The sequence below is a fragment of the Xanthomonas sp. NCPPB 3959 genome (assembly GCF_056675575.1).
Window position 1 is genome coordinate 1 of the sequence record NZ_JBWWVR010000014.1, and the last position, 57671, is coordinate 57671.

Annotated in this window: 49 protein-coding genes; 31 read left to right on the forward strand and 18 right to left on the reverse strand. The window is 64.1% G+C overall.

Annotation, left to right across the window (positions count from 1 at the left end):
* On the forward strand, positions 1-273 hold a 273-nt coding region (locus AC1KVG_RS16220), incomplete at its 5' end, for a hypothetical protein (protein ID WP_481095070.1).
* A 193-nt stretch (positions 274-466) separates the two neighbouring features.
* Here the strand turns inward: AC1KVG_RS16220 and putA are convergent.
* Complete coding sequence (putA, locus tag AC1KVG_RS16225) at positions 467-3667, reverse strand: bifunctional proline dehydrogenase/L-glutamate gamma-semialdehyde dehydrogenase PutA (protein ID WP_481095071.1); 3201 nt, start codon at positions 3665-3667, stop codon at positions 467-469.
* 278 nt (positions 3668-3945) lie between these two features.
* Here putA and AC1KVG_RS16230 point away from each other — a divergent pair, with 278 nt between their 5' ends.
* The 6 genes from AC1KVG_RS16230 to AC1KVG_RS16255 are packed head-to-tail and all read left to right on the forward strand — an operon-like array spanning position 3946 to position 8698.
* Positions 3946-4422 (forward strand): DUF2244 domain-containing protein, encoded by a 477-nt coding sequence (locus AC1KVG_RS16230; protein ID WP_162498339.1) that lies wholly within the window; start codon positions 3946-3948, stop codon positions 4420-4422.
* Positions 4423-4438: 16 nt separating this feature from the next.
* Positions 4439-5392, forward strand: a complete 954-nt coding sequence (gene coxB / locus AC1KVG_RS16235; protein WP_481095072.1) for a cytochrome c oxidase subunit II — start codon at positions 4439-4441, stop codon at positions 5390-5392.
* Between the two features lie 39 nt (positions 5393-5431).
* Positions 5432-7036, forward strand: coding sequence for a cytochrome c oxidase subunit I (gene ctaD, locus AC1KVG_RS16240; RefSeq protein WP_481095073.1), 1605 nt, complete (start codon positions 5432-5434; stop codon positions 7034-7036).
* Positions 7017-7190, forward strand: coding sequence for a hypothetical protein (locus tag AC1KVG_RS16245; RefSeq protein ID WP_481095074.1), 174 nt, complete (start codon positions 7017-7019; stop codon positions 7188-7190). Before ctaD ends, AC1KVG_RS16245 begins: the two co-directional genes overlap by 20 nt.
* 8 nt (positions 7191-7198) lie before the next feature.
* Positions 7199-7783 (forward strand): cytochrome c oxidase assembly protein, encoded by a 585-nt coding sequence (locus tag AC1KVG_RS16250; protein ID WP_481095138.1) that lies wholly within the window; start codon positions 7199-7201, stop codon positions 7781-7783.
* Between the two features lie 39 nt (positions 7784-7822).
* The gene (locus tag AC1KVG_RS16255) at positions 7823-8698 is read left to right on the forward strand and encodes a cytochrome c oxidase subunit 3 (RefSeq protein WP_233381233.1); all 876 of its coding nucleotides are present in this window, start codon (positions 7823-7825) and stop codon (positions 8696-8698) included.
* Between the two features lie 98 nt (positions 8699-8796).
* On the opposite strand, the gene AC1KVG_RS16260 is transcribed toward AC1KVG_RS16255, so the two are convergent.
* Entirely contained in the window at positions 8797-9015 is a 219-nt protein-coding gene (locus tag AC1KVG_RS16260) for a twin transmembrane helix small protein (RefSeq protein ID WP_006449736.1), read from the reverse strand.
* Positions 9016-9075: 60 nt separating this feature from the next.
* Here AC1KVG_RS16260 and AC1KVG_RS16265 point away from each other — a divergent pair, with 60 nt between their 5' ends.
* Genes AC1KVG_RS16265 through cyoE form a run of 4 tightly spaced genes read left to right on the forward strand, consistent with a single transcriptional unit; the run spans position 9076 to position 12477 of the window.
* Positions 9076-9801, forward strand: a complete 726-nt coding sequence (locus tag AC1KVG_RS16265) for an SURF1 family protein (RefSeq protein WP_481095075.1) — start codon at positions 9076-9078, stop codon at positions 9799-9801.
* A 27-nt stretch (positions 9802-9828) separates the two neighbouring features.
* On the forward strand, positions 9829-10404 hold the full coding sequence (locus AC1KVG_RS16270) for a hypothetical protein (RefSeq protein ID WP_481095076.1): 576 nt from the start codon (positions 9829-9831) through the stop codon (positions 10402-10404).
* 10 nt (positions 10405-10414) lie between these two features.
* Positions 10415-11578 (forward strand): COX15/CtaA family protein, encoded by a 1164-nt coding sequence (locus tag AC1KVG_RS16275; RefSeq protein WP_023905443.1) that lies wholly within the window; start codon positions 10415-10417, stop codon positions 11576-11578.
* Between the two features lie 2 nt (positions 11579-11580).
* Positions 11581-12477, forward strand: coding sequence for a heme o synthase (gene cyoE / locus AC1KVG_RS16280; protein ID WP_481095077.1), 897 nt, complete (start codon positions 11581-11583; stop codon positions 12475-12477).
* A gap of 209 nt (positions 12478-12686) precedes the next feature.
* Here cyoE and AC1KVG_RS16285 read toward each other — a convergent pair whose 3' ends face one another.
* The 6 genes from AC1KVG_RS16285 to rpsU all read right to left on the reverse strand — a co-directional run bounded on the left by AC1KVG_RS16285 (position 12687) and on the right by rpsU (position 19530).
* Complete coding sequence (locus tag AC1KVG_RS16285; protein WP_481095078.1) at positions 12687-14267, reverse strand: thioredoxin family protein; 1581 nt, start codon at positions 14265-14267, stop codon at positions 12687-12689.
* Positions 14268-14535: 268 nt separating this feature from the next.
* Positions 14536-15537, reverse strand: coding sequence for a bile acid:sodium symporter family protein (locus AC1KVG_RS16290; RefSeq protein ID WP_176339380.1), 1002 nt, complete (start codon positions 15535-15537; stop codon positions 14536-14538).
* Between the two features lie 112 nt (positions 15538-15649).
* Positions 15650-17398 carry a DNA primase gene (gene dnaG / locus AC1KVG_RS16295; protein ID WP_481095079.1) on the reverse strand — a complete coding sequence of 583 codons (1749 nt, stop codon included), beginning with the start codon at positions 17396-17398 and terminating at the stop codon, positions 15650-15652.
* Between the two features lie 130 nt (positions 17399-17528).
* A complete protein-coding gene (locus AC1KVG_RS16300) occupies positions 17529-18476 on the reverse strand; it encodes a YihY/virulence factor BrkB family protein (RefSeq protein ID WP_074056523.1) in 948 nt (315 codons plus the stop codon).
* A gap of 247 nt (positions 18477-18723) precedes the next feature.
* Positions 18724-19170 (reverse strand): GatB/YqeY domain-containing protein, encoded by a 447-nt coding sequence (locus tag AC1KVG_RS16305; protein WP_023905435.1) that lies wholly within the window; start codon positions 19168-19170, stop codon positions 18724-18726.
* Positions 19171-19314: 144 nt separating this feature from the next.
* Complete coding sequence (rpsU, locus tag AC1KVG_RS16310; RefSeq protein WP_002808376.1) at positions 19315-19530, reverse strand: 30S ribosomal protein S21; 216 nt, start codon at positions 19528-19530, stop codon at positions 19315-19317.
* Positions 19531-19810: 280 nt separating this feature from the next.
* Between rpsU and tsaD the strand changes: the two genes are divergently transcribed.
* The 3 genes from tsaD to AC1KVG_RS16325 all read left to right on the forward strand — a co-directional run bounded on the left by tsaD (position 19811) and on the right by AC1KVG_RS16325 (position 23760).
* Positions 19811-20875 (forward strand): tRNA (adenosine(37)-N6)-threonylcarbamoyltransferase complex transferase subunit TsaD, encoded by a 1065-nt coding sequence (tsaD, locus tag AC1KVG_RS16315; protein ID WP_481095080.1) that lies wholly within the window; start codon positions 19811-19813, stop codon positions 20873-20875.
* A gap of 78 nt (positions 20876-20953) precedes the next feature.
* Entirely contained in the window at positions 20954-21331 is a 378-nt protein-coding gene (folB, locus tag AC1KVG_RS16320; RefSeq protein ID WP_481095081.1) for a dihydroneopterin aldolase, read from the forward strand.
* Between the two features lie 257 nt (positions 21332-21588).
* The gene (locus tag AC1KVG_RS16325; protein ID WP_481095082.1) at positions 21589-23760 is read left to right on the forward strand and encodes a glycoside hydrolase family 3 N-terminal domain-containing protein; all 2172 of its coding nucleotides are present in this window, start codon (positions 21589-21591) and stop codon (positions 23758-23760) included.
* A 281-nt stretch (positions 23761-24041) separates the two neighbouring features.
* On the opposite strand, the gene AC1KVG_RS16330 is transcribed toward AC1KVG_RS16325, so the two are convergent.
* The gene (locus AC1KVG_RS16330; protein WP_168959646.1) at positions 24042-25220 is read right to left on the reverse strand and encodes a PQQ-dependent sugar dehydrogenase; all 1179 of its coding nucleotides are present in this window, start codon (positions 25218-25220) and stop codon (positions 24042-24044) included.
* A 171-nt stretch (positions 25221-25391) separates the two neighbouring features.
* Between AC1KVG_RS16330 and yiaA the strand changes: the two genes are divergently transcribed.
* Positions 25392-25829 (forward strand): inner membrane protein YiaA, encoded by a 438-nt coding sequence (gene yiaA, locus AC1KVG_RS16335; RefSeq protein WP_481095083.1) that lies wholly within the window; start codon positions 25392-25394, stop codon positions 25827-25829.
* Positions 25830-25884: 55 nt separating this feature from the next.
* Here yiaA and AC1KVG_RS16340 read toward each other — a convergent pair whose 3' ends face one another.
* The 6 genes from AC1KVG_RS16340 to AC1KVG_RS16365 all read right to left on the reverse strand — a co-directional run bounded on the left by AC1KVG_RS16340 (position 25885) and on the right by AC1KVG_RS16365 (position 32280).
* Entirely contained in the window at positions 25885-26217 is a 333-nt protein-coding gene (locus AC1KVG_RS16340; protein ID WP_104551622.1) for a hypothetical protein, read from the reverse strand.
* 182 nt (positions 26218-26399) lie between these two features.
* Positions 26400-26897 carry a hypothetical protein gene (locus AC1KVG_RS16345; protein ID WP_023905428.1) on the reverse strand — a complete coding sequence of 166 codons (498 nt, stop codon included), beginning with the start codon at positions 26895-26897 and terminating at the stop codon, positions 26400-26402.
* 87 nt (positions 26898-26984) lie between these two features.
* The gene (locus tag AC1KVG_RS16350; protein WP_481095084.1) at positions 26985-28292 is read right to left on the reverse strand and encodes an APC family permease; all 1308 of its coding nucleotides are present in this window, start codon (positions 28290-28292) and stop codon (positions 26985-26987) included.
* Complete coding sequence (locus AC1KVG_RS16355) at positions 28289-29065, reverse strand: L,D-transpeptidase family protein (RefSeq protein WP_481095085.1); 777 nt, start codon at positions 29063-29065, stop codon at positions 28289-28291. Before AC1KVG_RS16355 ends, AC1KVG_RS16350 begins: the two co-directional genes overlap by 4 nt.
* Before the next feature lie 708 nt (positions 29066-29773).
* Positions 29774-30871: a dipeptide epimerase gene (locus tag AC1KVG_RS16360; RefSeq protein ID WP_481095086.1), complete on the reverse strand. Its 1098-nt coding sequence runs from the start codon at positions 30869-30871 to the stop codon at positions 29774-29776.
* The gene (locus AC1KVG_RS16365) at positions 30868-32280 is read right to left on the reverse strand and encodes a C40 family peptidase (protein ID WP_183086915.1); all 1413 of its coding nucleotides are present in this window, start codon (positions 32278-32280) and stop codon (positions 30868-30870) included. Before AC1KVG_RS16365 ends, AC1KVG_RS16360 begins: the two co-directional genes overlap by 4 nt.
* 265 nt (positions 32281-32545) lie before the next feature.
* On the opposite strand from AC1KVG_RS16365, the gene AC1KVG_RS16370 reads away from it, so the two are divergent.
* The 10 genes from AC1KVG_RS16370 to hglS all read left to right on the forward strand — a co-directional run bounded on the left by AC1KVG_RS16370 (position 32546) and on the right by hglS (position 40303).
* Entirely contained in the window at positions 32546-33352 is an 807-nt protein-coding gene (locus AC1KVG_RS16370; RefSeq protein ID WP_481095087.1) for an N-acetylmuramoyl-L-alanine amidase, read from the forward strand.
* A gap of 97 nt (positions 33353-33449) precedes the next feature.
* Positions 33450-34196, forward strand: coding sequence for a M15 family metallopeptidase (locus AC1KVG_RS16375; RefSeq protein WP_481095088.1), 747 nt, complete (start codon positions 33450-33452; stop codon positions 34194-34196).
* 150 nt (positions 34197-34346) lie between these two features.
* The gene (locus AC1KVG_RS16380) at positions 34347-34544 is read left to right on the forward strand and encodes a CPXCG motif-containing cysteine-rich protein (RefSeq protein ID WP_006449379.1); all 198 of its coding nucleotides are present in this window, start codon (positions 34347-34349) and stop codon (positions 34542-34544) included.
* 137 nt (positions 34545-34681) lie between these two features.
* The gene (locus AC1KVG_RS16385; protein ID WP_168959658.1) at positions 34682-35059 is read left to right on the forward strand and encodes a hypothetical protein; all 378 of its coding nucleotides are present in this window, start codon (positions 34682-34684) and stop codon (positions 35057-35059) included.
* 225 nt (positions 35060-35284) lie between these two features.
* Entirely contained in the window at positions 35285-35647 is a 363-nt protein-coding gene (locus tag AC1KVG_RS16390; protein ID WP_043889810.1) for an EF-hand domain-containing protein, read from the forward strand.
* Positions 35648-35919: 272 nt separating this feature from the next.
* Positions 35920-36324 (forward strand): EF-hand domain-containing protein, encoded by a 405-nt coding sequence (locus AC1KVG_RS16395; protein ID WP_481095139.1) that lies wholly within the window; start codon positions 35920-35922, stop codon positions 36322-36324.
* A gap of 37 nt (positions 36325-36361) precedes the next feature.
* Positions 36362-37120 carry an HAD family hydrolase gene (locus AC1KVG_RS16400; RefSeq protein ID WP_481095089.1) on the forward strand — a complete coding sequence of 253 codons (759 nt, stop codon included), beginning with the start codon at positions 36362-36364 and terminating at the stop codon, positions 37118-37120.
* Between the two features lie 108 nt (positions 37121-37228).
* On the forward strand, positions 37229-37816 hold the full coding sequence (locus tag AC1KVG_RS16405; protein ID WP_481095090.1) for a hypothetical protein: 588 nt from the start codon (positions 37229-37231) through the stop codon (positions 37814-37816).
* Between the two features lie 165 nt (positions 37817-37981).
* Positions 37982-38605 (forward strand): hypothetical protein, encoded by a 624-nt coding sequence (locus tag AC1KVG_RS16410; protein WP_481095091.1) that lies wholly within the window; start codon positions 37982-37984, stop codon positions 38603-38605.
* A gap of 330 nt (positions 38606-38935) precedes the next feature.
* Positions 38936-40303, forward strand: coding sequence for a 2-oxoadipate dioxygenase/decarboxylase HglS (hglS, locus tag AC1KVG_RS16415; RefSeq protein WP_481095092.1), 1368 nt, complete (start codon positions 38936-38938; stop codon positions 40301-40303).
* A gap of 887 nt (positions 40304-41190) precedes the next feature.
* Here hglS and AC1KVG_RS16420 read toward each other — a convergent pair.
* The 3 genes from AC1KVG_RS16420 to AC1KVG_RS16430 all read right to left on the reverse strand — a co-directional run bounded on the left by AC1KVG_RS16420 (position 41191) and on the right by AC1KVG_RS16430 (position 49048).
* Positions 41191-44331: an efflux RND transporter permease subunit gene (locus tag AC1KVG_RS16420; RefSeq protein WP_481095093.1), complete on the reverse strand. Its 3141-nt coding sequence runs from the start codon at positions 44329-44331 to the stop codon at positions 41191-41193.
* A 130-nt stretch (positions 44332-44461) separates the two neighbouring features.
* Complete coding sequence (locus AC1KVG_RS16425) at positions 44462-47710, reverse strand: efflux RND transporter permease subunit (RefSeq protein WP_481095094.1); 3249 nt, start codon at positions 47708-47710, stop codon at positions 44462-44464.
* A 93-nt stretch (positions 47711-47803) separates the two neighbouring features.
* Positions 47804-49048 (reverse strand): efflux RND transporter periplasmic adaptor subunit, encoded by a 1245-nt coding sequence (locus AC1KVG_RS16430; protein ID WP_481095095.1) that lies wholly within the window; start codon positions 49046-49048, stop codon positions 47804-47806.
* A gap of 256 nt (positions 49049-49304) precedes the next feature.
* Here AC1KVG_RS16430 and AC1KVG_RS16435 point away from each other — a divergent pair, with 256 nt between their 5' ends.
* The 6 genes from AC1KVG_RS16435 to aceK all read left to right on the forward strand — a co-directional run bounded on the left by AC1KVG_RS16435 (position 49305) and on the right by aceK (position 57394).
* On the forward strand, positions 49305-50621 hold the full coding sequence (locus AC1KVG_RS16435; RefSeq protein ID WP_104549982.1) for a M20 family metallopeptidase: 1317 nt from the start codon (positions 49305-49307) through the stop codon (positions 50619-50621).
* Positions 50622-50798: 177 nt separating this feature from the next.
* Positions 50799-51614, forward strand: a complete 816-nt coding sequence (gene queF / locus AC1KVG_RS16440) for an NADPH-dependent 7-cyano-7-deazaguanine reductase QueF (RefSeq protein WP_481095096.1) — start codon at positions 50799-50801, stop codon at positions 51612-51614.
* Between the two features lie 103 nt (positions 51615-51717).
* The gene (locus AC1KVG_RS16445) at positions 51718-52011 is read left to right on the forward strand and encodes a LysM peptidoglycan-binding domain-containing protein (RefSeq protein WP_104549983.1); all 294 of its coding nucleotides are present in this window, start codon (positions 51718-51720) and stop codon (positions 52009-52011) included.
* A gap of 90 nt (positions 52012-52101) precedes the next feature.
* A complete protein-coding gene (locus tag AC1KVG_RS16450) occupies positions 52102-52656 on the forward strand; it encodes a hypothetical protein (protein WP_481095097.1) in 555 nt (184 codons plus the stop codon).
* Between the two features lie 422 nt (positions 52657-53078).
* Positions 53079-55310: an NADP-dependent isocitrate dehydrogenase gene (locus AC1KVG_RS16455; protein WP_481095098.1), complete on the forward strand. Its 2232-nt coding sequence runs from the start codon at positions 53079-53081 to the stop codon at positions 55308-55310.
* A 344-nt stretch (positions 55311-55654) separates the two neighbouring features.
* Positions 55655-57394, forward strand: a complete 1740-nt coding sequence (aceK, locus tag AC1KVG_RS16460; RefSeq protein WP_481095099.1) for a bifunctional isocitrate dehydrogenase kinase/phosphatase — start codon at positions 55655-55657, stop codon at positions 57392-57394.
* The last annotated feature ends 277 nt before the right edge of the window (positions 57395-57671 follow it).

The following is a 57671-nucleotide window of genomic DNA, read 5'->3' on the forward strand; positions in this document are numbered from 1 at the left end:
AGCAACTGTGGGTATGCACCAAGGTGGAGTCATCGCTGTTCGCTCACCATATTGATCAATTCCGCTGCACCGCCGGATTGGCCAGTTGGAGAGATGCCAGTAGGCTTGGAAACCTCAGTGCTGGCGATACTGATTCATGCACTGATCGTGTTCTTCCGATCCATCTGCTGCCTTGATGTCTTAGATCACAGCGAATCCATCGCTGACGCAATCCAGCATCGCAAGTCAAAGTGTCGAGTTACGTTTTGCCGTTTCTGGCAAGGCATGGCTTGAGGATGAGATGACGCAACGCGCTCAAGGTGCCGATAGGAATATTGATCTGGCACAGGATTACTTTCGTGCGCCGCTTGAATGCTGAGTTGATTTAGCTGTGGCGGCTCATTGGCAAATCTGGATGCGACAAAAACCCCGCTATCGCGGGGTGTTTGTTTTCTGAGTGAGAGAACTACGCGTGCTGAGTCAGCTCTCAGTCGCCCAGTGTCAGCAACGATGCGTTACCGCCTGCAGCGGTTGTGTTGACAGTCACGACCTTCTCGGTCGCGAAGCGCAGCAGGTAATGCGGGCCGCCGGCTTTCGGGCCAGTGCCCGAGAGACCCTGGCCGCCGAAGGGTTGTACGCCGACGACGGCGCCGATTTGATTGCGGTTGACGTAGACATTGCCGACCGCAACGCGTGTGGTGATGCGGTCGATGGTCTCGTCGATACGCGAGTGCACACCTAGCGTCAGTCCATAACCGGTGGCGTTGATCTGGTCGATAACGGCATCGAGCTGGTCCGCTTTCCAGCGGATTACATGCAGCACCGGTCCGAAGATTTCGCGTTGCAGCTGCGTCAGCGAGGTCAGCTCATAGGCGCGCGGGGCGAAGAAGCTGCCATGCGCGGTTGTTGGATCCAGTGCCGTGCTGCCGATCAGGCGCGCTTCGCGATCCATGCGTGCTGCATGATCGTCGAGAATCTTGAGTGCATCTGCGTCGATTACCGGACCAACGTCGGTGGACAGTAGCGCAGGGTCGCCGATCTTCAGCTCGCCCATGGCACCAGCGAGCATGGTCATCACCTTGTCGGCGATGTCGTCCTGCACGAACAAGACGCGGGCGGCCGAGCAGCGTTGGCCGGCGGAAATGAAGGCGCTGGAGATCGCATCCTTGACGACGGCTTCGGGCAATGAGGAGGAGTCGGCGATGAAGGCGTTCTGGCCGCCGGTTTCGGCAATCAGCACACCGATCGCGGCGTCGCGTGCTGCCAGGGTGCGGTTGATGACCCGGGCGGTCTCCGTGGAGCCGGTGAAAGCGACGCCGGCCACGCGGGGGTCGTTCGTCAGCGCGGCGCCAACGGTCGCGCCATCGCCTGGCAGGAACTGCACGACAGCCTCGGGGATGCCGGCTTCTTGCAGCAGCTTCACTGCCGCGTAGCCGATCAGGTTGGTTTGCTCTGCCGGCTTGGCGATAACGCTGTTGCCGGCGGCCAGGGCGGCGGCGACCTGTCCCAGGAAAATGGCGAGCGGGAAGTTCCAGGGGCTGATGCAGACGAACACGCCGCGCCCATGCAACTGCAGCTCGTTGGATTCGCCAGTCGGCCCGGGCAGACGCTCGGGGGCGCCGAACTGGGCGCGTGCCTGGCCGGCGTAGTAGCGCAGAAAGTCGACTGCTTCGCGGACCTCGGCCACTGCGTCGGGCAGGGTCTTGCCGGCTTCCTTGACGCAGATCGCCATGAACTCTGGCATGCGCGCTTCGAGCAGGTCGGCTGCGTGTTCCAGGATGGTGGCGCGGCTGGCGGCGGGCGTGCGGTTCCAGGCGGGCTGCGCGGCGGCAGCGGACGCCAGCGCCTTCTGCACGGTTGCCGGATCGGCCGGCTGCCAATGGCCGACGGTTTCGCGTCGGTCTGCCGGGTTGAGTACTGCTTCGCTGGGCGTGCTGAGCACTGCGCCGGGCACCAGTGGGGTGGCCTTCCACGGTTTGATTGCGGCATTGAGTTGCTCGGCCAGTTGCCGCAGATCGTTGTCGTTGGCGAGATTGGCGCCCATGGAGTTTTTCCTGTGCTGGTTCTGGCTGCGCAACAGATCGGTCGGCAACGGAATCTTGGGATGCGGAATGGAGCTAAACGACGACACCGCTTCGACCGGATCGCGGATCAGGTCTTCGATGGCGACGTCCTCGTCGGTGATGCGATTGACGAAGCTGGAATTGGCGCCGTTTTCGAGCAAGCGACGCACCAGGTACGGCAGCAGGTCCTCGTGCGAGCCGACCGGCGCATAGACGCGACACGGCAACCCCAAGCGATCGGCTGGAATCACCTCGGCATACAGGTCATCGCCCATGCCGTGCAGCTTCTGGTGTTCGTAGTGCTTGCTCGTGGCGATCGCGCGCACGGCAGCGATGGTTTGCGCGTTGTGCGTGGCGAACATCGGATACAGCGCATCGCTGTGCGCGAACATGCGACGCGCGCAGGCCAGATACGACACGTCGGTGTTCTGCTTGCGCGTAAAGACCGGATAGCCAGGGTGGCCTTCGATCTGTGCGCGCTTGATCTCCGCATCCCAGTACGCGCCCTTGACCAGACGCACGGGAATCCGACGACCGACACGGCGCGCAAGATCGGCCAGAAAGTCGATCGTGTAGGGCGTGCGCTTTTGATACGCCTGTACCGCCAAACCGTAGCCTTCCCAGCCATCCAATGATGGGTCGGAGAACGTGGCCTCGATGATGTCCAGCGACAGTTCCAGACGGTCGGCTTCTTCGGCATCGACGGTGTAGCCGATGCCGTAGGACTTGGCCAGCTGCGCAAGCTCCAGTACGCCCGGTACGAGCTCAGCCATCACGCGTGCGCGCTTGGCGTGCTCGTAGCGCGGATACAGTGCCGATAGCTTGATCGAGATACTGGGCGCTGCAAACACATCGGTGCCGACGAAACTGCCGCTGCGGCCGATCGCGTGGATGGCATCGCGATACGCCTGCAGATAGCGCTGCGCATCCTTCATGGTCAACGCGCCTTCGCCGAGCATGTCGAACGAATAGCGATAATCGGCGTTGTCGCCCTTGCGCGAGCGCGACAGCGCTTCACCAATGGTACGTCCCATGACGAACTGGTGGCCCATGATCTTCATCGCCTGGCGCACGGCCAGACGGATCACCGGTTCGCCAACGCGGCCGATCAGCCGCTTGAACGCGCCCGGCACGTCGGCGCGGGTGAGGTCGTTGAGTTGCACCAACTTGCCGGTGAGCATCAGGCCCCAGGTCGATGCGTTGACCAGCACCGAGTCGCTGCCGCCGACGTGCTTTTTCCAGTCCGCATCGCCGAGCTTGTCGCGGATCAGCTTGTCTGCGGTGTCCTGGTCGGGAATGCGCAACAGCGCTTCGGCCACGCACATCAGCAGCACACCTTCCTCGCTGCCCAGGTCGTATTGGCGCATGAAGGCTTCGATCGCGCCCTGGTCCTGCGCACGTGCGCGTACACGGGTGACCAGGTCGGCGGCGACCGCCTGCACCTTGGCCTGTTCGGCGGCGGGCAGGCGGGCCTGGTCGAGCAGTTCGCGCACGTGCTCGGCTTCGTCCTTGAGCCAGGCGGCGGTGATGGCGGCGCGCAATGCACCGGGTGCGGCAGGCAGCTCGGGCGCCAACAGCGGGCGCGCAACTGGGTTGGAGGCAAGCGGGTCGAGCTGAGCGTTCATGCGAAAGATGCCTGGGGATCCGCGCTCATTCTAGAGAGCGGAAGTACCTGCGCACTTGTGTGGAAGCGGCAACTTTTCCGCCGTTTTGTGCATGTCGCCATCGCACGTGCAAGCGGACTCGATCGTTGCCGGCTGCAGCCGCCTGCATCGGGGAAGTGATTGATTTACGCGCATTTTTAGCTGCACTGCAGCAATTGAATGATTGCCGGAAACGCTTGCCGCATGCGTTCGCGCGGGTCTACCATCGGGTTATTCCCGCAGTGCGCTGCGTGTTGCCAATGATCGAAGTGCTGCCGTTGATGTCCGAAGGGGTTGGGACGCAGGTGCGGTTGCGGCCTCCGCGGGCACTGTCTGCCAGGCAATTCGTGCAGTTGTTCGCAGTGTTGGCGGGAACGATGTGGTTGTTTGCAGGCCTGGGGTGGTGGACCGGCAATGCGTTCGCGCCGGTGTTCGCCCTGTTGCACAGTGGTGTGGTGGCGCTGGCGCTACGGCAGTTGTGGCGAAGTGGCGAGCGCGAAGAAGCGATCCGGGTGGGGGACGCCGTTGTCGAGGTGTTTCCGTCCGGGCATGCGCCACCAGCGTTTCAGGCTCATCCGCACTGGGTGCGGTTATCCATGGAACGCGACGACAGGGTGTTGCTGATAAGCAGCGGCAGGCAGATCGAGATCGGAAGTTTTCTCGGGCCGGCCGAACGTGTGGAACTGGCAACTACGCTGAAACGCTTGCTCGCGGCCGCCAATGGCCGTCACCGATGACGTAAGGGTCTAGGCAATGACGCAACGCAGCAGCTGGAAGTCGATATATACGAAAGTGAGCCTGGCAATGACGGCGCTGCTGAGCGCACAAGGGGCCTGGGCGCAATCGGCCGACCCGAAGGAATGGCAGCTCAACATGGGCCGCGGGGTCACGCAGACCGCGCGCATGGCCTATGAGGCGCACATGGTGGCGCTGTGGGTGTGCGTGGTGATCGGCGCGCTGGTGTTCGGTGCGATGGGCTATGCGATCTTCAAGTTCCGCAAGTCCAAGGGCGCGGTGGCGGCGCAATTCAGCCATAACACCACGGCCGAAGTGCTGTGGACGGTGATTCCGGTGCTGGTGCTGATTGCGATGGCCTGGCCGGCAACGGCCAAGCTGATTGCGATGTACGACACCCGCGAGTCGGAAATGACCGTCAAGGTCACTGGCTACCAGTGGATGTGGAAATACGAGTATCTGGGTCAGGGCGTGGAATTCACCAGCCGGCTGGCGCGCGAATCCGACCGCATCCGCCAGAGTGGCGAGCGTCCGACCGCTGCATCGCAACCGCATTATCTGTTGGACGTGGACAACCGCCTGGTGCTGCCGGTCGGCACCAAGATCCGTTTCGTGATCACCGCCGATGACGTGATTCATGCGTGGTGGGTGCCGGCGTTGGGCTGGAAGCAGGACGCGATCCCCGGCATCGTCAACGAGGCATGGACCAACATCGAGCAGCCGGGCGTGTATCGCGGGCAGTGCGCCGAGTTGTGCGGCAAGGATCATGGCTTCATGCCGATTGTGGTGGAGGCGTTGCCCAAGGCCGAATTCCAGCGCTGGCTGGCGGCGCGTCGCAGTGCAAGCGCAACACCTGCTGCTGCTCCGGCAAGCGCACCTGCACCGGCTTCCGCACCTGCAGCAGCGCCTGCCGGGGAGGCCGCTCCCGCCGCCGCGCCTGTTCCAGCCGCCGCACCGACAGCCGCTCTTTAATCGCTCGCAACCGCACCGCTTGATAGAGGTCGTTCCGTCATGGCGCATACCGCAGTCGATCACCACGGACACCACCAGCCCGGTTTCGTCGAGCGCTGGTTTTTCTCGACCAATCACAAGGACATCGGCACGCTGTATCTGCTGTTTTCCTTCGTGATGTTCATCATCGGCGCAGCGATGAGCGTGGTGATTCGCGCTGAATTGATGCAGCCCGGGTTGCAGTTCGTCAAACCCGAATTCTTCAACCAGATGACCACCGTGCATGCACTGGTGATGATCTTCGGTGGCGTGATGCCGGCTTTCGTCGGCCTGGCCAACTGGATGATTCCGCTGCAGATCGGCGCGCCGGACATGGCGCTGCCGCGCATGAACAACTGGTCGTTCTGGCTGCTGCCGGTCGCGTTCACCTTGCTGTTGCTGACGCTGTTTCTGCCCGGCGGTGCGCCGGCCGGTGGCTGGACGCTGTATCCGCCGCTGTCGTTGCAGGGTGGCTACAACGTGGCCTTCAGCGTATTTGCGATCCATGTCGCCGGCGTCAGTTCGATCATGGGCGCGATCAACATCATCGCCACCGTGCTCAACATGCGTGCACCCGGCATCGATCTGTTGAAGATGCCGATCTTCTGCTGGGCCTGGCTGATCACCGCGTTCCTGCTGATCGCAGTGATGCCGGTGCTGGCCGGTGCGGTGACCATGTTGCTGACCGACAAGTTCTTCGGCACCAGCTTCTTCAATGCGGCTGGCGGCGGCGACCCGGTGATGTACCAGCACATCTTCTGGTTCTTCGGGCATCCGGAGGTCTACATCATGATCCTGCCGGCGTTCGGCGTGGTCAGCGAGATCATCCCGACCTTCAGCCGCAAGCCGCTGTTCGGCTATCAGGCGATGGTCTATGCGATCGCGGCGATCGCATTCTTAAGCTTTATCGTGTGGGCGCACCACATGTTCACCGTGGGCATGCCGCTGGGTGGCGAAATCTACTTCATGTTCGCCACGATGCTGATCTCCATCCCGACCGGGGTGAAGGTGTTCAACTGGGTCAGCACGATGTGGAAGGGGTCGCTGACCTTCGAATCGCCAATGCTGTGGGCGGTGGCATTCGTGATTCTCTTCAGCATCGGTGGGTTCTCGGGCCTGATGCTGGCGATCGTGCCGGCGGACTTCCAGTATCACGACACCTATTTTGTGGTCGCGCATTTCCATTATGTGTTGGTCACCGGCGCGGTATTCGCGTTGATTGCGGCAGTGTATTACTGGTGGCCGAAGTGGACCGGGCGCATGTACAACGAGGCCTGGGCCAAGTTCCACTTCTGGTGGACGATGATCTTCGTCAATCTGCTGTTCTTCCCGCAGCACTTTCTCGGCCTGGCCGGCATGCCGCGGCGGATTCCCGATTACAACGTGGTGTTCGCAGACTGGAACCTGATCAGCTCGATCGGCGCCTTCGGCATGTTCGCCACCCCGTTCCTGATGGCCGGCATTCTGTTTGCTTCGCTGCGCAATGGCGCAAAGGCCGAGGCGCGCGCCTGGGAAGGCGCAAAGGGGTTGGAGTGGACGGTGCCATCGCCCGCACCTGCGCATACCTTCACCGTGCCGCCGGTGATCAAGCCCGGAGATCTTGCGCATGAAGACATCGGTCACTGAGTCCGCGCCGCTGCCGGCCGTGGCACGTCTGCTCTCCGCTGCCGAACGGCAGGCGCAACAGCGCCGCGCCGTGCGCCGCACCGCGATCACGGTCGGCATCATCGCAGTGCTGATCTACGCGGGTTTCATCGCCTCGGGAGTCATCGGGCGTTGAGTACCCACGTGCCCGCGCCTGCACCGACTGCCGGCTTGTTCAAGCTGCTGGGCGTGGTGTTGGGTGTGTTTGTGCTGACGTTTTCGTTGGTGCCGCTGTACCGCATCGCCTGCGAGAAAGTGTTCGGAATTCGCATGGAGCGCGCGCCTGGCAGCACGCATGCGAGTGCGGGTGCGATCGCTGCAGGCGGCAAACGCACGGTGCGGGTGGAGTTCGATGCCGGGGTCAATTCCAAACTGCCGTGGACCTTTCATCCCGAGCAGATGACGATGGATGTGGTGCCGGGCGAACTCAACGAAGCCTTGTATTTCGCTCGCAACGACAGCGTGCGTGCGGTGGTCGGCAGTGCGGTGCCATCGGTCGCGCCGGCACGTGCGTCCGGATACTTCAACAAGACCGAGTGTTTCTGTTTTACCGCGCAGACCTTGCAGGCCGGCGAAACGCGCGACATGCCGCTGCGTTTCATCGTCGACCCTGCGTTGCCGCCGGAAGTCACCACGATCACCTTGTCCTACACGTTCTATCGCAACGACACCCTGACCTCGGAGTTGCAAGGCGGCGGCGCATCCAGCGCGCCGCGTGCGGCGCCGTAATCCTTTCTCCACACGCAGTACCGACACGGAAGCAACGCCATGGCCGACCACAGTCCCAATGCCGACGCGTATTTCGTCCCGAGCCATAGCAAGTGGCCGTTTGTCGGGTCGATTGCGATGTTCGTGATGATGATTGGCGTGGCCAGCTGGCTCAACGATGCGGCATGGGGACGTTGGACGTTCTTCGCTGGCGTTGCGATGTTGCTGGCGACCTTGTTCATGTGGTTTGGCGATGTCATCCGCGAATCCAATGCCGGGCACTACAACCGCCAGGTGGATGGGTCCTTCCGCATGGGGATGGTGTGGTTCATCTTTTCCGAGGTGATGTTCTTCTGCGCCTTCTTCGGTGCGTTGTTCTATACGCGTGTGCTGACGCTGCCCTGGCTGGGCGGCGAAGGCGATGGTGTAATGACCAACGAGCTGCTGTGGAATGGGTACTCCGCCGCGTGGCCGACCAACGGCCCGGGCACGATCGGCGGGCAGTTCCAGACCATCCCGGCGTGGGGCCTGCCGCTGATCAATACGTTGATCCTGCTCAGCTCTGGCGTGACCTTGACCATCGCGCATCATGCGCTCAAGGGCGGGCGGCGCGGCGCGCTGCTGGTGTGGCTCGGGTTGACCGTGCTGCTGGGTTGCGTGTTTTTGTTCCTGCAGGCGGAGGAATACATCCACGCTTACACCGAGCTCAATCTGACGCTTGGCTCCGGCATCTACGGCTCCACGTTCTTCATGCTCACCGGCTTCCACGGCATGCACGTGTTGCTGGGCACCATCATGTTGGCGGTGATGTGGCTGCGCGTGGCGCGCGGGCACTTCACCCGCGACAACCATTTCGCCTTTGAAGCGGCCGCGTGGTACTGGCACTTTGTCGACGTGGTGTGGCTGGCGCTATTCCTGTTCGTGTATGTACTTTGAGGGCGGGGATTCGGGAGTCGGGATTGGAATTTCGCAAGAGCGGTCCGCTTTTGCTATTACGAATCCCCAATGCCGAATCCCCAATCCCATCGGCCGCGTCAGCGGCCGAGCCCATGCGGCTTGATCCAGCCGGTGTAGATACCGAGGATCACCACCGCGATCAGCGCGACCGACAGACCGATGCGCCAGGTGAGTGCGTTGACGGTGCGCTTGGTCTCGCCGCGATCGGTGAGCAGGTAATAGAGACCTGCGCCCAGGTTCCATAGGATCACGATCAGGAAAGCGACAATCAGCAGCGTCTTGAGCGAATCGTTCACAACAGCCCCGGTGGTCGTCGGCGTGGTAACGGCATTGCACGCCTTTTTGCGTCGCTTGTCATGATGCGCAAGCACACGGCGGTGTTGGGTTGGTGTCTGGCGTTGCTGGTCAGCGCTGGTTTTGCGGCACTTGGGTATTGGCAGCTGCAGCGCATGCACAGCAAGCAAGCGTTGCTGGAACGCGCTGCGCATGTGCGCGAGATGCCGTTGACCTTGGTGCAAGCGTTAGCCACGCCGCATGCGCTGGCATGGGTGAGCGGAGACGTGCGTTTTCTGCCGCAGCAGGTGTTGCTGGACAACCAACTGCATGCAGGGCGCGCCGGTGTGCGCGTTTATCAACTTGCCGCGCCACAAGGCAGCGCAGGCACGCTACTGATCGATCTGGGCTGGCTGCCGTTGCCGGCCAATCGGCAGTTACCGACGATCACGCCACTGCACGGGACCCAGGCAGTGCAGGGGTTGTTGAGTGGGCCGCCATCGGCCGGACTTGCGATGGGGCCGGCATTGGCCCCCGCCGGTACGCCGCAGACCTGGCTGGCCACACGCCTGGATGCGCCGGCCCTGCGCAGTGCGTTTGGCAGGCGCGACATTTCGTCGCAGGTCTTGCGGCTGGATCCCGCCCTACCGGTTGGTTACGCACGCGATCTGGAGATGCTGCCGAACACGCTGCCACCCGCGCGGCACTTGGGTTATGCGGTGCAATGGTTCGGTCTGGCCGCAGCGGTATTGGTCACCGCGACGTTGTTGACTTGGCGTGCGCGTCGCCGCCGTCGACGCGGGCACTGACGCCTGCGGCATGAGAAAATCGCCGGCATGACCTCATCCACATCGGCCACGCTGCATTCGGTCAAACGCGGCCGCAGGATGCTGATTGCCCTGGCGGTGCTGTTCTTCGGCTCGATGTTGCTGGCCGGCGTGCTGCGCTTCTCCGGATGGCAGCCGGCATCGATGCGCAATCACGGCGAACTGCTCAAGCCGCCCGCCGACCTGCGCGCGTTGGTGCCGCTGCGCGCAGACGGGCAGCCGTATGCATGGACGCCTGCCGAACGCGTATGGCGCATCGCGCTCGCACCGCCCGCCAGTTGCACGCAGCAGTGCGTGACGCTGGCAGCCGAACTGGACAAGGTATGGCAGTTGCTCGGGCATCGTGCCGACAAGGTGGAGGTGTTGTGGGTTGGTACCCCGCCGGCCGGTCTGCCGCCGATGCCGGCCCTGCGTGTGCTGCGCGACGACGCGCGGCTGCGGAAGGCGTTACCGAGTGCCAACGATGCCGCCGGCGTGCCGGTGTATGTGATCGACCCCAACGGCTTCGTGATCCTGCGGTATGCCCCAGGGTTCGACCCGGCCGGCCTGCGCGCCGATCTGGTCAAGCTGCTGAAACTGATGTGAGCCCGTTTCGATGAATCTGTTTGCGCCACCGGCGTTGTTCCGCCACTTCCACCGCATGGCCTGGCTGGCGGCGTTGTTCACTGCGAGCACGATTTTGTTCGGGTCGTTCGTGCGCCTGTCCGATGCCGGCATGAGCTGCCCGGACTGGCCGACCTGCTACGGCCGCGTCACCTGGCCGCAGACCAGCGACGAAGCCAACACGCATGTGGCCAGCAAGATCCGTCCGTTGGAGTCGCACAAGGCCTGGCGTGAGCAGGTGCACCGCTTCCTGGCCGGCGCGCTCGGGGTGGAAGTGCTGGTGCTGTCGTTGCTGGCGGTGCGCCGCAGACGCATGGGCATTGCCCAGGTGGTGACTGCGGCGGTGCTGGTGGCGTTGTCGATCCCGCTGTACATGTCCGGCTGGCACACGCTGGCGTCCGGGGTGGCGATCGCGGGCGAAGCCATCCTGCTGCTGGCCGCGCTGCGCTGGAGCAATATCGATCTGGCGCGCGCGGCGGTGCTGACGCTGGCGGTGGTGATCTTCCAGGCGCTGCTGGGCATGTGGACGGTGACGCTGCTGCTCAAGCCGATTGTGGTGATGGGCCATCTGCTCGGCGGCATGCTGATGTTCTCGCTGCTGGTGTGGATGGCCTGGCGCGCGACGCATCTGCCGATCACGCTGGCCGACGCCTCGCGGCTGAAATGGCTGCTGCGCCTGGGCGTGGCGGTGCTGGGCCTGCAGATCGCGCTGGGCGGTTGGGTCAGTGCCAACTACGCGGCGCTGGCCTGCGGCGGCGGTAGCTGGTCGGCCGACAATTTCCCGCGTTGCGTGAGCCAATGGTGGCCGCCACACGACTTCCGCGAGGGCTTCACACTGTGGCGCGGGATCGGGGTGGATTACGAAGGCGGTGTGCTCGATGGCGCGGCGCGTATCGCGATCCAGATGGCGCACCGGTTGTGGGCGATTGCGACAGCGCTGTATCTGTGGTGGCTGGCCTGGCGCCTGTCGCGCTCGCCGGGCATGCGCGTGTGGGCCGGTGCGCTGGCGGTGCTGGTGGCGGTGCAGGTGACGCTGGGCATGCTCAACGTCAAGCTGGCGTTGCCGCTGGAAGTGTCGGTACTGCACAACGGCGGGGCGGTGGCATTGTTGTTCGTGCTGGTCTCGCTGCTGGCGCGGCTGCGCGCGCCGGAGTGAACATGGCTGTCAGCGCACGCGATTACTGGGATCTGACCAAACCCAAGGTGGTGGCACTGATCGTGTTCACCGCGTTGGTGGGCATGTTCCTGGCCATCCCTGATGTGCCGACGTGGCTGCAGGTGCGCACCGGTGCGTTGGGCTTTCTGGGCATCTGGCTGGCGGCATCGGCGGCGGCGGCGATCAATCAATTGCTCGATGCCAAGATCGATGCACAGATGGCGCGCACCTCTTGGCGCCCGCTGGTGGTGGGCAAGGTGCGGCCTTGGCAGGTGCTGCTGTTCGCCAGCGTGCTGATCGTGATTTCCATGACCATTCTGGTGGTCTGGGTGAATGTCATCACGGCGGTGCTGACCTTCGCTTCGTTGATCGGTTATGCAGTGATCTACACCGTGTACCTGAAGCGTGCGACCTCGCAGAACATCGTGATCGGCGGGCTGGCCGGCGCCACGCCGCCGATGCTGGGCTGGGCTGCAGTGACCGGTTTACCGACCACCGCCGACTGGATCAATGCCTCGCTGCTGGTGCTGATCATCTTCATCTGGACGCCGCCGCATTTCTGGGCGTTGGCGATCTTCCGTCGCGCCGATTACGCCAAGGCGGCGATCCCGATGTTGCCGGTGACCCACGGCGTGCCGCATACGCGCAGGCAGATCCTGGTGTACACGGTGCTGCTGGCGATCGTGACCCTGCTTCCCGTGGCGGTGGGCATGAGCGGGGTGTTCTATCTGGGCGGCGCGCTGGTGCTCAACGTGGTGTTTCTCTGGTACGCCTGGCGCATGCTCGACCCGCCGGACGAACTGTTCTCGATGAAGATGTTCGGGTATTCCATCGTGTATCTGATGGCGCTGTTCGCGTTCCTGATGGTGGATCACTTGGTGCTGCCGTGGGTCCGCTAGCGGCAGCGACAGGCAGCTGACGCCAGGAGCGGATGACAAAGCTGCTGGGCGGCCGCCGATGGCTGCGGCCAGTGCTCGGACGCGGCATGTACCAGTCGTACACGCAGGTCCCGAGCACGTTCAACATTCATTGGCCAACCGCCAACCGCGCACTACGCTCTGTCAGCCGCGCCAAGTCGCCGCGCAACTGCCTGCACGGTTGCGCAGGCTCAGCTCAGCCAGTTGGCGCACTCGCTGGTGTTCTTGCTGCCGCAGCTGGTCTGCATCTTCTGCTGAAGTCGTGTCAGCACCGCATTGCCTTGCTGGTGATGCTGCTTGCCCCAAGTCTTGAGTGCAGCGCCCAGCGTGGCGAAGCGCTGCCGGGTGCGTTGACGGTAACCGTCGGGTTGCCCGGCCAGCTCGCCGATCACCTGCGTTGCAGCTGCTTCGATGCCGGCGGTGTCGTCGGGGCTGAGCCGGATCAGGCCATCCACATACATCACGCCCCACTGCACCCGGGTGGCAGGACCTTGCGCACCCTCGTAGGCTTTCTTGAGCCAGGACAGCGCGGTCTTTTTATCGCCGCGTTGTTCGGCCAGATCGGCCAGTTCGGGCATGTAGTAGTACGGTGTCTTGCTGCGTGCCAATTCGGCCAGCAGCAGCTGCTCGGCGCCACTGCCATCGCCTACCTCGCTCAGTAGCGCCGCGGCGGTGCTGATGGTGGATTGGCGCTCTTCGTCGGTCTTGGCGGTGTCGGTGGCCCATTGCACGCGTTGCTGCACGGTATCGACCACGGTTTTGGGGAGTGGTGGTTGCGGGCCTTTCGCTTCGGTTTCGGTGGGCTGGCCCTGCGCCAGGCGTGCCAGCTGGATCTGTGCGTAGGCAGTGCCCAGCCGGTCGGCGATCGGCAGCGCGGTGTCGGCGTAGACCTTGTCCAATGCCAGATTCAGTGCGTTGGACAAGGTGGCGCGCTCGCCGGCATCGCTGCTGGCAGCGGCGACCAGACGCGCGGGGACGTAGGTCAGCGTGCCGAGATTGGCGCGTACTTCTGCCGGATCGGCCAGCACCGATTCCAGCAGGGTGCGAGCAGCCGGAGTCGGGGCGGGAGGCTCCTTGGCCGCCGCAATCGCTGCCAGCGCGAAGCTGCGTCGCAGGGCCGGCTGCGGGGCCGATTTGGACAGGCGCGTAAGCACATCGACCGCCTCATCGGGTTTGACAAGCCGATCGTCGGTGCCCCAGGCGTAATTGCCGAGCACGGCCCAGTCGTCCGCGCTGAGTTGCTGCGGGGTCTGCAATGCGGTGTCGAGCAGTTGCTTGGCGGTGCTGGTGCTCTTGGCTGCCACGCGCAGCACATCGGCCAGACGCGCGTTGTCGGCGTCGCCGGCCAGGCGGGTGATCTCGCTGCGATCCGGGCGCAGCACGATGATGGTCGGGTAGCCCTTGATGCCGAAGCGCTCGCCCCAGGCCTGCGCGCCTTCGGAATCGCCATCCAGGTGCACCGCCACGAATTGCTGGGTGCGGGCAATGAAGGCCGGGTCCTTGAACAAGGTGGCCTTCAGACGATTGCACGGCGGGCACCAGGCCGCGCCCCAGTACAGCAGGATCGGTTTGCCGCTTTCCTTGGCCTCGACAAACGCGTCTTCCACATCGCCCTCGCGCCAGGCGATGCTGGACGCTGGGGCAGGCGTGGCCGTTGCCTTGGTCTGCACGGGTGCCGATGGCGTCGCGGGCTTGTCGCAGGCGGTCAGGGTGGCGAGTACCGCCAGCAGCACGATCAAGGACGGGGAAGGGCGTCGGAACGACAGCGTCATGGCAATCACCGATTGGGGGCGGCAGGGGGACGATCAAGCACTCTAGCGAGCTGTGCCTTGCCAACCATGCGACAGCTCATGACGCTTGTCCATTTGCTTAGAACCCGCTCCGAGCTGCAATGCGAAGTGCCATCACGTGGAGCGTAGTGGCTTGGCGTTTGCCGGCAGATGCAACCCGCCGACAGCAAGCAGGCACCTGCAGGCCACGCAGCGCGGGTCGCGCCTGCGCGTAAGCGATCAGACCACCCCAGTGCAGTGATTGTCTCGCTCAGTGACCACCGGCACCGGCTTGCGGCTCGCTCGGTGCGGTACGTGCATAACGTGCGGCCACGAACGCGCAGACGATCAGCTGCAGCTGGTGGTACAGCATGATCGGCAACACGATCGCACCGAGGCCGCCGCCAGCGAACATCACCTTGGCCATCGGCACGCCGGTGGCCAGGCTCTTCTTGGAGCCGCAGAAGACAATTGCGATCTCGTCGGCGCGGTTGAAGCGCAGGCGGCGCGCGATGAAGGTGATCGAGAGCATCGCAACGGCCAGCAACAGCGCGGCCGCACCGAGTACGGCGAGCAGGGCCGGCAACGGCGTCTTCTGCCACAGCCCTTCGTTCACCGACGCGCTGAAGGCGGTGTAGACCACCAGCAGGATGGTGCCCTGGTCGGTGTAACGCAGCACCGCGCGATGCCGTTCGACCCAGCCGCCGATCCACGGACGCAGGAAATGCCCGGCCAGGAACGGCACCAGCAACTGCAGCATGATCTTGCCGATCGCCTCGGCCGGGTGCGCCATCGCGCCTTGGCTGCCGACCAACAGACCCATCAACAATGGCGTCAGAAACACGCCCAACAGGCTGGAAAGCGAGGCGGCACAGACCGCCGCCGGCACGTTGCCGCGCGCCATGGAGGTGAAGGCGATCGACGATTGCACCGTGGATGGCAGCGCGCACAAAAACAACAGGCCGACATACAGCTCCGGTGTCAGCGCCAGATGCGCGAGCGGTTTGGACAACACCCCGAGCAGCGGAAACAGCACGAAGGTGCAGGTCAGGATCACCAGATGCAGGCGCCAATGCAGCGCGCCGGCCTTGACGGCCTCACGCGACAACCGCGCGCCGTGCAGGAAGAACAACGCGGCGATCGCCACATCGGTGACATCGTCCATGATCGCAGCAGCCGTGCCGTAGACCGGCAGAAACGAGGCGAGCGTGACCGTGCACAGCAGCGCGAGGGTGAATGGATCAATGCGCAACCGCGCCAGCAGCTTCTTCATCGAGGTCCCGGAGAGTGCGCGCTCAGGCGCGTGGTGCGCGTCATTCTACGATGCACGGTGGCCTGGGCAGCGCGCACAACAACCTGGCCTTCCTTGATAGCGGCAACCCGCCCTACAACGCAGCGAGCGCCTTGAACAGCTCGCGCAGCTCGTATTTGTCGGTGTCGTCCAGACCCTGCGCGCGCTGCTTGTCCTGTAGTTCGTCCAGGCGCTGACGCAGCAATTGCTTGTCCAGTTGCGCCACCACGTCGTGCAACTCCATCGCCCAACTGTGTTCGTCGCCGGGCAAGACCTGTGCGGCCAGTTTCTGCAGCGCGGCCTGTTCTTCGCGTTCGGCGAAGTGCTCCAGCAGGGCGCCGGTGCTGATTTCCGGGCGTTGCCGCACCAGCGCCAGCAGCTCCATCAACAGGTCGATGCCGGGCAGGCGCAGGCCGGAAAAGTCGTGATCGCCTTCCAGGCTCATCGCCAGCGACGGCTGTTGCAGCAGGATCGCAATCGAGGCGCGCACCAGGCTGCGTTTTTGTGCGGGCGCGCCCATGCGTGCGGGCGGCCGCCCTTGTGGCATGGACGTTTGCGTGGAGGTGCTGGCGCCCACACCGGTCAGGCGCGACAGTTCCTGCCTCATCAGATCGCCGAACGCGCCTTCGGGAATCTGCGCCAGCATCGGCTTGGCGCGTTCGGCCAGCCGGGCCTTGCCATCGAGCGTGTGCAGATTGATCTCGCGCGACATCTCGTCGAAGAAGAACTGCGACAGCGGCGTGGCCTGTTTCAGCCGCTGATCGAAGGCCTGCGCGCCTTCCTTGCGCACGATGGTGTCCGGGTCTTCGCCATCGGGCAGAAACAGAAAAAACGCCTGGCGGCCGTCCTTCATGCGCGGCAGCACCGATTCCAGCGCGCGCCACCCGGCCTTGCGGCCGGCATTGTCGCCGTCGAAACAGAAATACACATCCGGTGCGTTGCGAAACAGTAGTTCGGCATGTTCGGGTGTGGTTGCCGTGCCCAGCGTGGCCACCGCCTGGGTGACGCCGAACTGGAACAGCGAGACCACGTCCATGTAGCCCTCCACCACGATCAGCCGCTCGATCTTCTGATTGGCCTGGCGCACCTGCCACAGGCCGTACAACTCGCGGCCTTTGTGGAACAGCGCGGTTTCCGGCGAATTGAGGTACTTCGGGCCGGGGTCGCGGCCATCGGCCGGCGCGCCCATGATGCGTCCGCCGAAGGCGATCACGCGGCCGCGGCGGTCGAAGATCGGGAACATCACCCGGTCACGGAACTTGTCGTAGACGTGGCCGCGATCGTTCTTGGAAAACAGGCCGGCGCGTTCGAGCACGCTCATGCGGCGCGCATCGGTGCCCAGGGTGTCCTTCAATGCGCTGTAGCCATCGGGCGCGTAGCCGATCTGGAAGCGCGCGCGGTTGTCGGCATCCACGCCGCGTCCGTTCAGATAGTCGCGGGCGCGCTCGCTGCCCTCGAGCTGACGCTGGAAGAACTGCGTTGCCGCTTCCAGTGCCGAATACAACTCGCGGCTGTCGTCCTGCTGCTGCGGCGTGCGCTGCTGGGTCTCGCGTGGGATCTCCATGCCGGCGCGCTTGGCCAGCTCGTCGACCGCATCGAGAAATTCGAGGCGGTCGTAATTCATCAGAAAACTAATTGCGGTGCCGTGCGCGCCGCAGCCGAAGCAGTGATAGAACTGCTTGGTCGGCGAGACCGTGAACGAGGCCGAGCGCTCGTCATGGAACGGGCAGCGCGCCGAATATTCCTTGCCCTGACGCTTGAGCGGCACGCGACCGCCCACCACCTCGACGATGTCGGTGCGTGCGAGCAGTTCGTCGATGAATGCGTCGGGGATGCGGGCCATCCCGCTAGGATATCCCAGCCGCTGGCGCTCGCCGGCTTCAGCGAACGAAGGCCCTTAGAGAGCGAATGCCCTCAGTGCGCGACTGTGTGCAGCCTTGCCACACACACGGCACAAGCCGCGCCGGGCGCAATCAACTGCGTGCTGGCGTTTCCGGCTGCGGCGTGACGCTCGGTTCGTCGACCGCCGGCGGCAGGTTGTCCGTATCCACCCCGGCCTCGCGCAGCTTGCGGTGCGAGCGCACGCGCTCGTCGATCACGGCGGTCAGCAAGGCGCCGACGAAGAACACCACCGAGGCGTAGTACATCCACACCAGCAGGATCACCAAGGTGCCCATCGAGCCATACGCGCTGCCGGGTGCCGCCTTGGCGATGTACAGGCCGATGCCGTAGCGCCCCAGTGCAAACAACAACGCGGTGATGACGCCGCCGACAAAGGCCTGCCGCCAGTTGACGGTACGGTCGGGCAGATAGCGATACAGAAAGGCGAAGGCGAGCGAATACAGCGCCAGGGTGGTGACATACCCGATCGCCGGCAGCACCGACGGCAGGCGTGCGAACACTACCTGCAGCGCGGTGGTCGCGATCATCGACACGATCAACAAGAAGCCCAGCGCCAGGATCACGCCGAACGAGAACACGCGCTTCTTCAGCCATGCCACGACGCCTTCCAGACGCTCCTTGTCGGTGCGAAAGATCAGGTTTAATGCGTTCTGCAACTGCGCAAACACCGCGGTGGCGCCGATGAACAGCAACAGCGTGCTCCACAGGCCGGCCAGCGAGCCCACGCCGGGTTGATCGGTGGCATTGCGGATCACCGTGTCGGCGACTTCCGCTGCGCTACCGCCGGCCAGTTGCGCAATCTGCTGCACCAAGGCTTCCTGCGCAGGCGGATACAGCGATGCAGTCAGCCACAGCAGCAACACCAGCAGCGGTGCCAGCGACAGCAAGGCGTAGAACGACAGCGACGCGGCCTGCGTCATCACGTCGATCTCGAGAAAGCGATTGAGCAGTGCCATCGGCAGGCTGCGTTGCAGGCGGCCCAGATGCTTCTGCAGGTGTTCGGTTGAGAGCTTCGTCACCGGCGGGGGAAATCCTTGGGCATACCGTGATGCGTGCAGGGGTTAGAGGACGAAACCGGTATGCGGAATGCTTCGCCCGCGCCTGCATTGGCGGACCTGTTCTAACAGGGCCGAATCGAAGGTCTGGTGAAAGCGGGCGCTGGATGTCGCGCGATGTGGTGCGCACGATGCGGCACCGAGATCCCTGCTTGCGCGGAGATCTGTATTGCCCTGGCAATCAAGCACAGGGCAATGCGCAAGGCAGACTTCAGCCTGCCAGACTCTTCTTGACCAGGGCCGAGACCAGGCCCATGTCGGCCTGACCGGCCAGCTTGGGCTTGAGCGCGCCCATCAGCTTGCCGATGTCGGCGGGGCTGCTGGCACCGGTTTCTGTAATCGCAGCCTGGATGGCGGCGACGATCTCGGCTTCGCCCATCTTGGCCGGCAAATAGCGCTCGATCACCACGATCTCCTCGCGCTCGATCTGCGCCAGGTCTTCGCGCGCGGCGGCTTCGAACTGGGTGACCGAGTCCTTGCGTTGCTTGACCATCTTGTCGAGCACGGCGATCACGGCCGCATCGTCCATCTCGATGCGCTCGTCCACTTCCTTCTGCTTGATCGCGGCATTGATCAGCCGGATCACGCCCAGGCTGTGCTTGTCGCCGGATTTCATGGCGGCTTTCATGTCATCGGTGAGCTGCTGCTTGAGGGGCATGCGGTGACTCCTGAGGTTGCGTGTTGAAAAAGACCAATACAAAAAGCCGGCGACGCTTGCGCGTGCCGGCTCTTGGGTTCGATCCCGATGAGCCGCGCCTTCAGCGCATGCCCACCGGCAGGGAACCGCGTTCGACGCGTTCGATCAGTACAAGCGCTGGCGCTTGGTGACGTCGCGCGAGGAACGACGCAACTGGCGCTTCACAGCAGCGGCAGCCTTGCGCTTGCGCTCCTGGGTCGGCTTTTCATAGAACTCGCGCTTGCGGGTTTCGGCCAGCACGCCGGCCTTTTCGCAGGTGCGCTTGAAACGGCGGAGCGCAAATTCGAAGGGCTCGTTCTCGCGGACTTTAACGCTGGGCATGGGTTCTCCAGATAATGGGATTTCCGTCCGGGAGCCCCGGGCGGGTGCGAGCGGACTCGCGTGACGGAATTTCCGGGTTGCCCCGGCGAGCCGCGCATTATAACGACTTGCCAACGACCTGCAAGCCCCCTGCAAGATTTGCTTCTGCAGGCCTATGAACGCATGGGTTTGGGCCCGATCCGGCAGCGATCACACGGCGGCGCAGCATATCGCCCCTGGCCGATCTGCGCAGCGCAAAAGCTGCGAAAATAGGCCGCATGTGCCTGTCTACCGAGTTGCCGTGAAAGTTCTTGGGATCGAATCATCCTGTGATGAGACCGGCGTGGCGGTCTACGACACCGCGCTGTCCGGCGTGCCGGCACTACGCGCGCATGCGGTCTACAGCCAGATTGCGCTGCATGCCGAATACGGCGGGGTGGTGCCGGAACTGGCCAGCCGCGACCACGTGCGCAAGTTGCTGCCGCTGATCCGCCAGACCCTGGGCGAGGCCGGGTTGCGCATCGACGAACTCGATGGCGTGGCCTATACCGCAGGCCCGGGCCTGGTGGGCGCACTCCTTGTAGGTGCCGGTGTGGCGCGCTCGCTGGCCTGGGCGCTGGACGTGCCGGCGATCGGTGTGCATCACATGGAAGGTCATCTGCTGGCGCCGTTGATGGAAGACGACCCGCCGCAGCCGCCGTTCGTGGCGCTGCTGGTCTCTGGCGGCCACACCCAACTGGTGTCGGTCAAGGCGCTGGGGTGTTACGAAGTGCTCGGCGAAACGCTGGACGATGCAGCCGGCGAGGCCTTCGACAAGACCGCCAAGATGATGGGCCTGCCGTATCCGGGCGGCCCGCAGCTCGCTGCCCTGGCCGAAACCGGCACATCGGGACGCTATAAATTCTCGCGACCGATGACCGACCGGCCCGGCCTGGATTTCAGTTTCAGCGGGCTCAAGACCCAGGTGCTGCTGGCCTGGCGCGGCAGCGACCAGTCCGACACCACGCGCGCGGACATCGCACGCGGGTTCGAGGATGCGGTGGTGGAGACGCTGGCGATCAAGTGCCTGCGCGCGCTGGACGCGGCCGATTGCAACACGCTGGTGGTGGCCGGTGGCGTGGGCGCCAACAAGCGCCTGCGCGCGCGGCTGCAGGAGGCGGCGCAGCGGCGCGGCGGCCGCGTGTGCTTCCCACGCCCGGCCCTGTGCACCGATAACGGCGCGATGATCGCCTTCGCCGGTGCGCTGCGGCTGGAGGCCGGCGAGCGCGCCGATGCGGCGGTGCATGTGACGCCGCGCTGGGATATGGCTGGGCTGCCGCCACTCGTGGCGGCGCGGGATTCGGGAGTTGGGATTGGGGATTCGTAAAAGCCCGTTCCTTCGCTTGATGTGTTCCGCTCTTGCCAATCCCCAATCCCCAATCCCCAATCCCCAATCACGGCTCCCATGGACAAAGTTTTTATCGAAGGCCTGGAAATCGATGCGCTGATCGGCATCTACGACTGGGAGCGGCGCATCCGCCAGACGCTGCGGTTCGATCTGGAGATGGGGTTCGACAACCGCATTCCGGCGGCCAGCGACGACATTGCCGACACGCTGAACTACAAGGCGGTGAGCAAGCGGCTGATCGAGTTCGTGCAGGCCTCTGAGTTCGGGCTGGTGGAAACGCTGGCCGAACGCTGTGCGGCGATCGTGCTGGACGAGTTTGGGGTGCACTGGCTGCGGCTGAAGCTGAGCAAGCCGGGTGCGGTGCGCGGGGCGCAGGCGGTGGGGGTGATCATCGAGCGCACGCGCGTTTCTGCTGACGTGCCACCTTCTCTATAGGGTGTATCCGCTCCCTGGCCTTACAGTAGCGCTCGGTCTTGTCGTCGGCTGGGCCGTCTAGAGGTTCTGGGCGCCCACCGATGGCAGGTATTGAACGGTTGCGGTGGCGCTGGAGCGACTGCAAGGCAGGTCGTCATTTTGCCGTCCAACGTCTGCCAACGGGGCTGAACATCAGCCTGAACAGGCAGAAGAGTTGCATCCTCGCGGTCGCGTCAGGCTAGAATTGACGGCCATGTAAACGTTTTCTCAAGGATCTCATGGCTGCTGATCGCATCGAAACCCTGATTGCCCAGATGACCGTCGAAGAGAAGGTCGGACAGTTGGGTGTGTTCGCCGACATGGTGCGGCCGTTCGCGCCGGACGTGAATCCCGAAGCCAATGTGCTCAACGCCGACGAGGTGCTGCAGCAGGTCCGGCAGGGCCGGGTCGGCTCGCTGTTCAATGGTGTTGGCGCCGCGCTGGGCGTACAGATCCAGAAAGTGGCGGTGGAAGAAAGCCGTCTGGGCATCCCGGTGATCCTGGCCGCCGATGTGATCCACGGCATGCGCACGGTGTTCCCGATTCCGTTGGGCGAGGCGGCCAGCTTCGAGCCGGAACTGGCCGAGCGCACCGCGCGCGCCACCGCGATCGAAGCGACCGCCGCTGGCCTGCACTGGACCTACGCACCGGCGGTGGACATTGCGCGCGATCAGCGCTGGGGCCGTGGCGCAGAAGGCGCCGGCGAAGACGTGTTGCTGGGCGCGGCGTTTGCCGCCGCCCGCGTGCGCGGTTTCCAGGGCAGCGATCTCAAAGCCGCCGATTCGCTGTTGGCCACGCCCAAGCACTTTGCCGCCTATGGCGCAGTGGCGGCGGGCATGGAATACAACACCGTGGACATCGCACCGCAGACCTTGCGCGATGTGCATCTGCCGCCGTTCAAGGCTGCCTTCGATGCCGGCGCATTGACCGTGATGTCCTCGTTCAACGACATCAACGGCGTACCGGCCAGCGCCAACCATGAGTTGCTGACCGAGATCCTGCGTGGCGAATGGCAGTTCCCTGGCGTGGTGATTTCCGACTACACCGCCGACATGGAATTGATCGCGCACGGTTACGCCACCGATGAGCGCGATGCGACCAAAAAAGCCTTCCTGGCCGGTCTGGATCTGAGCATGCAGAGCGGCTTCTATGCCGCGCATCTGCCGTCGTTGGTGGAAAGCGGCGAGGTGCCGATGGCCACGCTGGATGCCAGCGTGCGTCGCATGCTGCAGCTCAAAGAAGCGATCGGCTTGTTCGACAATCCGTATCGCTCGCTGGATCCGGCACGCGAAGCCGATACCGCGCATCTGCCGGCGCACGATGCGTTGTCGCGCGATGCGGCGCGGCGTTCGATCGTGTTGCTGAAGAACGAAGGCGCAGTGTTGCCGTTGAAGAAAAGCGGACAGCACATCGCGCTGATCGGGCCGTTCGTGCAGGACCGCGAGAACATCGAGGGCTGCTGGACGCTGTTCGGCGACAAGGATCGCTACGTGACCCTGGAGCAGGGCGTGCGTGCGGTGGTTGGTGGCGAGCATCTGAGCGTGGTGCCGGGCTGCGGCCTGGAAGAGGCGCTGCCGGGCGGGATTTCCGCCGCCATCGATGCGGCGCAGGCCGCCGATGTGGTGGTGCTGGCGCTGGGCGAGCCGCAGCGGTTCAGTGGCGAGGCGCAGTCGCGCACCGAGATCGTGTTGCCGCCGGCGCAGCAGGCGCTGGCCGAAGCCATTGCCGCCACTGGCACACCGATGGTGGTGTTGTTGCGCAATGGGCGCGCGCTGGCATTGAGCGGTGCGGTACGCGATGCCGATGCGATTGCAGTGACCTGGTATCTGGGCACGCAGACCGGCACCGGCGTGGCCGATGTGTTGTTCGGCGACTACAACCCGTCTGCGCGTCTGCCGATCAGCTTCCCGCAGGTGACCGGGCAGCAGCCGTATTTCTACAACCATCTGCGCACCGGCCGCCCGGAATTGCCGACCTTGTCCGAATACAAGGCGCGCTGGCGCGAAATGCCCAACGAGCCGTTGTATCCGTTCGGCCATGGCTTGAGTTACACCACGTTTGCGTATGCGCTGCCGCAGCTGAGCAGCGCGCAGGTTGGTTGGGATCAGGCGCTGACCATCACCACGCGTGTGACCAATACCGGCCGCGTTGCAGGCGAAGAAGTGGTGCAGCTGTATGTGCACGATCGCGTGGCCAGCCGGGTGCGCCCGGTGCGCGAACTCAAGGGCTTTCGCAAGGTGTTGTTGCAGCCTGGCGAAAGCACGGACGTGGTGTTCACCCTGGCACGCGATGCGCTGGCCTTCACCGACCCCAAGGGCGTATTCGGCGCCGAGCCGGGATTGTTCGATGTGTGGGTCTGCGCATCGGCCAAGAGTGGCGAGGCAGTGACCTTCGAGTTGTTGGAAGGCTGAAAGCGTGCCCTCCGAGGAAGCCGGTGCGTTTGGAGCCGCCGCTTTCGGTTGACCGTATGTCTAATGGCTGGTCATCACCAGTTTGCGCTGCTGCGGTTGTCAGCAAGAGCGTTGCGTTTGGCCAAGCCGACGCAATGCAGCGCAAATCGCCACCCAAGCAATTCGTTTGATCGTCACCATCGCCAGCGCTCAACGAGCGCATGGCGATGGTGCGAGTCATCACTCAGTGCTGCTACTTGACGCAGCACGCAGTGGCGCAGCGATCCAGGCGATGCACCAACTTACGCATCGTTCTCGACTGCGGCTTTGCTCTTGGGTGTCAGCTTGAGCAAACGCCCGGTGCTGCCACTGGCTTCGTCTTCCAGCAACCACAGCGCGCCATCCGGCCCTTGTTCCACCTCGCGGATACGTGCGCCCATGTCGTAGCGGGCCACTTCGCGCGGCTGATCGCCGAGCGAGACCTGCACCAATGCCATCGACGACAACCCGCCGATGAAGCCGTTGCCGCGCCATGTCGGGAACTGCTTGCCGCTATAGATCACAAAGCCGGCCGGCGAGATCACCGGTGTCCAGCTGATCTTGGGCGCGGCGAATTCCGGGCGGGTGTTGTGATCGGGAATCGGGGTGCCGTCGTAGTTGTCGCCATTGGAGACGATCGGGTAACCATAGTTGGCGCCGCGCTGGATCAGATTCAGCTCATCGCCGCCCATTGGGCCCATCTCGTGTTCCCACAAGCGGCCCTTGCTGTCGAATGCGATGCCCAGGATGTTGCGATGGCCCAGCGACCACACCTGTGCGGCCACGCCGCCTTGCGCAACGAACGGGTTATCGGCTGGCACGCTGCCGTCGTCGTTGAGGCGGATCAGCTTGCCCAGATTGGCCTTCATGTCCTGCGCGGGGGTGAATTTCTGCCGTTCGCTGGAGCTGATCCACAGTTTGCCGGCCTGATCGAATGCCAGCCGATGCCCGAAGTGCCCATTGCCGGTGACCTTGGGGTCCTGACGCCAGATCACCTTGAAGTCCGACAGCGTGCCGCCGCCGGTGGCATCCAGGGTCAGTTTGGCCCGCGCCACGGCGCCGCCGCGTGTATCGCCTTCGCCAGGTTCGGCGTAACTCACATAGACCAGGCCATTGCGGGCAAAGCGCGGGTGCGCGAGCACATCGCCAAAGCCGCCCTGGCCACCGTAGGCCACGGTCGGTATGCCGGTGATGGCGCTTTTGCGCTTGGTCTTGGGGTCCAGCCGCATCAGCGAGCCACGTTTTTCGCTGACCAGCAAACTGCCGTCAGGCAGGAAGGTCATCGCCCAGGGTTCGTCGAAATCGGCAACGGTGGTGGCCTGGAATGGCCACTGCGCCTTGGGAATGGCCGCTGCAGGTGCGGCGGCGGGCGCGGCAAATGCGGCGCCGGTGGTGAACAGCGTGGCCGAGCAGGCCAGGGCAAGCAGACGTCGGACAGACATGTGGTCCTCCAGGGGATAGGGCGCGGTGACGCTGCAGCCCTCCCGCAACGTGTCCCGCGTCGGGTTTTCAAGTACCTTACACGACGCCTTCGAGGCCGCCTTGTTGTAGATCACTTTCTCTGTGAGACGTGTGCGTCCCACCTTCCTGCTCCACCATGAAAAGGAGTTTCCATGGCTGCCACGCAAAAAACCTCACCTGCTTTTATCGCCGCATCCTGGGCCGCATTGCTGCTGGGCAGCGCTGCCTACCTGATCGGGTTGTGGAATGCGCAGATGATGCTCAACGAGAAAGGCTACTACTTTACGTTGCTGCTGTTTGGCTTGTTCGCATCGGTGTCGTTGCAGAAGAGTGTGCGTGACCGCGCGGACGGTATTCCGGTGACGGGACTGTATTACGCGATCTGCTGGTTCTCGCTGATCATCGCACTGCTGCTATTGGCGATTGGCTTGATCAACGCGACCTTGTTGCTCAGTGAGAAAGGCTTTTACGCGATGGCGTATGCATTGAGTCTGTTCGGTGCGGTTGCGGTGCAGAAGAACACGCGCGATGCGATGGATGTCGACAACAGGTTGCCTATTTCGCGCGCGGCACCGCCGCCACTGGACTGATGCCTGACCCACACGCTGATACAACAACGCCACCTAGACGGTGGCGTTGTTGTTTTCAGGGCTTTGACTTGCTGTCGCCGGTGACAAAGTCTGTCGCGTTTTCCCAGGCACGCTTGACTGCGTGACGGGCCTTGCTCCAGCTCAAACCTTCGGTGCCGCGATTGGCTTCCCATTCGCGGTGCAATTCGGCTTCTACCTGGTCATAGGCACGCGCGTTTTCACGGATACGTGCTTCATGTCCTGCCAGATAGGCACCCTCGTAATCTTCGTAACGGTCACCTTCGGTGTAATACGGCTCTTCGGTGAAGCGCTCGCGCCAATAGTTGGATACGTTCTGGCTGCGGTCTTCGTCCGGCGCACGGCCTGGAATCTGATACGGCACGTTCATGCTCGTCTCCATGGTGAATGTGCCATCTACCGTAAGTGGGCAGGTGTTAAATCCGTTGCCAGGGCAGGTGAGGAGGGCATCAAGGCGTCGGTTCGCGATGAGTGCGGTAAAACCGGTCCCGCTTGCGATGCTGAAACCAAGGCCTTTGCATTTGGCGGGCTGTCGCCCGTCTCCGACCGTATTCAAGTCGCCGCCGATGCGGCCTCGTAGGGCAATGGTGTTGCACCCGCAGCCACCAGGCTGGTTTCGGCATGCAGCAGCGATGGCTCGTCGGCATCGATGATCACCAGGACGCGCCCGGCCTGAATTTCCTCTTCGAACTGGCGACGGATCGGATCGGGTACGGTGGCCCCGATCAGTGCAGACGACCAGGTGCCGACCAGCGCGCCTGCCAGCGCCATGACGCCGGCCCCGGCAATGGTGAGGCCGATGGGAGGCACTGCGATGGCAACCAGACCGGCGACCAGGCCTGCGGCACCGCCCGTCGCGGCGCCACGCGCGGCAGCGGGAAGAAAATCGGTCTTGGCATTCTTGCGCTCGTCGGGCACGTCTTCCAGCTCGATATCCGAACGGGCAATCAGCGACAGTGCATCGTTGTCGATGCCTGCGCTGCGTGCGGCCTGCATGACGCGTTGCGCACTAGCGATATCGGGTGTGCTGTAGACACGGCGCAGTTTCATCGCAAACTCCCATGCAGGTGAGAGCTGCAGCGTTGGGCGCGTGGGGTTAGGTGTGCGTGAGCCCTGCGCGAGTGTGTTGCGAAACTCTTAGACCTGCTTGCGTGGGAACAGATAAAACGCCCAGCCCACCAGCAAGGCGATGCCGGCGGCGGCCAGATTCTGCCAGCTGGCACTGGCCAGCAGGCCAAGCGACAACAGCAGTGCGGCGATGGGAATGGCTGGCCCACCCGGTAGACGCAAGGTGTCGGTACGTTGCCGGTAACGACGCGCCAGCACGATGACCGCTGCAGCCGTGCCGATATACGCAAACAGCCGCGTGACCATCGACAACAGCGCCAGCTGCGTGAACGACCCGGACAACGCCAATCCAAGCGACAACACGCCTTGGGTGATCACTGCCGCTGCAGGGGTGTGGAAGCGCGGATGCACGCGCGCCAGAAATGCCGGGCCATACCCATCTTGTGCGAGCGCGAACAAAAAGCGTGGCCCGAGCATTACCGTGTTGCTGGTGGTGCCGAGGATGGAAATGGTGGCGCCAACGGTAAGGATCAGCGCCAGCGCTTCGCCACCGAAGCGGCTTGCGGCATCGGCCAACGGTGTAGGCGAGGCGGCAAGATTGGGCAGCGTGCCTTGTGCGACGACTTGTACTGCTGCATAGATCAGTGTCACCACGATAATCATGGTGATCAAGGCGAACGGCACATCGCGGCGTGGGTTGCGGTATTCGCCAGCGGCCGCCGGAATGTTTTCGAATCCTGCATAGGCGAACAGCAACAACAAGGCGGCTTCGCCAAGATTGCCCAGGTCGCGCAGATCCGGTGTGTTGCCGGCGAAGGCCCACGACCAATCTACATAGAACAGGCCGATTGCCACGAACAACAGCAGCGGCACCAGCTTGCCGATCACCAGGGCGATGCCAGTGCGCGCGGCCGATTTCACTCCGATCACATTGATGGCGGTGAGCAATCCCAATGAGCCGACCACCACCAGCAGACGTGCCCACTGCTCGGTGGCGACGGTCGGCCAGAACCGCGCGACCGCGTCGGCCAGGCCGTTGCTCAATGCGGCTGCCGAACTGATGCGGGTGAGCCAGATCATCCAGCCGATCTGAAAGCCGACGAAGGGGCCGAACGCCTCGCGCGTGTACAGATAACTACCGCCTGGCGTATCGAAATAACTCGCCGCCTGCGCATAGCACAACACCAGCAAGGCCACCGCCAAGCCGGCCAGCATCACCGCCCACAGGCTCATTGGCCCCAACAATGCGGCAGTGGCTGCCGGCAGCAGATAGATGCCGCTGCCGATCACGTCGTTGATCGACAATCCGACGATCTGCCAACGGCTGACGACGCGCACCAGGCCAGTGGAATCGGGAGCAGGAACCGGTGTGTTCATCGTGCGGCGTCCTTCAACTTGGGCAGCTGCCACTGTGCTTGCAAGCGTGCGTATTCGGCACGCGGCAACAGCACGAACAGCGGTTTGTCGTCGGGCTTCAACCAGGCCAGCAGGCGTTGCATATCGGCCGGCGCCATGGCAGTGCAACCGGCGGTGAACTGGCCTGGCGTGCGCCACAGATGGGCGAAGATGCAGCTGCCATGACCGGGGATCGCGTTGGGGTTGTGCGCGATCACAAAGCCCTCGCTGTAACGTGCATCGCCGGGATGTTGCAGATCCAGCCGCATCGGTTCGGTCGAGCCGGCCACTGCGGCCTCACCGACCTGGGCGGCATCGACGATGCGGTTGTACAGCGGCGAACTCGGTACATCCATGCAGTAGTTGGTGGCGGTCATCGCCTGGTACGGCATCGTGCTGTCGATACTCGGGGCATAACCGAAGGCAGGGCCGATAGCGAAGACACCGGCCGGGCTGCGGCCGTCGCCCTCGCGTTTCTGCGGGCCTTGCGTCTGTGCAGGATGCAGGCCATCGCCCCAGGCGCTGCCATGTCGGCCCAGCGCCACCGCAAACCCGGGTGCGGCCGGTTGCCAGTGGCCATCCACTCGGGTGAATGTCTGCAGGCGCGCCTGTGTGCTGTCCCAGTCCGGTGTGGTCACCACGATCAATGCGCGCGCTCGATTCAGCGCATCGATTGGACCGGCAGCGCCGGCAAGGCTGCTGCAGCTTGTCAGCGCCAACAACGCGATGGATCGAAACACGGTGGCAAGGCGCATGCAGGCTCCGGAGGAATGGGTCTGGCAGGGGTGAGCTGCGTTGAGTCGATGGGTCGCTGGCGGCGACAGTGCGGTGCCTCGGCACTGCATCACTTGCAAACACCTTATCGCTACTTTACCTAGCAATGCAGCTGTGTGGCGCATGCGCGCGTGATGTTCGTATGCGTGCTTGGCGGGGCTTGGAGCGGCTGACAAGATTACTTCGCCACTATCAAGAGGCTCTGCCGTCGCTCGGTGGGCATCTGCCACTCGTACATGCTGGTTCTAGGTGGGCCGTCGCTACCCGGTAGCCCATGGCTTGCGACGTTTTGTCAGCCACTTTTGTTCAGGCTGTGACATCTCGGTTGTTATGGGAGCCTTGGGTTCTATGAAGGAATCGGCTGCAGAGCGGCTGATCTGTGGCTTGGCTGCAGGGCCCTTGCCCGCCCACCGTCGCGGGACACGCCGCAAGTACGTCCGTGTAGGCTCTTACGCGGCATCCATGCCGCGTAAGGTCCCGCGACGGTGGGCGGGCAAGGACCAGTCAAGAGTGTGGGTATGCATGGTTTTCAGCAAAGCAACCGACTAACTCTCTGGTGCGGTGTCCTCACCGCTTGCGGGACCGTGTGGCGGCATGGATGCCGCCACCGAACCTCCATGGATGGATTCACGGCGTGTCCGGGAGCGGTGAGGGCACCGCGCCCTCGACCAGAAATATCCAACGGCGCTTTAATCCGACAACAGCTCCAGTCCGCGAATGCGTCGGATGCCCAGACCCGGCGAGTCGTCGATATGGAGTTGCGCTTCGTCGAAGTGCACTCCGCCCTCGGTGGGATCGAACTGCCCGAGTGCGGGCGCATCCAGATCCGCCAGGGTGATGCTGTCGGCCTTGGCCACGGCCAGATGTACCGCCGCCGCCACGCTGATGCTGGATTCGATCATGCAACCGATCATGCACGGCACCCCATATAACGCCGCGATATCGGCGATGCGGATTGCGTTGGAGAGTCCGCCGGTCTTCATCAGTTTGATGTTGACGATGTCGGCGGCGCGGCGCTGGATGAGCTCGATCGCCTGGGTCGGCGAGAACACGCTTTCGTCGGCCATCACCGGCGTGTCGATCCGCGCCGTGACAAAGGCCAGTCCGTCGATGTCGGCCGCCTTGACTGGCTGCTCCAACAGTTCCATCACGATGCCGGCGTCTTCCAGCGTGCGCATGGTGCGCACCGCCTGTTTGGGCGTCCAACCCTGGTTGGCATCCAGGCGCAGCGATGCGCGCCCAGCGACCGCTGCATGGATCGCCTTGATGCGTTCGACATCCGAATCGCTGTCTTTGCCGACCTTGATCTTCAGCGACCCATACCCGCGTGCGAGCGCGGATAGCGCATCGGCCACCATCGTGTCGATGGCATCGACGCTGATGGTGATATCGGTGGTGATGCGCGGCGTGCCGCCACCGAGCGCCTGATATAGCGGGGTACCCAATGCCTGCGCCCACAGATCGTAGAGCGCGATTTCCACTGCAGCCTTGGCGTTGCTGTTATGTTCCAGCGCGTGTTGCACCAGCGCACATAGCCGGTTGAGATCGGCCACGTCCTGGCCGATCAGCTTCGGGGCGATGCACTGTTGGATCGCGGCGACGATGGAGCCATGCGTATCGCCGGTGATCGGTGCGGTGGCCGGCGCTGCGCCATAGCCGATATGGCCGCTGTCGGTCTGCAACAGCACCACCACATCCTCGATCGCCTGCACAGTGCGTACCGCGGTCTTGAACGGAGTTTTCAACGGCACGCGCAGCATGCCGAGGCGGAAGCCGGTGATCTTCATGGGGAACCAATCGGTGCGATGCGTTGGATGCGGGTGATGTGATCGACAAACGGCGTGCCGTCGCTGGCGAGCAGTGGCAGCAGCGGGGTGACCGATACGCCGTTCAAGCGCGCGCGCTGCACGCTGCCATCGGCCGCGCGATAGTTGGCGCCGGCCACATCGTGGATGACCCACGGCGCACCATGTTCATGCCCGATCACCAGCATCACGTGGCCCGGAATATAGAGCAGGTCGCCGACCTGCAGTTGTGCGAGTTGTTGCAGGCGTTGCGGCAATGGCGCGCGAATATCGAAAGTTACGTTACGTAACGCCGGACTACGCGCCTGATCGCCGGTATTGCGCGGCAAGGCGATGCCGAGGCTGCGATAGACGTCCAACACGAAGCCGCTGCAATCGCGCGCGTCGTAATCGTTGCCCCAGCCATAGCGCTCGCCGAGGAATTTGAATGCCTGACGCAGTAACACTGTATGGGTGGCCGGCAACGGACCAATGCGCATGTCGGCACCGCGCGGGATCAGTGCCGGCACCAGCTGCAAGCGGCCTTCTTCGTTGCGCAGTGGCAGTTGCACGACATAGGCAGCGAGCGGCAACTGCCCGTTGACCGGCTGTTGCTGTGGCCAGTCAGTGAGCAGCGGCACGCTGGTGCCCATGTCCAGCGTCAGTGCTGAGATCGCAGGTAATTCGGGTGTGTAAGCGCTTTGCACGCGTGCGCCGGTGACCATCACGCGTGGGCTGCGTTGTGCGTAGTCCAGCACTTCGGCGCGTGTACCGATGGCGAGACGATCACTGGCAATCCATGCGGCGTAGTTGGCGGCCAGCACGAATTGCCATGCGCCATCGGCACTGGTATGCAACACCGCCACCGGCGTGCCGGGGTAGAGCGCCGACTCCTGGAAGCGGTCGATATCGTGGTCGTCAGTGGTGGTGAACACACGTTGCGTAGTTGGGAAGGTGCGTAGCGCGGTGCGCCGCACCACCAGCGCGAAGCGTGGCGTTACCTGGGCGGGGAGTGCATCCAATGCCAGTGCGTGGCGCAACGCGGCCAAGCGTGTTGCGTCGATGGGCATTCCGTCCGCGCCGTACAACGCACGCGTTGGCGTGGCCGACAGCTTCTCGATGCGTGCGCGTACATCGGCAGCAGGGAGAGCTTCGGGCAGCTGTGACAGATCGTGCATGGAGACATCGTCACGCAGCAGGCGCGCATTGAAGCTGGCGATCTCTGCGGAAGTCATGCGCAGCGTTGGTGCGGTGCGACTGCGTTGGATCCAGTAATCGGCTGTCAGCTGCGCATCGCTGACCGCAAATGGCGTCGTTTGCTGCACAGGAACGGCATGCATTGCCGGAGCTGCACTGCAGGGCAGGCCGGTGACCAGCAGCAACAACGTCAACAGGCGGCGCGACAATGGCATGAAGAAGGCTCTTGATGGATATACCGACTGACGAGGTTCTGTGCGAGAGACCAATGCTGCAAGCGCATTCTGCACCTGCGACGAGCGCAATGGATTGCAGTGTACGCGTGGCGCATGCCGCGGTGCCTACCGCGCTTGTAGGGCTGCTCGCGGCCGCTGCAACTTCACGACGCTCGGCAGATAATGGGTGCACCGCGTGCGGTGTCCATCCAGGCGCAGGCACGGCGCATACCCTTGTCGTTTCGCCAGTCACCCGGAGAGTCCGATGTCGCCAACTACCACCCTGTCGCCATCGCTCTGGCTACGCGCCGCGTGTTGCCTGGTCGTGCTGTCGTTGGGTGCTTGCGCGCATGCGCCGCAGCGCAATCCGCTGGCCCAGTGGGTGCCGTCGCCCAATTACGACACGCGCCGGCCGATCCTGATCGTGCTGCACTTCACCGACCAGCACTCGGTGCAGCAAAGTCTGAGTACGCTGCGCGGGCGTAACAGCGGTGGCCGGGTCAGTGCGCATTATCTGATCGGCGACGATGGGCAGCGTTATCAGTTGGTCAGCGACGACCAGCGCGCCTGGCACGGCGGTGCCGGGCGCTGGGGCACCATTACCGACATCAATTCCGCTTCGATCGGCATCGAGCTGGACAACGACGGCAGTGAGCCGTTCGCGTCCGCGCAGATCGACAGTCTGCTGGTCTTGCTGGACGACCTGTGCACGCGCTTGCGCATCCCGCGCACGCAGATCGTCGGCCATGAAGACGTCGCGCCGACGCGCAAGAACGACCCCGGCCCCCTGTTTCCCTGGAAACGCCTGGCCGACGCCGGATTCGGCCGCTGGCCCGTAGCCGATGCACCGGCTGCGCCGGCCGGTTTCGACCCGTGGCAAGCGCTCGCCCTGCTCGGCTACAGCGTCGAGGATCCCGCCGCGACGCTGCGCGCCTTTCACCATCATTATCGCGGCAACGATGCACGCACATTGGATGCTGAGGATCTGCGCATTCTGTATGCGTTGACCGGACCACTGCGGCCACCAAGCCTGCCTGGCGCTGCCGAGCCGCTTGAGGGCGATGGGCCGTAAGCGGATCCTGCTCGAAGTGGCCAAGCCACCTCTTCGGCAATTGGGTAAAGATCGGCGAATGGCGCGCGTCGTTTGCGGCTTGCACAGGAGTAAGACCATGCAGAAAACCAAACTGTTACAAACTCAGCGCCGTGACTGGCCGCAGGCGATCTGGAGAACGTTGCTGATGATGGTCGCGCTACCGTTTGCCGTAAACGCAGCCGAGGTGCGCGTTTCGCCAGCGCAGACACCCGCACAAGCCGGCCTGATCGATTTGCGCAGCCTTGCGCCGGAGATCGCGGTGGACATGCGCTATGCGGGCAGCAACAACTTCACCGGGCGTGTGGTGCCGGGGTATGCGGCGCCGACCTGCTATCTGCTGCGTCCGGCGGCGGAGGCGTTGGCGCGGGTGGCGCGTACGCTCAAGGCGCAGGGATATCGGCTGCAGGTGTTCGATTGCTATCGACCGGTGCGGGCGGTGCAGGCGTTCGTGGCCTGGGCAGCGGATCTGCAGGAGCAGGCGAGCAAGGCGCAGTACTACCCGCGCGTGGACAAGCGCGCGCTGCTGGGCGATTACATCGCCGAGACCTCCGGCCATAGCCGCGGTGCGACGCTGGATCTGGGCTTGCTGGATTGCCGATCAGGCCAGTGTCTTGTGGTCGATATGGGCACCGATTTCGATTTCTTCGATGCGCGTGCGCATACCGATGCACCCGATATCGGCGCCGCGCAGCGGGCGAACCGTCAGCGCTTGCTGCGTGCGATGGCGGCGGAGGGCTTTGCCAACTATCCGATGGAGTGGTGGCACTTCACTCTGCGTCCCGAGCCCACGCCCGACACTGCGTACGACGTTCCGGTCAACTGATCGGGCACGAAGCCGCTGCGCTGTCGCCGGTGGTCGTGGGCGCTCGGCAGCGGTCAACGCCGCTCGTACACTGCGCGTGCTGCCCGCCATCCGCGCGCTGCGCGTGGCCTGATTGCCGCGTAGCGTGAATTGCCACTTCAAGGAACTGTCATGTCCGACCCGGAACGTTTTGTCGATATCGCCTGCCCGTATTGCGGGGAGTGGATCACGCTGACGCTGGACCTGACCGGCGGCGATCAGCATTACATCGAAGATTGCCAGGTCTGCTGCAAGCCGATCTCGGTGAGCGTGCAGTGGGACGAAGAGGGCGAGGCGCAGGTGAGCGCGCGCGGGCAGGACGATGCATGAGCGTGGCTTGTCGCACGATCGAGCAATCGGTTTGCCCAGCCAATCCCCATTCGCGTGACCGGTCGTTCCTGCGGGTCTGGCAGTGATCGGTCGCCCGCAGCCGCTAGACTGATGCGCCTGCTGCCCGGATCGTCACGATGAATTTGTCTCTGCACTTCGGCCTGCTCGGTTCGCTGGAGGCTGGTTTGATCGCGTTGGTGCTGGGAGTGCTGGTGTTTGCGGCAGTGGAGTACAGCGGGCGGCGCCTGCAGTTCACCCATGGGCACACGCTGGGGATCGCCTGCCTGCTCGCGGTTGCGATCGGCGCCGGTTACGACATCTGGAATCTCGTCTACACCAGCATCGTGCGGCTGGAGTCGCCGTTGTATGCGCGTATCGCGTTGGCCAGGATCCACGATCCCAACGAGCTGGGATCGCGTGTGGTGCTGGAAGTGTTCGGCGCGATTGCCGGCGTGGTACTCGGTTGGAAACTGTTCAGTTCCGGAAGCTGGGACGACGCGCCGCCGAACGCCTGACATCGCCCGAAAAAATGTGCGGGAGTTCGCATATTTTCATGCATTGAATGAGCCACTTCTGTTTGGCTCATCGAGACCTAACAGATGGCTAGTCGCAAATATCCGCGCTGTGGTTAAAAGGATGTTTTGCGCAAATTTAGGGTGGGTTTTGCATTCATTCGCGCCAGGTAGGGTGATGCCATGCGCGGCGATACCGTGCATTCCCAAGCCAAGGAGACCACCCAAATGAAGAATCGCAACCGCATCTCGCTGCTCGCTGCCACCGCCGCCCTTGCTGCCGCTTTGGCGCTACCGGCCATGGCGCAGAGTACGCAACAGGATGCCGCCGCGACGTCGGCCCAGTCGGGAAGTTCTGCCACCACTGCGGCACAACCTGCGCAGTCCTCCGGCGGTGGTCAGACCTGGGCGAGTGTCGACACCGACAGCAGCGGCGCCATCAGTACACAGGAGGCTCAGGTCAACGCCGGGCTTGCGCAGATCTTCAACGACGCCGATTCCGACAAGGACGGGCAATTGACACCGGACGAGTACAAGGCGTTTGTCGTCAAGCAGCAGGGTGGCGCAGCGAGTGGGTCGCAAGGCAATTAAGACAGTAGGTTGCAACGTAAGTGAGTTTGTTTGCTGACATTTTCCAAGTATCAGGAGGCAGATTTCGCAGTAGCAGGTGTTTGATCAGCAGTTGTCGTTTGATCCGTGACATCGCTATCTGGATGCCCGGTATGAGCAAGTAACAGGATGGACATGCGGGAGCGATCTGCCAGGGTCGCTCCCGTTTTCTTTACGTCTGCCTCGCTACGGTAGTGTGGCCTTCTGCCCGGTCTTCTTTCATGTTTCAGTTGCGCATCGTCTTGTTGGTCGGCTTGTCGAGTCCATTGCTAGGGCTCGCCGCGCCACCGGAGCTGCCCATCGTGGCGCCATTGCCGTCGCCGACGGCATCCAATACCGCTGCACCGGCGATGTCGCCCTTGCCAATCGATCCACCAACGCCTGCCAGCACGCCATTGCTGCCTGCCGATGTGCCCAGGTCATCCACTGCCAAAGGCGGCGCGGAGGCGTCGCTCGCACCGCAAGCAGGCGCTCTGGTGCCACGCAGCTTTCGCAGCCTGGACAGCGATGCCGATGGGTCGCTGACGATGACCGAAGCCGGTGCGGACCCGGTCCTGCGCGAGAACTTCGCCGGCTTCGACAGCAATGGCGATGGGCGTTTGTCGCGCGACGAGTTCGCCAGCTACCAGCCCGGCCCGGGCGATGCCGCAGGCGACTGAGCATGGCAACGCTCCAGTGCGCTGCTAGACTTGTGCGATGACCTCTTTTGCACAGCGCGACGGCCAGGCGATCCAACTGGTCGGCTTCGATGGCGACGATACCCTCTGGAAGAGCGAGGACTATTACCGCAGCGCCGAAGCGGATTTCGAAGCGATTCTGGCCGATTATCTGGACCTGGGCGACAGCCGCATGCAGCAGCATCTGCTGGCGGTGGAGCGGCGCAATCTCAAGGTGTTCGGTTACGGCGCCAAGGGCATGACGTTGTCGATGATCGAAACCGCGATCGAGCTGACGCAGGCGCGCATTGCCGCGCGCGACATCCAGCGCATCGTCGAGATCGGCCGCGCCACGCTACAGCACCCGGTGGAGGTGATTGCCGGCGTACGCGAGGCGGTCAGCGCGATTGCGGCCGACTATGCGGTGGTGCTGATCACCAAGGGCGATCTGTTCCATCAGGAGCAGAAGATCGAGCAATCCGGTCTGGCCGATCTGTTTCCGCGCGTCGAGGTGGTGTCCGAAAAGGACCCCAAGACTTATGCGCGCGTGCTGGCCGAGTTCGACCTGCCGGCGCAGCAGTTTGTAATGATCGGCAACTCACTGCGCTCGGACGTGGAACCCGTGCTTGCCATAGGCGGCTGGGGCATCTACACCCCGTACGCGGTGACCTGGGCGCACGAGCAGGAGCACGGCGTGGCTGCCGACGAGCCACGGATGCACGAAGTGCCCGATGCGGCCGGCTGGCCGGCGGCGGTGCAGGCGCTGGATGCATTGGCCCGGCAGCACGCGCTAAGCTAAAAGCGGCGAACAAAACCACTGCGGATGCAACAGGCGGGCACGCTGAGGTGCCCTAGCAACAGGACGTTTCCGGCCGGGCGCAGGCATGGCCGACCTTGGGGATCACCAATGCACATGTTGTCGTTTACCTATCGCACCAGCCTGGCCGTGTTGTTGGGTCTGCTGGTGGGCACGCTGCCGCTGGCTGCTGCCGAGCTCGAAGAAGAAGTCATCAACCCCAGCGAAGTGATCTTTCGCGACGGCCAGCCGTACTACGACGATGGCGGCGACTATGTTCGCCTGCGCACGCGTCGGGAGGGTGGGGAGTTGGTGTATTTCCGCACGGTGCGCTTCGACCGTGAGCAAGGCTATGTGGATGCCCACGGTCAGAGTATCGCGACCTTGCAGACCCGGCCGAATGGGCGCGATGGCAATGCTGCATTCGCGGCCGACCGGTATTCGGACGATCGCTACGGTGGATACGTCGGCGATGGCAGCGGGTATCCGGGATATGGCGCCAGACTGCGGCTGGGTGCATCGCGTAACCGTCCCTACGGGCAGATTTATTACGGCAACGGGCTGTACGGCCCGGACCCTTACAGCAGCCCGCACAACCGCGATGCGCGGCAGCGTTACATCGGTCCGGGCTATGTTGGGTCTTGCGACCTGACCGGTTGCCGCGAAGTGCATCACATCGGTTTTTACGAGCTGCACTGAGCGCAGATCACTCCTGCTGCGCCAACCGGCGCAGGTGCGTTGCCGACGCGCGGTGCGACCTGTACCACGCGCCTACGCTGAAGTCTGGGCGCGCCACCTGCCTGACGACTGTTGGCCACGTGTGACATGGCGCAGCGCTGCGATCGGCCTGACACCGGCGCGGGCATGCGGCATCATCGGCACATGCGTTTACTGCCCACCGCCCTGTTGCGATCTCTGCCATTGCTGATGGCGTTGCTGTTGCCGATATTGGCGGCAGCGCAGACCTCGCCTGCCGCAACGCCAGCGGCTGGCGCTGCGGCAGAGCCGGTGGCGCCGGCGGTGATCCCCGGCACTGGTGATGCGTGGGTGGACCAGCATCTGGCCGATATGGGCAGCTACGCGCAGCGCTATCCGGACAGCTTTATCGCCGAAGTGGCGCGCTACACCGGCACCCCCCGCGGTTACGTGCAGGCGTTGCTGCAGGTGCATGGCTGGCATGCGGGCGATATCTATTTCGCCTGTTTCTGGGCGCAGACGCTGCAGTTGTCCTGTCGCGACGCGGTGCGTGCGTACAGCCGCGACCATCACGATGGCTGGCAAGGCGTGGTCACACGGCTGTCGGCCAGCCCGGACAGCGCGCACATGCGTGCGCTGCGGCATGCCATCGTCGCCAGCTACGACCGCTGGGAGCGGCCGATCACGCTGGATACGCTGCTGCGTCGACAACTTGGCGACCATACGCAACGGCTGGAAGCCGCGCGCCAGGCCAGCGAAGCGGACGAGGCCGCGGCGCAGGCCGGGCTTTAGACCGTGTGATTCCCTCCGGGCTTCCCGAATGGGTTGGCCTTGAGCGGCACGGGGTTTAGCGGCATGGAGCGTGCGTCGCGCGGCTTGCCTTGGCCGGCCAGCCGAGCCGGTACCACGCAGCGCCGGCTCCGCATCGCTAACGACCACCGCCTCTGATCCTGAGAAGCATCACACGCTCTGGCGCGGCAAGGCGTACGCAGTGTGCTTGCCGCGCGACTGTCTGCACGCCAACGCGTTCGCCCGCATGCTGCCGTGCAGCTGGTCGCCGCAGGGCGCGGTCGGCGAGAATGCGGTAACGCTGGCGTTGGCCGGCTCCGCCAAGACCAGCCCATGCGCGATACCGTGTTTGTCTCTCCCGATCACATCCGCAGCCTGTTCGCCCAGGCGATGTCGGACATGTATCGCGCCGAGGTGCCGTTGTACGGCGACCTGATGACGCTGGTGGCGCAGGTCAACGCCGACACCCTGAGCGCCGATCCCGCCCTGGCGGCGCGCCTGCAGCGCAACGACGAGCGCGCGCGGCTGGATCTGGAACGACACGGTGCGATCCGGGTCGGCACCGCGCAGGAACTGGCCACCTTGCGCCGGCTGTTTGCGGTGATGGGCATGCATCCGGTGGGCTATTACGACCTGTCGGTGGCCGGGGTGCCGGTGCATTCCACCGCGTTCCGCCCGATCGACGATGCGGCGCTGTCGGCCAATCCGTTCCGCGTGTTCACCTCGTTGCTGCGGCTGGAGTTGATCGAAGATGCCGCGCTGCGTGCGCAGGCCGAGCAGATCCTGCAGCAGCGGCAGATCTTCACTGCCGGCGCGCTGGACCTGATCGAACAGCACGAGCGTCACGGCGGGCTGGAGGCGGCGCAGGCGCAGGAATTCGTGGCGCAAGCGCTGGAAACCTTCCGCTGGCATGGCGATGCCACCGTGTCGCTGCCAACCTACCGCGCGCTGAGCGAGGCGCACAAGTTGATTGCCGACGTGGTGAGCTTCCACGGCCCGCACATCAATCACCTGACGCCGCGCACGCTGGATATCGATGCGGCGCAGGCGCAGATGCAGCGTGCCGGCATCGATGCCAAGGCGGTGATCGAAGGCCCGCCGCAGCGGCGCATTCCGATCCTGCTGCGGCAGACCAGCTTCAAGGCCCTGGAAGAGCCGGTGCGCTTTGTCGGCGACAGCGGGCTGGCCGAACATGGCACGCACACCGCGCGCTTTGGCGAGATCGAGCAGCGCGGGCTTGCGCTCACGCCCAAGGGCCGCGCGCTGTACGACGCGTTGCTGGCGCAGGCACGCGACAGCGATGGGGCCGGCAGCACCGGCGCCGATTACGCCACGCGCCTGCAGACGGCGTTTGTGGCGTTTCCCGATGACGAAGCGCTGCTGCGTCAGGAAGGCCTGGGCTATTTCCGTTATGCGTTCACCGAGGCAGGCCGCGCCGATCCCGCACAGGTGGCCGCGATGCCAGCAGAAACTGCGATCGCGCTTGGCCTGGTCAGCGCCGATCCGATCATCTATGAAGATTTTTTGCCGGTGAGTGCGGCGGGTATCTTCCAGTCGAATCTCGGCGGGGCGGAACAACGCGCCTACGCCGCGCATTCGAGCAAGCGCAGTTTCGAGCAGGCATTGGGCGCGCAGGTGCACGACGAATTTGCGTTGTACGCGCAACTGGAGCGGGAGTCGCTGCAGGCGTTGGTGGTGTAAGGCAGCAACCAGGCGACAGTATCAGGTGGGTGTGTGCGGTAGCGGTATCCCGCAGTTCCAGGTGCTGCATGCGATATCGCCCAACTGCACGCACTACGAAGGGCGACTGATAAAAATTATCAACGCTGTCTCGATAGCGGCAGCGTGTTGGCCACACGCCCCTGGTTTGACGAATGAGTTGGTGTTGGATGGCAGTGACATCGATCGGATAGAACTGAGCTGATTAGACTGCACCTAATCGAACTCCCGCACGGCGTGCACTGCGCGCAACCACGCACACCGACCATCTCCACTGGTCCTTGCCCGCCCACCGTCGCGGGACCTTACGCGGCATGGATGCCGCGTAAGAGCCTACACGGACGTACTTGCGGCGTGTCCCGCGATGGTGGGCGGGCAAGGGCCCTGCAGCCAACCCGCAAATCAGCCGCTCTGCACCCGACGGCATCTCCACACCGTTCGATTACCTCTCAAGGCGACCGGGATCTTGAGCTTCAGCATTGCTTGGATGTTCCGAAGCCTAGCGGGTCGAGGGCGCGACGCCCTCACCGCTTGCGGGACACGCCGTGAATCCATCCCTGGAGGCTCGGTGGCGGCATCCATGCCGCCACACGGTCCCGCAATCGGCGAGGACACCGCACCAGAGAGTTAGTCCGTGGCTTTTTTAAAGCCATGCACACAGACCAAATCGACTGGTCCTTGCCCGGCCACCGTCGCGGGACCTTACGCGGCATGGATGCCGCGTAAGAGCTTACAAGGCCGTACTTGCAGCGTGTCCTGCGATGGTGGGCGGGCAAGGGCCTTGCAGCCAAGCCGCAGATCAGCCGCTCCACAACCGCAACGCATCCACACCGTTCAATCACTTCTCTTCGGTTTTTGTCAGCCCAGCCTCAGTGCGCCGAGGCTGCCGGGCGCCGTGCTGCCGCGCGTTCTGCACGGCGCGTGCGCGCACGTGCGCGACGCGCCTTCCAGCGCTCGCTCAGGCAAGAGAAGATCACATACAGCGCCGGGGTGCTGAGCAGGGTCAGGCTCTGCGAGAAGATCAGCCCACCGATCATCGCGATACCGAGCGGGCGGCGCAGTTCCGAGCCTTCGCCCAGGCCCACCGCCAGCGGCACTGCGGCCAGGATCGCCACCATCGTGGTCATCATGATCGGCCGGAAGCGCACGATCGAGGCCTCGCGGGCGGCCGCACGCGCATCCATGCCGTGCACGCGCTGCGCCACCAGTGCGAAGTCGATCATCATGATCGCGTTCTTTTTGACGATGCCGATCAGCAGCACCAGCGCGATCATCGAGATCACCGACAACTCGGTGTTGGTGAGGAACAGTGCCAGTAGCGCGCCCACGCCGGCGGCCGGCAACGTGGACAGGATGGTCACCGGATGGATCAGGCTCTCGTACAGCATGCCCAGCACGATGTAGACGGTGAGCACCGCAGCCAGCAGCAGCACGCCCATCGAATTGGGGCTGAGCTGCACGTTGAAACTGTCGTCGCCGCTGAGACGAATGCCGTCGGGCATGCGCAGCCCGTCCACGGTGGACTTGATGATCAGGTCTGCCTCGCCGGTGCTCACGCCCGGTGCCAGGTTGTAGCTCAGATCCATCGTGGTGTACTGGTTTTCATGGATGATCTGCGGCGGCGCCAGGCCCGGCACCTGCGTGGCAACCGACGTAATCGGCACCATCAGGCCGGCACGGTTGGGCACGAACACCTGATCCAGCGCCTTGGGCGTGGCCGTCTGCGAGGGCAACGCATTGACCACCACGCTGTACTGGTTGAGATCCGAATAGATGGTGGAAATGGAGCGCTGGCCGAACGCGCCATACAGCGCGCCATCGATCGCACCGACCGAGATGCCCAGCCGCGCGGCCTTGGCACGGTCGATCACGATGTTCTGGCGCAGGCCCGAGGTGTCCACGTCGGTGCCGACATCGCGCAGACGTGGATTCTTCTTCAACGCGGTCTGCAGCTTAGGCAGCCATTCCTGCAGCTGTGCCAGATCGTTGCCCTGCAGCGACACGCGGTATTGCGCGCCCTGGCTGGTGCCGCCACCGCCGTCGCTGGGCAGGTCCTGGATCGCGCGCAGGCGCAGATCCAGATCCGGGTAGCGGTCGGCCTTGGCGCTCAGGCGTGCGACCACTTGCGCGGTGGTGTCGCGGCGGCCTTCATTGCGTTTTTTCAATTCGATATTGAACGAGGCGCTGGAGCCCTGGCGGCCGGAGCCCAGCCGCGCGCCGACGGTCTTCACTGCCGGGTCGGCCATCAGCATGTCGGTGATGCGGCGCTGGCGGCTGACCATGTCGGCGAACGAGACCGTGGCGCTGGAATTGGCGCGGCCCCAGATCAGACCGGTGTCCTGCGCGGGGAACGAGCCCTTTTTGACTGCGCTGCCGAGAAAAATGGTGGCGGCAATCAGCAGCAACGGCGTCAGCGACAACAGCAAGGCGTGCCGCAGCGAGAAATCCAGCGCCACGGTGTACACGGCGAGCATGCGCTCGTGCATGCGGTCCAGCCAGGCACCGAAACGGCTAGGTTTTTCCGGCTCGGTATGTGCCGACAGAAAGCGGCTGCACAACGCCGGCGTCAAGGTCAGCGACACCAGCATCGACACCACGATCGCCGCCACCAGGGTCACGGTGAATTCGCGGAAGAACGCCCCGACCATGCCGCTGGCAAACAGCATCGGAATGAACACTGCCACCAGCGAGGCGGTGATCGAGACGATGGTGAAACCGATCTCGCGCGCACCGGCCAGTGCGGCATCCAGGCGCGGCATGCCTTCGTCGAGATGGCGCATGATGTTTTCGATCACCACGATCGCATCGTCGACCACAAAGCCAATCGCGATCACCAGCGCCAGCAGGCTGAGGTTGTTCAAGGTGAAGCCCAGCATGTACATCACCAGCGCCGAGCCGGCCAACGACAGCGGCACGGTGACTGCGGCAATCAAGGTCGGTGCCAGCCGGCGCAGGAATAGCGCCATGGTCAGGATCACCATCACCAAACTGATCATCAGCGTGGCCTGCACCTCGTGCAGCGAGGCACGGATGGTGGGTGTGCGGTCGAAATATGGCGTCAGTTTGGTGCCGGGCTGCAGGTAGGCGCGCAGCCCGGGAATCTGCGCCTTCACCTGGTCCACGGTTTCGACGATGTTGGCGCCGGCGCGGGTGAAGGCGTACATCACCACGGCGGGTTTGCCGTCGAACCAGGCGGCTTGATAGGCATCCTGCTGGCCGTCGTAGACGGTGGCCACATCGCCCAGCCGCACGATGCGCCCGTTGGACTGGGTGGAGATCGCCAGCTGTGCGAAATCGGCGGCCTTGGCGACCGAATCGTTGGCCACGATCGCCATGGTGGTGTTGCCGTCGGACAGAAAGCCGGTCGGTGAGGTGACGTTGGCCGCACGCACGGCGTTGCGCAGATCGTCCGGGGTCAGGCCCAGCGCGTTGAGCGCGCGCAAATCCACATCCACGCGTACCGCCGGTGTGGAGGCGCCGGCAATATCCACCGAACTGATGCCGGTGATCTGGCGCAGCCGTTGCGCCAGCAGCGAGTCGGCGACGTTGTAGAGCTCATCGGCCGATTGGGTGTCGGAGGTCAACGCGATGGCGATGACCGGGTCGTCGTTCGGGTTGGCTTTCGAATAGATCGGTGTGCCGAGCCCGGAAGGCAGGTCCGATTGCGACGAGTTGATCGCGGTCTGCACGTCCTGCGCGGCCGAATCGATGTTGCGATTGCTCTGGAACACCAGCACCACCAGGCTGCTGCTCTCCGAACTGGAGGAGCGCATGCGGTCGATGCCGGGCAGCTGGCCCAGATGCCGTTCCAGCGGCGCGGTGACGGTGGAGGCCATGGTGCTGGCATCGGCGCCGGACTGCGTGGCATGCACGAAGATCACCGGAATCTGGATGTTCGGCAATGCCGCCACGCCCAGCCGCAGGTAGCACATCAATCCGATCACGAACAAACCGATCGCCAGCAACGAGGTGCCGATCGGGCGCTTGATGAAGGGGGCAGAGATGTTCATGGCTGTGGCGCCGGGATTCGGGATTCGGGAGTCCGGATTCGGCAAGCAGGGCCAAAGCCACGCCCGAATGCGCGTGCGGGCATGCGCCGCCGTAGGCCGGAAATCCGATCAGCCTTCGCTGCACCGGCCGTCATGCCGGGCGCTCCGAGGTGGAGGCCGGGTTTGCGCCGTCGCGGCGTGCGGCACGCCGTGCGCGCCAATCGCGCACGCGCTCGCCGGCACGTTCCATGTACAGATAGATCACCGGCGTGGTGTACAGCGTCACCAATTGCGACAACAGCAGGCCGCCGACGATGGCGATGCCCAGCGGACGCCGTAGCTCCGAGCCGATGCCGGTGCCCAGGGCCAACGGCAGCGCACCCAGCATGGCGGCGGCGGTGGTCATCATGATCGGGCGGAAACGCAGCAGGCAGGCGCGCCGGATCGCCTCGTGCGCGTTGGCGCCTTCGCGGCGCGCGTCGATGGCGAAGTCGATCATCATGATCGCGTTCTTCTTGACGATGCCGATCAGCAGCACGATGCCGACGATGCCGTCCACCGACAGGCTCAGCCCGCACATCATCAACGCCAGCAGCGCGCCAACACCGGCGGGCGGCAGCGTGGAGATGATCGTCAGCGGGTGGATGTAGCTCTCGTAGAGCACGCCCAGCACGATGTAGATCACCACGATCGAGGCCAGCAGCAGCCATACGATATCGGTCTGGCTGCCGGTGAATTCGGCCGCCTTGCCGACGAACTCGGCATGCACCTGGTTCGGGATCTTGAGGTCTTCGCGCGCCTGTTCGATCGCTTCCACCGCCTGCGACAGCGAGTGGCCCGGCGCCAGATTGAACGAGACCGTGACCGCCGGCAGCTGTTGCTGATGGCTCACCACCAACGGCGTGTTGGTGACCTTGGCCTCGGCCAGTGCAGCCAGCGGAATGATGCTGCCGGCGCCGACAACGATGCCGGTGTTCTGCGCGCCCACGCCGGTGGCAGTGGACGAGTTGGACGAGCTCACCTGGCCGAAGCTGGTCGCATTGGTGCCGGTCAACGCGCCGCTGCCATTGCTGGCCACCGCCAGCTGATTCATCAACGCGGTGCTGCTGCGGAATTCCGGCGCCACTTCCAGCACCACCCGGTATTGATTGAGCTCGGTGAAGATGGTGGAGATCTGGCGCTGGCCGAAGGCGTCGTACAGCGTGTCGTCGATGGTCTGCATCGGCACGCCGAGCATGCTGGCCTTGTCGCGGTCGATGGTCAGTTCCAGCGCGCGCCCCTGGTTGGCCAGATTGTTGTCCACGTCGGCCAGCTCGGGCAGCTTGCGCATCGCCTCGGTCATGCGTGCGGCCCAGGTGGCCAGCTCGGCGCTGTCCACATCCGACATCGAATACTGGTATTCGGTGGCGGCTACGCGGGTGTCCAGGGTGACGTCCTGCACCGGCTTGAGGAACAGCGCCACGCCCGGGATGCCGGCCACCGCCTTTTGCAGGCGCGGCAGCACCTCGTCCAGGCTGTCGCGATCGCCGCGCGTCTTCAGCACGATCGAGAGCTGGCCCTGGTTGATGGTGGGATTCATCGAGCCGGCGCCGATGAAAGCCGCCACACCGGTCACTGCCGGGTCTTTCTGCAGCGCTGCGGCCACCGCCTGGGTGCGCTGCTGCATCTGCGGGAACGCCACGTTCTGATCGGCCTGCACCACGCCGGTGATCAGGCCGGTGTCCTGCTCGGGCAGCAGGCCCTTGGGGATCGCGATGTACAGCACCACGGTCAGCGCTACCGCACCGATCGCCACCACCAAAGTCAGCGGCTGATGCGCCAGCACCCAGTCCAGGCTGCGCTCGTAGGTGCCCACCGTGCGCGTCCACAAGTTGGTCTTGCCGGCGGCAGCGGCACGTTCGTGCGCGTCCTCGCCCTCAGGCAAGGCGTCGGGCTTGAGCAGGTAAGCGCACATCATCGGCGTCAGCGTCAGCGACACCAGCATCGAGATCGTCACCGCAATCGACAGCACCCACGCAAACTCATGGAACAGGCGCCCGGTGACACCCGGCATCAGCAGCAGCGGCAGGAACACCGCCACCAGCGACACGGTCAGCGACAACACGGTGAAGCCGATCTGCTTGGCGCCGATCTCGGCCGCTTCCGGCCCGCTCTTGCCTTGTTCGATGTAGCGCACGATGTTTTCGATCATGACGATCGCATCGTCGACCACGAAACCGGTCGCCACCACCAGCGCCATCAGCGACAGGTTGTCCAGCGACATGCCCGCAAACGCCATCACCCCGAAGGTGCCGGCCAGCGACAGCGGCACCGCCACCGAGGGAATGATGGTGGCCCACAGCCGGCGCAGGAACACGAAGATCACCGCCACCACCAGGAAGATGGTCAGCACCAGGGTGAACTTCACTTCATGCACGGAGGCGCGGATGGTTTCGGTGCGGTCGGCGAACACTTCCAGATGCACATCGGCCGGCAATACCGCCTGCAGCTGCGGCAGGATGCTGCGGATCTGCTCCACCGTCTGCACGATGTTGGCGCCGGGCTGGCGGCGGATTTCCAGCAGCACTGCCGGTTTGCCATCGGCCCAGGCGGCGAGCTGATCGTTTTCCACACCGTCGACCACGTTGGCCACATCGGCCAGCCGCACCGGGCGGCCATTGCTGTAGCTGATGATGGTTTCGCGGTATTGCGCGGCATCGGTGAGCTGGTCGTTGGTGCCGATGCTGTAGGACTGGGTCTTGCCGTTGAGCGAGCCCTTGGGCGCGCTGACATTGGTCTGGGTCAGCGCGCTGCGCAGCGACTCCATGGTCAGGCCCATGTTCGACAGCTGCGCCGGGTTGACCTGGATGCGCACGGCTGGCCGCACGTTGCCGGCGATCGACACCAGGCCCACGCCCGGCACCTGCGACAGGCGCTGGGCCAGGATCGCGTCGGCGTAGCGGTTGACCTCGCGCAGCGGCAGCGAGTCGGAGGTGAGCTTGAGCGTGAGGATGGCCGCGTCGGCCGGATTGACCCGGTTATAGACCGGCTGGTACGGCAGCGACGAGGGCAGGGTGGCCTGGCGGATCGCCGCCTGCACGTCCTGCGCGGCGATGTCGATGTCGCGGTCCATCGAGAATTGCAGAATGATCGTGGACAGGCCTGCCGACGAATCGGAGGTCATCATCTGCAGCCCGGAGATCTGCCCGAGCTGGCGCTCCAGCGGTGTGGTCACCAGCGAGGCCATGGTGGTCGCGTTGGCGCCGGGGTACTGGGTGGAGACGACCAGGCTGGGGGCATCGATCTCCGGCAGTGCGGAGACCGGCAGTTGCCGGTAGCCCAGGATGCCCAGCAGCAGGATGCCCGCCATCAACAACGAGGTGGCGATGGGACGGCGGATGAAGATGGTCGAAAAGCCCACGGGGGGAATCCTTGCTGAAGACGTCAATCGGTGCCGGCGCGCAATGCGCCGACGCGCACCGGCGACGGAACTCCCGTCGCCGGTGATCGCGCGTTAGCGCGGGCCACCGCCGCCGCGTCGGCCGCCGGCGCCGCCGCGTTCCTGCTTGTCCTGCACGGCCTTGAGTTCGGCCTCGGTCGGCTCGGGCGGTGTTTCGCCCGGCTTGAGCGCGCTGACCTTGCTGCCCGGCTTCAAGCGGAACTGGCCTTCGGTCACCACCCGCTCGCCCTGCTTGAGCCCCTTGGTGATCTGCACGTGGCTGTCGTCCACCTCCACGCCCTGCACCACGTTGCGCATCTGCGCGGTGTTGTCGCTGCCCACCACGTACACGTAATCGCCGTCCGGGCCGCGCTGCACCGCCTGAGTCGGCACCACGGTGCCACCGGAGATGGTGCGCAACTGCAGCCGCACGTTGACGAACTGGCCCGGCCACAACGCGTTGTCGGCGTTGTCGAAGATCGCGCGTGCGCCGAAGGTGCCGCTGTCGGCGGCGATGCGGTTGTCGATGACGTCCAGCTTGCCGTCGCCGCTGATGATGTGCGCGTCGCCGCGATCCAGCGCCGCCACGCCCAGCGCGGCGGCCGCCTGACCGCTGCGCACCGCCTGCAGCTCGCGCTCGGGCAGGTTGAAGGACACGTAGATCGGGCGGATCTGGGTCAGGGTGACGATGGTGGAGGTGCTGCTGACGATATTGCCCACGTCCACACCGCGGATGCCGGCAATGCCGTCGATCGGCGCCAGGATGCGGGTGAACTGCAACTGCACCTGGGCCGCGCGCATCTGCGCATCGTTGGCCGACACCGCCGCCTCGTACTGCGCCACCTGGTTGCGCTGGGTGTCCAGGTCGGTGCGCGAGACGTACTGCTTGTAGGCCGGATCGTTGGAGCGCTGGTAGTTGACCCGCGCGGTAGCCAGCAGCGCCTGGTTCTGGCGCTTAGCCGCCAGCGACTGGTCATAGCTGGCCTGCAGGCTGCGTGGATCGATCTGCGCCAGCAGCTGGCCCTTCTTCACTTCCTGGCCCTCCTGGAAATTCAGGCTCATCAGCTGGCCGCCGACCTGCGGGCTGACCGTGACCGTGTTGAGCGCGGTGACCGTGCCCAACGCGCTGGCGTAGACCGGCACGTCCTGGGTGGTGGCGGCCACCACCGTGACCGGCACCGGGCCGTGGTCTTCGCTGCCGCTGCCGTCCGGCGCGCCCGCGCGCTTGCCGTGATTGCCCCCACCGAACATGCGCATTGCAACGAACACTACGACAAGCACCGCTACGACCAGCAGTGTGATCTTCCAAAAACGCGACATGCGACAACTCCTGAGGGCGGGCCGGGCGCTGATGCGACCGTGGGGCAGCTGTGCGAAGCATATCGTTGCGCCCAACCAATTGAGCGTTACTGAAGTAACGGCTCGCCAAGCGAAACGGCCACGACGTTCACAGATGCAGTACAGCGGCAACGCACCACGGTCGCCACGGTTGACCGGCGGGCTGAATCGGGCACCACCGCAGCCCGCCAGCTGCGCGGGTGCACTACATTAAGCAACCATCTTTAGAGGATTCTCGATGCGCCACTCCCGCCTGCTGACCAGCGCGCTGTTGCTCGCCCTGCCCACGCTCGCCGCCGCCCAGGCTGCGCCCCGGCCCGAAGTGCAGGCCGCCGCCGCACCGTTGCAGACCAAGCTGGTGCAGTGGCGCCGCGACTTCCATCAGCATCCGGAACTGTCCAACCGCGAGGAGCGCACCGCCGCCACGGTGGCCGCGCAGCTGCGCAAGCTCGGCCTCAAGCCGCGCACCGGCATCGCCCATCACGGCGTGGTGGCCATCATCAAGGGCGGCAAGCCGGGTCCCAAGATCGCCTTGCGCGCGGATATGGACGCCCTGCCGGTGAAAGAGCAGACCGGGCTGCCGTTCGCTTCCAAAGCCACTGCCGAGTACCGCGGCGAGCAGGTCGGGGTGATGCACGCCTGCGGCCACGACGCGCATACCGCGATCCTGCTCGGCGTGGCCGAAGCGCTGGTCGGCATGCGCGACCAACTGCCCGGCGAGGTGATGCTGATCTTCCAGCCCTCCGAAGAAGGCGCACCCGGCAACGAAGAGGGCGGCGCCTCGCTGATGCTCAAGGAAGGGCTGTTTGCCGACTTCAAGCCGCAGGCGGTGTTCGGCCTGCATGTGTTCTCCAGCGTGCAGGCCGGCAAGATCGCGGTGCGTAGCGGCCCGCTGATGGCTGCCTCGGACCGCTTTGCGATCAAGATGATCGGCCGCCAGACGCATGGCTCGGCGCCGTGGAACGGTATCGACCCGATCGTGGCCAGTGCCGACATGATCGGCGCTGCGCAGACCGTGATCAGCCGCCGCGCCAATCTGTCCAAGCAGCCGGCGGTGCTGAGCTTCGGCGCGATCAAGGGCGGCATCCGCTACAACATCATCCCTGACGACGTGGAAATGGTCGGCACCATCCGCACCTTCGACGAAGCCATGCGCCAGCAGATCTTCGCCGACCTCAAGACCGTGGCCGAGCACACTGCGGCCGCGCACGGGGCCACCGTCGAGGCACAGGTGCCGGACCAGCCCGGCAACCCGGCCACGATCAACGACCCGGCGCTGACCGCCAGGATGCTGCCCAGCCTGCAGGCTGTGGTGGGCGCAGACAACGTCTACGAGCCGCCGCTGCAGATGGGCGCGGAAGACTTCTCGTTCTACGCCCAGCAGGTACCGTCGATGTTCTTCTTTGTCGGCTCCACCGCCAAGGGCATCGACCCGGCGACCGCGCCCAGCAACCATTCGCCGCAGTTCCTGCTCGACGAGTCGTCGCTGGATGTGGGTTTGCGCGCGCTGTTGCAGGTGTCGCTGGATTATCTGCATCAGGGCGAGGCTGGCTGAAACCGGGATTTGTGATTGGGGATTAGGGATTCGTGTGCAACTGCACGATTCCCGCTGTCCGTTTGCGGTGATTACGGCGGCGGGCTGTGTGAAGCCCGCTGCTTCTGTTTGCCCAGGCGGTTGCTCCGGCGGCTGCCATACACCTCACGGCCAGCCCGCTCGCCCTAAAATGGCGGCATGAATACCCCAGAAGATTCCTCCCTCGGTCGTGAGGTCGCTTACCCCAGCGGCTACGATCCGTCGCTGTTGTTTCCGATTCCGCGCGCGGCCGGGCGCGAGGCGATCGGCCTGATCGGTGCGCTGCCCTTTATCGGCCGCGATCGCTGGCACGCCTATGAACTCGGCTGGCTCGATGCACAGGGCAAACCCTGCGTGGCCACCGCTACCTTGCATGTGCCCAGCGATTCGCCGTCGTTGATCGAATCCAAGTCGCTCAAGCTGTATCTCAACTCGCTCAACGCCACCCGCTTCAATAGTGCCGAAGCGGTGCGCACGCGTATCGCCTCCGACCTGTCCACGCGCGCCGGTGCCGATGTGGCGGTGGAATTCGGTCTGCCGCCGATCGATGCGGTGGGCGAGGGCGAATCGATCGACGCGTTGGATGTCAGCATCGACGATTACGGCCCGCCCAATGCCGCGTATCTCTCAGCGCACGCACAACCAATCGTGGAAGAAGTGCTGACCTCGGCGTTGCTCAAATCCAATTGCCCGGTTACCGGTCAACCGGATTGGGCCAGCGTCACGCTGCGCTATCGCGGCGCGCCGATCGACCGCGAAGGTCTGTTGCGCTATCTGGTGAGTTTCCGCGACCACGCCGAGTTTCATGAGCAATGCGTGGAGCGCATCTTCCATGACGTGCTGATCCGCTGCGCGCCCGAGTGGCTGGTGGTGGAGGCACGTTATACCCGTCGGGGCGGGCTGGACATCAATCCATTGCGTAGTTCGCCCAGCGTGCCGACACCGCTGTCGATTTTCCGCGACCTGCGCCAGTAGCCGGCCGTGTTGGAGGATCGCGCCAGCTTCACGGCGGCGCGATCCACGCTTAACGGCGCTCCGCGCACCCTGCAGTCATCGTGATGCACGAAGGATGGCAGCAATGAGTGTCGACAAGAAAGCAGATTTTTCCAACGTGACGTCCTCGGTCGACAGCACCGCCGATGTCACGCCAGCACCGGATTTTTCCAATGTCCGCAGCAGCGTGCAAAGCACGGCGCAGATCGTCGAAGAGACGGTGACCGTGCAGGCAGGCGACAGCCTTTCCAGTATTGCCAAACGCCATTATGGCGACGGCAATCTGTGGCCGCGCATTTTCGAGGCCAATCGCGAGACGCTCAAGGATCCGGACAAGATTTTTCCGGGACAGGTATTGCACTTACCACCAAAGGCATAAACGCCTGATTTAGCCAATAGCTGGCTTGGTGATCTGTTGCACTCAACGCATTCTTCAAGAAACCCCATTCGTTTATCCGGAGATTCATCCATGCGTACCAAATCCGTTTCAAACACGCTCGCCATTGCGCTTGTCGGCGTGCTCGCACTATCAGGTTGCAAGAAAGAAGAAGATGCCAGTGTGTCGAAGGATCCCACCTCCGGTGCGGCCACCGAAGCGATGCCTGGCCCGGCGGGCACGCCGCCTGCGAGCGATCAGGCTGGCCAGAGCACTGCTACCGGTGCTGCCAGTACCGACAGTGCTGCCGCAACCGGCGCGGCAGTGACGGTGTCCAGCGTTGCGGTCGGCACCACTGCTGCCGCAGACAAGACAGTGACTCCGTCGGCCACTATCGGCAGCAAAGACACCATTATCGTCTCGGTGAAAACCGATGGCAGCGCGAGCAACGTGCCGGTTTCGGCCAAGCTCACCTACCAGGACGGCCAGGTCGCTGGTGAGCAGAACGCCACCTTGACCACCACCGGCGCAGAAACCACCAACCTCAGCTTCAGCAAGCCCGATGGCTGGCCGGCTGGCACCTACACCGCGCAGGTGATGGTGGATGGCAAGCCGGCGGGTAATCCGCAGACCATTACGGTCAAGTAAGACAAGCGCGAGGAAGCATGCTGCATGTAGACGCGCATGCTGGCGGAGTAGGGCGGTAACACGCTGGCCCGCCAACATGTTGGCCAATAGGGCGAGCACTTCGTCGCTGTTCTTCCAGCAAGCCATCAAGCGGTAAGCCATCAGGGTGCGATCACACGATCGCGCCCTTTTTGCTGCGCCACGTTGCGACGCAACACATTCGTTACAGCTGCATCCATGTCGATTGGCCGGGTCACGGGATGGAGCATCCGCCTGTGGTCGCTTTACCCGGGCGCGGCTCAGACGCGACAATGCCGTGCTGATCCATCGCCGCGTTCCACGCGCTGGCCGATCGGCGTGCCACCAGCGACCCCCGTCGCGCACGCCAACGCCATTGCCATGGACACCGGCGCTCCTCCCGACCACAAGAGCCATCGCACCTCATGTCGAAGACACCGAAGATCCTCTACACGCTCACCGACGAAGCACCGTATCTGGCCACGCAGTCGCTGCTGCCGATCATCGATGCCTACACCGATACCGCCGGCATCGTGGTCGAAACCCGCGATATCTCGCTGGCCGGCCGCATTCTGTCGTTGTTCCCCGAGCACCTGACCGACGCGCAGCAGATCGCCGACGACCTTGGTGAGCTGGGCGCGCTGGCCACCACGCCGGAAGCCAACATCATCAAGCTGCCCAACATCAGCGCCTCGGTGCCGCAGCTCAAGGCCGCGATCGCCGAACTGCAGGGCCAGGGTTATGCGCTGCCGGCGTATCCGGACACGCCCAAGGACGACGCCGAAAAGGACATCAAGGCGCGCTACGACAAGGTCAAGGGCAGCGCAGTCAACCCGGTGCTGCGCGAAGGCAACTCCGATCGCCGCGCACCGCTGTCGGTGAAGAATTACGCACGCAAGCATCCGCACCGCATGGGCAAGTGGAGCAGCGACTCCAGGTCGCACGTCTCGCACATGGATGACGGCGACTTCTTCGGTAGCGAGCAGTCCACCACGGTGGCAGCGGCGGGCACGCTGAAGATCGAATTCGTCGGCAACGATGGCAGCAGCAGCGTGCTGAAGGAAAAAGTGGCGGTCAAGGCTGGCGAAATCGTCGATGCCGCCGTGCTGAGCAAGCGCGCACTGGCCAACTTCATCGATGCCCAGATCGCCGATGCCAAGGCCAAGGATGTGCTGTTCTCGGTGCATCTGAAAGCCACCATGATGAAGGTCTCCGACCCGGTGCTGTTCGGTGTGGTGGTCGGCGAGTTTTACAAGGACACGCTGAGCAAGCATGCCGATGCGCTTGCATCGGTCGGCTTCGATCCCAACAACGGCATCGGCGATCTGTACGCACGTATCGCCACGCTGCCGGAAGCGCAGCAGGCGCAGATCAAGGCCGATATCCAGGCCGAATACGCGCAGCGTCCGGCCCTGGCGATGGTCAATTCCGACAAGGGCATCACCAACCTGCATGTGCCCAGTGATGTGATCGTCGATGCATCGATGCCGGCGATGATTCGCGATTCGGGTCAGATGTGGAACTCCGAAGGCAAGCTGCAGGACACCAAGGCGGTGATCCCGGATCGCTGCTATGCCGATGTCTACCAGGCCGTGATCGACAATTGCAAAGCGCACGGCGCGTTCGATCCGTCCACCATGGGCTCGGTGCCCAACGTCGGCCTGATGGCGCAGAAAGCCGAGGAATACGGCTCGCACGACAAGACCTTCCAGCTTCCCGCCGCCGGCACCGTCAAGGTCACCGACGACACCGGCACCACCGTCTTCGAACACGCGGTGGAAGCTGGCGATTTGTGGCGCATGTGCCAGGTCAAGGACGCACCGATCCAGGACTGGGTGAAGCTGGCGGTCGAGCGCGCACGTCTGAGCGATACCCCGGCCGTGTTCTGGCTGGACAAGGCGCGCGCGCACGACGCGCAGGTGATCGCCAAGGTCGAAACCTATCTGAAGGATCACGACACCAGCGGGCTGGATATCCGCATCCTGCCGCCGGTGGAAGCGACCACTTTCTCGCTGGAGCGCATCCGCAAGGGCCAGGACACCATCTCGGTCACCGGCAACGTGCTGCGCGATTACCTCACCGACCTGTTCCCGATCCTGGAGCTGGGCACCAGTGCCAAGATGCTCTCGATCGTGCCGCTGATGGCCGGTGGCGGCCTGTTCGAAACCGGCGCCGGTGGCTCGGCGCCCAAGCACGTGCAGCAGTTCGTCGAACAGAACAGCCTGCGCTGGGATTCGCTGGGCGAGTTCCTGGCCCTAGCCGCCTCGCTGGAGCATCTGGGCAACCGCTACGACAACCCGTCGGCCACGGTGCTGGCCAAGGCGTTGGATGTGGCCAATGGCCAGTTCCTGGACAACAACAAGTCGCCGGCACGCAAGGTCGGTGAACTGGACAACCGCGGCAGCCACTTCTACCTGGCGATGTACTGGGCGCAGGCCCTGGCCGCACAGACCGAAGACACCGCGCTGCAGGCCAAGTTCGCACCGCTGGCCAAGGCCCTGACCGAGAACGAAGCCACCATCGTGGCCGAGCTCAACGGCGCGCAGGGCAAGCCGGTGGATATCGGCGGCTACTACCACCCCGATCTGGCCAAGGTCAGCGAGGCGATGCGCCCGAGCAAGACCTTCAACGACGTCTTGGCGACGCTGAAGGCCTGATCCAGCGCACCGCGTATCGGTGCGCTCAGCAAGTGCGACATCCAGGGCCCGCCTCGTTCAGAGGCGGGCCTTGTCGTTTCAGCGCAATGGAGACAGCGCAACCGTCATGCATCCGGCCTTGCCGCCGCTTTGCAGTGCATTGCCCACGGCTGGGTGTTGCCTGGTGTGGCCTTGGCTGACGAGAGTTCTTGGCAACTGCGCTGCCTTGCCAGGATCAGCAGGGCCGGCGCGCGCACCGCGTGCTGCGGCAAGTTGACGCGTGATGCAGGTGTTTGCCCGCTTATTACGTGCTCGATCGCCCGCACTGGCTGCGCGCTGTCGCAAGTGCTGAGTACACTGCCACCATGAGCCCTCTTCCGTTACCGCCGCAGTCCGAGCGTCGCGCGCTGGCGATCGGCCGCGCCGTGTATGAAGCCTTCGAGGATTACCACGCGCGCTTTGCGCAGATTACCGCACGCGCCAAACAGCGCTTCGAGACACGCGACTGGAACGGCGCGCGCGAGGATGCGGTGGCGCGTATTGCGCTCTACGATCAATACATCAGCGAATGCATGCTGCGGCTGCGTGCGGTGTTGCTGGGGCAGGCGCACGACCGCGTGTTGTGGATGCGCGCACGCGAGCATTACGCCGCGCTGCTGACCGGGTTGATCGATCAGGAGCTGTACAAGACCTTTTACAACACCCTGACCCGGCGTTACTTCGGCACCCATGGTGTGGATGCGGAGATCGAATTCATCGCGCTGGATATCGAGCCGACCGATGCGATTACGCTGCCGGTTGCGCGGCATACCTACGCGGTCTCGCCTGGCCGGCTGACCGACATGCTGGTGCGCGTGCTGGGCGATTATGCGTTCGATGTGGCGTACCTGCACCGCACCCGCTGCGCGGCGGCAATCGCAGTGCGGCTGCAGGACGATCTTGCGCACTGGGGCGAGCATCCTGTGCGCAGTGTGGAACTGCTGGAGACCGTGTTCTACCGCGAACGTCGCGCCTATCTGATCGGGCGCGTGTTCGGCGAACATCGCTTTTCTCCCTGCGTGATCGCACTGGTCAACGATGGTGCCGGCCTGCGTGCCGAAGCGGTGCTCACCCGGCGCAGTGATGTCGCGCAATTGTTCAGTAACTCGCGCAGTTATTTCCAGGCAGATCTATCCACCGTCGGTGATGCAGTGGTGTTTCTGCGCAGCCTGCTGACGCACAAGCCCATCGACGAGTTGTACACGATGCTGGGGCGTGCCAAGCAGGGCAAGACCGAACGCTATCGCACGTTTTTCAGCCATTTTCAGGCGCATCCTGCCGAGCAGTTGGTGCATGCCGATGGCACGCCCGGCATGGTCATGGTGGTGTTTACGCTGCCCAGTTATCCGCTGGTGTTCAAGCTGATCCGCGACCGCTTTGCGTATCCAAAAACAATGAGCCGCGCGCAGGTGGAAGGCAAATACGAACTGGTGTTCCAGCTCGACCGCATCGGCCGCCTGCTCGACGCGCAGCCGTATCGCTTTCTGCGCTTTCCCAAGGCGCGTTTTTCGCCGGCGTTGCTGGAAGAACTGCAGACCAGCTGTGCGATGAGTCTGAGCGAAGATGGCGCCGATGTGTTGATCGCGCTGTGCTACGTGCAGCGCCGGCTGCGCCCGCTCAATCTGTACCTGCGCGAACAACTGCCCGAGGCCGCGCATGCCGCGGCGCTGGACTACGGGCAAGCGATCAAGGACATGGCGCGCAACAACATCTTTCCCGGCGACATGCTGCTGAAAAACTTCGGCATCACCCGCCATCAACGTGCGGTGTTCTACGACTACGACGAGCTGTGCCTGATCACCGAATGCACGTTCCGCGATTGGCCAACGCCTACCAGTTACGAAGAACAAATGTCCGCCGAGCCCTGGTTTCATGTCGGCCCGCGCGATGTGTTTCCCGAGCGTTTTGCGCTGTTTATGGGCTTGCCGGCGTCGCAGCTGGAAGCGGTCAAGCACACGCATCCGGAACTGTTCGAGCCGCAATGGTGGCGCGATCTGCAAGCGCGACTGCGCGAAGACGATTACCCGGACACGCCACCCTACGCGGACTCGCGCCGTCTGGCCTGAGCGTCGATTGCATCGCCGATGCAGGGCGATGCGACGTAACGAACCCGACTAGCCGAGACGCTTATCAGTGATCTCTGCGGGTTTGTGCAAAATCGCAAACAGTGCGCTGCAACACGCTTGGGCCTGTTGCAAATGTGCTGACCGTTGCTCCGAAACTTGTTTGCACCTCAGATTGGCTGTGCTATATCGGCACGACAGTGGATGTTCACTTCGAGGCAGTCGGACGCCTCTCACCACGCTTTCTGCATTAGACCAATCCGTCGTCTGGCGCGGCCGG

Bases quoted from the DNA above. Each gene is read 5' to 3' on its own strand.
- AC1KVG_RS16385 (WP_168959658.1), top strand. From the start codon at position 34,682: ATGAATTTGTCTCTGCACTTCGGCCTGCTCGGTTCGCTGGAGGCTGGT.
- AC1KVG_RS16290 (WP_176339380.1), bottom strand. From the start codon at position 15,537: ATGAAGAAGCTGCTGGCGCGGTTGCGCATTGATCCATTCACCCTCGCG.
- AC1KVG_RS16230 (WP_162498339.1), top strand. From the start codon at position 3,946: ATGATCGAAGTGCTGCCGTTGATGTCCGAAGGGGTTGGGACGCAGGTG.
- cyoE (WP_481095077.1), top strand. From the start codon at position 11,581: ATGGCTGTCAGCGCACGCGATTACTGGGATCTGACCAAACCCAAGGTG.
- AC1KVG_RS16390 (WP_043889810.1), top strand. From the start codon at position 35,285: ATGAAGAATCGCAACCGCATCTCGCTGCTCGCTGCCACCGCCGCCCTT.
- putA (WP_481095071.1), bottom strand. From the start codon at position 3,667: ATGAACGCTCAGCTCGACCCGCTTGCCTCCAACCCAGTTGCGCGCCCG.
- AC1KVG_RS16405 (WP_481095090.1), top strand. From the start codon at position 37,229: ATGCACATGTTGTCGTTTACCTATCGCACCAGCCTGGCCGTGTTGTTG.
- AC1KVG_RS16370 (WP_481095087.1), top strand. From the start codon at position 32,546: ATGTCGCCAACTACCACCCTGTCGCCATCGCTCTGGCTACGCGCCGCG.
- AC1KVG_RS16380 (WP_006449379.1), top strand. From the start codon at position 34,347: ATGTCCGACCCGGAACGTTTTGTCGATATCGCCTGCCCGTATTGCGGG.
- aceK (WP_481095099.1), top strand. From the start codon at position 55,655: ATGAGCCCTCTTCCGTTACCGCCGCAGTCCGAGCGTCGCGCGCTGGCG.
- dnaG (WP_481095079.1), bottom strand. From the start codon at position 17,398: ATGGCCCGCATCCCCGACGCATTCATCGACGAACTGCTCGCACGCACC.
- coxB (WP_481095072.1), top strand. From the start codon at position 4,439: ATGACGCAACGCAGCAGCTGGAAGTCGATATATACGAAAGTGAGCCTG.
- AC1KVG_RS16365 (WP_183086915.1), bottom strand. From the start codon at position 32,280: ATGCCATTGTCGCGCCGCCTGTTGACGTTGTTGCTGCTGGTCACCGGC.
- AC1KVG_RS16305 (WP_023905435.1), bottom strand. From the start codon at position 19,170: ATGCCCCTCAAGCAGCAGCTCACCGATGACATGAAAGCCGCCATGAAA.
- AC1KVG_RS16245 (WP_481095074.1), top strand. From the start codon at position 7,017: ATGAAGACATCGGTCACTGAGTCCGCGCCGCTGCCGGCCGTGGCACGT.
- AC1KVG_RS16340 (WP_104551622.1), bottom strand. From the start codon at position 26,217: ATGAACGTGCCGTATCAGATTCCAGGCCGTGCGCCGGACGAAGACCGC.
- AC1KVG_RS16450 (WP_481095097.1), top strand. From the start codon at position 52,102: ATGCGTACCAAATCCGTTTCAAACACGCTCGCCATTGCGCTTGTCGGC.
- queF (WP_481095096.1), top strand. From the start codon at position 50,799: ATGAATACCCCAGAAGATTCCTCCCTCGGTCGTGAGGTCGCTTACCCC.
- AC1KVG_RS16445 (WP_104549983.1), top strand. From the start codon at position 51,718: ATGAGTGTCGACAAGAAAGCAGATTTTTCCAACGTGACGTCCTCGGTC.
- AC1KVG_RS16410 (WP_481095091.1), top strand. From the start codon at position 37,982: ATGCGGCATCATCGGCACATGCGTTTACTGCCCACCGCCCTGTTGCGA.
- AC1KVG_RS16265 (WP_481095075.1), top strand. From the start codon at position 9,076: ATGATGCGCAAGCACACGGCGGTGTTGGGTTGGTGTCTGGCGTTGCTG.
- AC1KVG_RS16325 (WP_481095082.1), top strand. From the start codon at position 21,589: ATGGCTGCTGATCGCATCGAAACCCTGATTGCCCAGATGACCGTCGAA.
- AC1KVG_RS16355 (WP_481095085.1), bottom strand. From the start codon at position 29,065: ATGCGCCTTGCCACCGTGTTTCGATCCATCGCGTTGTTGGCGCTGACA.
- AC1KVG_RS16455 (WP_481095098.1), top strand. From the start codon at position 53,079: ATGTCGAAGACACCGAAGATCCTCTACACGCTCACCGACGAAGCACCG.
- yiaA (WP_481095083.1), top strand. From the start codon at position 25,392: ATGGCTGCCACGCAAAAAACCTCACCTGCTTTTATCGCCGCATCCTGG.
- AC1KVG_RS16375 (WP_481095088.1), top strand. From the start codon at position 33,450: ATGCAGAAAACCAAACTGTTACAAACTCAGCGCCGTGACTGGCCGCAG.
- ctaD (WP_481095073.1), top strand. From the start codon at position 5,432: ATGGCGCATACCGCAGTCGATCACCACGGACACCACCAGCCCGGTTTC.
- AC1KVG_RS16275 (WP_023905443.1), top strand. From the start codon at position 10,415: ATGAATCTGTTTGCGCCACCGGCGTTGTTCCGCCACTTCCACCGCATG.
- AC1KVG_RS16285 (WP_481095078.1), bottom strand. From the start codon at position 14,267: ATGACGCTGTCGTTCCGACGCCCTTCCCCGTCCTTGATCGTGCTGCTG.
- AC1KVG_RS16400 (WP_481095089.1), top strand. From the start codon at position 36,362: ATGACCTCTTTTGCACAGCGCGACGGCCAGGCGATCCAACTGGTCGGC.
- hglS (WP_481095092.1), top strand. From the start codon at position 38,936: ATGCGCGATACCGTGTTTGTCTCTCCCGATCACATCCGCAGCCTGTTC.
- AC1KVG_RS16435 (WP_104549982.1), top strand. From the start codon at position 49,305: ATGCGCCACTCCCGCCTGCTGACCAGCGCGCTGTTGCTCGCCCTGCCC.
- rpsU (WP_002808376.1), bottom strand. From the start codon at position 19,530: ATGCCCAGCGTTAAAGTCCGCGAGAACGAGCCCTTCGAATTTGCGCTC.
- AC1KVG_RS16360 (WP_481095086.1), bottom strand. From the start codon at position 30,871: ATGAAGATCACCGGCTTCCGCCTCGGCATGCTGCGCGTGCCGTTGAAA.
- AC1KVG_RS16345 (WP_023905428.1), bottom strand. From the start codon at position 26,897: ATGAAACTGCGCCGTGTCTACAGCACACCCGATATCGCTAGTGCGCAA.
- AC1KVG_RS16255 (WP_233381233.1), top strand. From the start codon at position 7,823: ATGGCCGACCACAGTCCCAATGCCGACGCGTATTTCGTCCCGAGCCAT.
- AC1KVG_RS16270 (WP_481095076.1), top strand. From the start codon at position 9,829: ATGACCTCATCCACATCGGCCACGCTGCATTCGGTCAAACGCGGCCGC.
- AC1KVG_RS16420 (WP_481095093.1), bottom strand. From the start codon at position 44,331: ATGAACATCTCTGCCCCCTTCATCAAGCGCCCGATCGGCACCTCGTTG.
- AC1KVG_RS16350 (WP_481095084.1), bottom strand. From the start codon at position 28,292: ATGAACACACCGGTTCCTGCTCCCGATTCCACTGGCCTGGTGCGCGTC.
- AC1KVG_RS16430 (WP_481095095.1), bottom strand. From the start codon at position 49,048: ATGTCGCGTTTTTGGAAGATCACACTGCTGGTCGTAGCGGTGCTTGTC.
- folB (WP_481095081.1), top strand. From the start codon at position 20,954: ATGGACAAAGTTTTTATCGAAGGCCTGGAAATCGATGCGCTGATCGGC.
- AC1KVG_RS16330 (WP_168959646.1), bottom strand. From the start codon at position 25,220: ATGTCTGTCCGACGTCTGCTTGCCCTGGCCTGCTCGGCCACGCTGTTC.